Genomic DNA, 57,671 nt, shown 5'->3' on the forward strand with positions numbered 1-57,671 from the left:
AGAATTAACCGTGCGAGTAAGTGCCCGCACAGTCGGCTGGACACTGCTGATTTTTTCAGGGGTCTGGATTACGATTCTGCTGAATCATGTGTTGGTGCTATTTTTTGTGGCGGTGCTGCTGGCAGTGGCAATTTCAGGGGTGGTGCAACGCTTTGAACAATTGCGCATCGCTCGTCCAGTTACAATTTTGGTGATTTACACGATCATCGTTGCCATGTTTATTAGTTTGGGCTTTGTGCTGGTGCCAATGGTCAATCAACAGGTGCGAATTTTGGCCCAGCAATTCCCTGATTTGGTGCGCCAACCAACCCAACAAGCCAGTGCTTGGCTAGCCCAGCAATTTCCAACCTTGCGTGAAACTTTGCCAACTGGCGATTTGGCTGGTCAAGCGGCGCATTATGCTGGCACGGTGGTTGGCGGGTTTAGCGGTGCAGCCTTCACCTTTGGCCGCACCTTGATGGGCGTGATTATTAATTTTATTGTGGTCTTGGTTTTAGCTTTTTTCCTGGTTAGCCGCGCCAATGTTGCCAGCAATTTTATCAAATTGATGATTCCGAGTCGCTTTCAAGAACGCTTAATCACGGTTACCAATGTGATTGGCCGCCGCCTTGGGCGCTGGGTTTGGGCGCAACTGACGGTCGCCACCTTCTATGCCGTTTGTTTTGGTATGGGCCTGTGGATGTTGGGTGTGCCCTATCCGGTTGCGCTAGGCGTGATCGGCGGCATGCTTGAGTTGATTCCCTATGTTGGCGGTTTTGTGGCCACAATTTTAACCATGTTGGTGGCTTTTACGGTGCAGCCAATGTTGGCAGTTTGGGTACTGGTGTTGCATTTGATCGTCGGTAATATTGAAGTACATGTGATTGCCCCCAAAGTCATGGGCCATGCCGTCGAAACTCATCCAGTGATCACGATTTTGGCCTTGTTTAGTGGCATCGAGCTTTTGGGGATTATCGGTGGGGTGATTGCCATTCCTTTGGCGGTGGTTGGCCAAGCTTTAGTTGAAGAGTTTTGGATCAAACGAATTCGTGAAGCCCAACCTACTGCGGAGCCGCTAGCTGCTCGGTCTGAAGCTTCAATCGTGCGCCGAACCCAATTGCGTCGCCGCCCCGCCTTGCGCAAACGTCAGGGTGTTTAATCATTAATTTTCAAGCGGATGGCTAAATAGCTATTTAGTCGGGAACAAATTGAACATTCGTAACGTTGATGCTATAGAAACGTCGCGACAATCCAACATTTGACCCATTCCGCGAAAGGAAATTGGTATGTTAACCCAAATTCGTTCACGCAAACGTTTATTGGCGATTGGCGCTGCTGTCTTGGTGGTCTTTTTAGTCGCTACAAATTTATTTAATGGTTCGGGTAATTCTGTAGGAAACAGACTTGTAACTGTTGGAAGTGCTTTAGATCAAGCTACAATGGCTACAGCTGCGCCAGCCCCAGAGCTGTATCGACAAACAACTACCGATGGTTTAATGGCTGAATCTGATATTGCTGCGGCTCCGGCACTTGGTGGGGCTGCACCAGCCGATGCAGAAAATTCACAAGAACCGAGTGCCGCTCCCAACCAAGCCACCGAGCGTTTGGTGATTAAAAATGCTGATGTTGAAGCCTTAATCGAGTATAAGCAAATGCGTTTGGCCAGTACCCAAATTGAAAATATGGTGCTACGTTTGGGCGGCTACATTGTCGCGACCGATGATGCCAGCAGCAATGATGAAGATCAAGCCTATATTTCGCTGGCCTTTCGGGTTCCGGCTGCCCAATTTGAAAAAGCCTTGAATGCCTTTGAAGAAAATAAACTTGAAGTTGTGCGCCGCGAAGTATCTGGCCAAGATGTAACCGAAGAATTTGTTGATAATCAATCGCGCTTAGCCAACTTAGAAGCCACCGCTGCCCGCATTCGTGAATTGCTGGCCAAAGCCGAAACGATCGCCGATACGATTCAAATCAACGAAACATTAATGCAATACGAAAGCCAAATCGAAGTGATCAAAGGTCGCCAAAAATATCTGAGCGATAGTGCTTCGATGAGCATGATTACCTTGTTGATTCGGCCAAAAAGCGCTGATTACAGCATGTTTGCGAAGATTGATATTGGCCAAAATATCCGCAATGCTTTGGCTAAAGCCGAACGGCCAGGCTGGACACCGCTCGCCGCCGCAACTGGCGCTTGGGACGATGTATTGGAAATTGGCAAAGATGTTGCTGAAACTTTGGTCGTTTGGGCGGTTTGGATTCCAATTTGGTTGCCGTTGGTCTTGGCCGCATGGTTTGGCTGGCGCAAATGGCGTAAATATAGCCAAAGCCAAAATCCCCCACTCACTAATCAAAATCCCCCAGTTAATCAACCCTAAATTGTGGTACCATTTTGGCAACGCCATCGCAGGGCTAAGAGCTAGTGCTCTTGGCCCTTTGTGTTGGGAGGCTTAAATGTTGCTCGATTTACATTGTCACACAATTGCGACACCGCATCATTCGCATTGGACTCCAAACGGATTAATTGAAGCGGCCCAAGCGGCTGGCATTCAGGTTATTGGCATCGCCGACCACAATACTACCAGCCAAGTGACGGCTTTTGCTGAGGCAGCCCAAGTAGCGGGCTTGGATTTTATCGGCGGAGTTGAATTCGATAGCGCCTTCAACGGCAAGCTTTGGCATACCTTGGTCTATGGTGCAAACCCCAACGATCCTGGGATTTTGGGTTTGTGCGAGGCGGTGGTCAGCCGCAACCATGCTGATGCGCAACGCCTGCTAGAGCAAACGCGTAGTGGAGGCCACGATCTCCCAAGCCTAGCCCAAATTGCCGTCGATCGACCTGCTAATTTGGCCGATGTGGCCCATGCCTTGGTGCGCGATGGTATTTGGCCCAGCCAAACTGGCGTTGATCCTGAATCGGCGGGCATGGCTTATTTACTAACCAACCAGCCTGCGGCCTATAATCCCTTGAGTGTTGCTGAGATTGTGGAAGTCGCCCATGCTGCTGGCGGGGTGGCGATTTTAGCCCATCCTGGGCGTGAAAAAAGTGTTTATGCCATCCCAGCAACTGCCGCCGATTTTGCAGAGTTGGCGGCGATTGGGCTTGATGGCATTGAGGTTTATTATCCAATGCATAGCCCTGAACAAGTGGCATTTTTCGAGCAGCAGGCAGCGCTGCATGGCTTTTTGATTAGCGCTGGCGGCGATTCGCATGGCCCGCGTGATCCTTTCAGCCCGCAGCCAGCCGCACGCTGTCGCGATCTTTTGGCTCGCTTTGGAATTGATGTGCTATGAGCGTGATTGTCTGTTTTATTGATGGCGTTGGCTTGTTGCCGCACGCCGCCGCGCCATGGACGACCGCCCATCTACCAACATTGATAAATTTGCTAGGCCAATTGCCCCATAGCAATTTGCAGATTGATCAGCCCAATCTCTATTTTCGGGCGATTGATGCGACCTTGGGGGTTGAAGGCTTACCGCAAAGTGGCACAGGCCATACTAGTTTGTGGACAGGCGTGAATGCTTCGGCCTTGTTGGGACGGCATTATCCAGCCTATCCTGCACCATCGCAACGCCCGATGATCGCCGAACAAAGTTTGTTTGCCAAAGTTCAGCAACTTGGCTGCACCAGTCTGATCGCCACTGTCCATCGTGATCACTATTGGGATCTCGTGGTCAAACGTGAGCAACGCGCGACTGCCGCTGCCCTCGCCGCTCAAGTGGTCGATTTGGCCTTGCCTGCCACGCCCGAATGGCTAGCTGGTCAAGCGGTGACCTGGGACATTACGGGCTATTATTTGCAACAATGGGGTGCTTTGGCGGGCTTGCCCACGATTACTGCTCACGAAGCAGGCTTGCGGCTTGGGCGAGCATTACGTTTGGCCGATTTGGTGCATTACGAGTGTTATTTGCCCGATTTTGTTGGTCATCGCCGGATTGTCGAAACGCCCGAACATACACTTGAATTGATCGATAGCATGCTTGGAGCGATCATCAGCCAAATGCAACCCAGCGATAGCTTGATTCTGGTCAGCGATCATGGCAACCTTGAGATGATCGACCACACCAGCCACAGCCGCAATCCAGTGCCGTTGTTAGTGATCGGAGCCAAGGCCCAAGCTGCTGCCAAGGTCGAAGATATTAGCCAAATCACGCCCTTGATTCTGGATCTATTAATCTAGCGCTATAATAGCAACATTGCTCAGATCCAGCTTATTTTTCGAAGGAGCAAACCCAATGCAATGGTTAAACGAACCGCAACAATGGTCATTTGGTGATGATATCCTGAGCGTTACGGCTGAAACGAAAAGCGATTTTTGGCGCACAACCCACTATGGTTTTATTTTCGATTCAGGCCATTTTTACTATCAAGTTGCCGAAAACAATTTTAACTGTAGTGTGCGCGTCAAGGCCAACTATCAACATCAATATGATCAAGCTGGGCTGATGGTGCGGCTTGATCAATATAATTGGCTCAAATGCGGCATCGAATACGTCGATGGCGCTTACCATGTGAGCGCCGTATTAACCCTTGAACACTCGGATTGGTCGGTGGTAAAGTTGGCTGAAGCTCCTGAAGAACTTTGGCTAACGGTCACGCGCAACGGCGATACACTCCAAGTGCTGTATGCGACTGAGGCCGAGGCCACCCCAACCATGGTGCGTTTAGGGTACTTTCCGCCGGCTTTGCCGGTGCAAGTTGGTCCGATGGCTGCCGCGCCAATCCAAAGCGGTTTTACTGCCGAATTTCGCGATTTTCGGCTCGAAGCGCTAGCCCAAGAATAGCATGTTTGTGTTATTCTAATCAAATAACGAAAACCCAACCATCATGCTTACAAGGATTCTCCATGACAATAACAAATCTTTTGCCACAAGTGCTACCGCCCTTAAAATGGGCGGGTGGCAAGCGCTGGTTGGTTGCCACCCTATATACTTTATGGCAACCATTTGCAAATCGACAGCTTGTTGAACCCTTTGCAGGTGGTTTAGCTGTATCCCTGGGTTTACAACCAGAATCAGCATTAATTAATGATATAAACCCTCACCTAATAAATTTTTATCAACAAATAAGTAAAGGCCTCATTATTAATATCCGACTTGAGAATTCTGAAGAATTATATTATCAACATCGTGATCGTTTTAATCAATTAATTAAAGAGAATAACTATAAAACCGCAGAGGCTGCATCAATATTCTATTATTTAAATAAAACTGGATATAATGGATTATGTAGATTTAATAAAAAAGGTTTTTATAATGTTCCGTTTGGTAGATATAAAAAGATAAACTATACTAATGATTTTCAAGATTATCAAATAGTTCTAGAAAATTGGATTTTATCTAATAGGCATTTCTCAAATCTTGATGTCGCGGAGAATGCGTTTATTTATGCTGATCCACCATATGATGTTGAATTTACCAATTATAGTAGTGGTGGATTTAATTGGGATGAACAAGAGCACTTGGCTGAATGGTTATCGAAACATCAAGGGCCAGTTATTGCCTCAAATCAAGCAACGGAGCGGATTCAAAAGCTTTATAAGAAACTAGATTTTAAACTAATTCTTGTTGATGCCCCACGTCGGATATCCTGTAATGGCGATCGCTCATCGGCTAAAGAGATATTAGCGCTTAGAGGAATTGAAGCATGAGTCGAAATACTACAAGCGGGCAAATTTTAGAAAGCCTTGTTGAACCTGTCCTTACAAAAAATGGTTATGTTTTCTCTGCCCAACCTATTGTGGGTCAGAGCATTAGTGGTGGTAAACATAAACTGGATGTCCTAATTACATCTATTGCTACTCCAACTATGTTTATTCCCTTGTCACTGAAATGGCAAGAAGTTTCGGGAAGCGCACAGGAAAAAGTACCGTTTGAAGTGATTAAACTTATTCATCTTGTTCGTAATAATCCTCAATTATATCCTTATGCCTTAATTGTATTAGGTGGTGAAGGTTGGAGTTCGATCAAAGAATTTTATCTTAAAAATAGTTTGAGTACCTATATTGTGGATAGCCACCTAGTGAAAATTATTAGTTTAGATGCATTTATTACGTTAGCGAATCGTAAACAAATATAGGAGCTTGAGATGGCTGTCGTGCTCAAACCACCAACTGCTTTACCAGCCACCAAAACCATGCCCACGATTTTTTTGGCTGGCTCGATCGATATGGGCAGTGCGATCGATTGGCAAGCTGAAATCGAACGTCAATTGGTCAACGCCAATTTGTTGCTGCTCAACCCACGCCGCGCCGCTTGGGATAGCTCGTGGGCGCAGACGATCGAGAATCCACTGTTTCGTGGTCAAGTTGAATGGGAGCTTGACGGCCTCGCCTGCGCCGATTTGATTGTGATTTATTTTGCGCCGCAAACCCAAGCCCCAATCAGCCTGCTTGAACTGGGCTTATTCGCGAGTAGCGGAAAAGTGTTGGTTTGTTGCCCCGAAGGCTTTTGGCGCAAAGGCAACGTCGATATTATCTGTGCTCGTTACCAAATTCCCCAAGTTGCTAGCCTCGATGAGCTAATTCAGGCTTGCAAACGCTTGGTAATAACGGAATGACGTTCCCTCACTCCAGCCCCTCGCCTCGCTCGGCGGGAGAGTGGGCTAGGGGGTGAGGTGAGGGAACCCATTACACCTAACGACTGAACCTTCGTTCAGTGCCTACCATAGCCAAACAAACGTAATGATTTTTCGCCTTCGTGAATGATGCCCTCGAATTGCATGCCAATCCGTTCAAGCACTTTAATCGATTGATGGTTTTCAAGATGAGTTGTGGCGATAATCCGTGGCAGTTTGATTGTATTGATTGCATAATTCAGCAAGGCTTGAGCTACTTCGGTGGCATAGCCTTGGCCCCAATGTTCGGGCAAGAAGGCGTAGCCAAGATCAATCTCGGCCTCGGGCGAACGTTTGATCAAGCCTGCCATGCCAATTAATCTGCCAGCTAATTCTACGCCACACAAGCCCACTCCATAGCGCTCGTACATGCTCAGCGGGCCGCTACTGAGGTAGGTTTCGGCATCATTAAGGGTATGCACATTGCGGTTGCCAATCCATTGCAGCCATGAGGGTTGATTGACCAATTGCACAATAAATGCGCCATCAGCCAACCTAAATCGTCGAATGATTAAACGGGTGGTGCGAATTGTTTGCATGGTGCTCTCTCTTTCGTGGTTGGTTAGCGCATCGAGCGATAAACTGCTAAATGCTGCTGAGCAATGCTGGTTTGGGTGTAATGGCGCAAGGCGCGTTGGCGACCAGCTTGGGCAATGGTTTGGCGATAATCTTGATCAAGATAAAGTTTGTGAATTGCCTCGGCTAGGGCTGCAACATCGCCCTCGGGAAACACCAAACCTGCTGTATCAATTACATGGGGAATCTCGCCTGAATTGGAGCCAATCACTGGTACACCGCAGGCCATGGCTTCAATCAAGACCCGCCCAAATTGCTCTTTCCAATTGGGAGTGGTGCGCGAGGGCAGAACATAGGCATGCACACTGCGCATGGCCTCGGGCATGGCGCTGGAGGGAATCAACGGCTCAAGCGTAACCCGCCCAGCCAGCGGCGCTTTGGCGATGCGTTGTTCAACTTCGTTGCTCAAATCACCCTTGCCAATCAAACGGCAATGAATATCGCTGGGCAAACGTTCGAGTGCTGCCAATAAATCCAGCACACCCTTCGAGCGCATCAAGCGCCCAAAAAAGCCCACGACAAACGGTTTTGCGGGTAATGGCTCAGGCGCAGGCGTAAAAATCGCCTCATCAACCCCAAATTGCGGAATGACACTGATTGGGCCTGTGTAGCCGTGATCGCGAATGAGTTGCTTGGCCAAATGATTGCCAGCAATTGCATGGGCGGCATGGCGATAGCTGTAGCGCTCGAAGAAACTGAATGGCGGTGGATAACGCCGCGCTACATCAGCCCAGTTGTAAAAACAAAGTTTGGCTTGGGTTTTACGGGCATGCCAAAACGCCTGAAATGTTGCCAAATTAAAGGCTTCTTCGTCGGCATGCAGAATATCTGGTTGCTCAGCGGCGATTAATTTGCCCAAACCCTGCCACCAAAAGGTATGATGATGGCCATTATGAGCAAGTGGCACAACATGCATGCGATAATTGCGTGGCGTTTGCACTTCCAGCGGATACTCGCCAACGCTAGGTTCAAACCACATCGGTGGCACAATCGCCGTCAATTCAACATCTGGCTCAGTCGCAATCAATTCAAGCTTGCGGTGGTAGGTAGCGGCGGTCAGGGCTTTCGAAATAATCAAAATTTTCATGGCAACCAAGGCTTCAATAATTACGAAGGACGCAAAACACCAGAATTGGCGCTTCGTGTCCTTCGCAAGCTGATTCAGCGAAATTTAATTTAGAGGTGCAGTGTGCCATCAAGCAAGGCATGACCAGCTTCGTGCATGGCTTCGTACAAAGTTGGGTGGGCGTGAATCGTCGCTAACAACGATTCGACTGTGGCTTCGTGGCTCAAAGCCAAGCCGCCTTCGGCAACCAACTCGGTCACGCGAGGCCCAATCATATGAAACCCAAGGATTTCGCCATATTCAGCGTCGGCCACGATTTTGACAAAGCCATCGCGATTGCCAATGGCTGTAGCTTTGCCAACCGCCGCAAATGGGAACTTGCCAACTTTGACATTATAGCCGCGTTCTTTGGCCTGAGCTTCGGTCAAGCCAACGTGCGCCACTTCGGGCGAACAGTAGACACAGCTTGGAATAATGTCGTAGTTGATTGGGTTGGTGTGGTGGCCTGCGATATGTTCAACCGCAATCACGCCTTCGGCTGAGGCAACGTGGGCCAGCCATGGGGTTGGCACAACATCGCCAATTGCATAAATATTGGCAATATTGGTTTGCATGGTGGCATTGACTGGGATATAGCCGCGTTCGTCGATGGTTACGCCAACTTCTTCGAGGCCAATGTTTTTGGTCAAAGGAGCACGCCCCGTGCCAATCAGCACATAATCGGCTTCTAAGGTTTGTTCTTTGCCATCTGGGCCTTCAAAAACTACGCTAGCACCATCGGCGCGTTTGTTGACGGCCTTGGTTTTTGAGCCAGTGTAGAGCTTGATGCCGCGTTTGGTGAAGGCTTTGGCCAATTCAGCCGAAATTTCTTCATCCTCAGTGGCAACAATTCGCGGCAACATTTCGATGATGCTCACTTGCGCGCCAAAGGTGCGGTACATCGAGGCAAATTCGCAGCCGATGATCCCGCCGCCGATCACTACCAAATGTTTGGGCACTTCGGGCAAGCTCAAGGCTCCAGTGCTCGAAACGATCCGTTGCTCGTCGAATGGTGCAAATGGCAAGGCGCGAGGAGTCGAGCCAACCGCCAAAATCACATTCTTGGTTTCGATGACGGTTTCGGTGCCATCGTTGGCTTTGACGGCAACTTTGTTGGTGCCAGCTAAACGGCCAAACCCGCGATAGAGGTCGATTTTCTTCTTTTTGAACAAGCCTTCGAGACCTGTGCGCATGGTTTTGACCACTTTTTCTTTGTGGCCCATCGCGCCCTTGAGATCGAACGAAACTTCGCCCGTGATTACGCCAAACTTCTTGCCTTCTTTGGTTTCTTCCAGCAAGTCGGCGCAGTGCAACAGCGATTTGGTAGGAATACAGCCAATATTTAAACAGACACCGCCGACTTGTTCTTTTTCGACGACAGCGACTTTTAAGCCCAATTGGACAGCTCGCAAGGCAGCAACTTCACCGCCTGGCCCTGAACCAATAATCACAACATCATATTGAGCCATTGAAATATCAATCCTCCGTATGGTAGACGTTTTGTCCATTGTCTATGATAGCACAGGCAGTGGTTTAGGCAGAAATCAAAAGTCAAAAGTCAGCAGGCAAAAGCACAGAGGGATCAGGATTCAGCGATCAGGGACTAGATTTTAACGCAGAGGCGTAGAGAGAAAGAGGGGTCAGGATTCAGGGATCAGGGTCTAGCATTCAGTCACATGGCTCAACAGAATAATCATTCGTGCAATTCGTGGCTCGAGAAACTGCGCGTTCTTCGTAGTTTCAGCCTAACTGATCCCTAGCCCCTGACAACTTACCCCTTGCTCGTTCTGCTAGTGTTTCGTTAATCCTTGCTAAATCGCCCATGGATTGGCTAAGCCTGTGGTGTATAATTTTCGATAGTATTAAGTGTGGTGAGGCAACGATGCCAAAAATTGTGCCTGGGTATCACATTACAACCGCTGCCCAAATTCGGGCAATTGAGCAACGCGCTGTTGACGAAGGGGCGACGTGGCCTGACTTAATGGCCGAGGCTTCACGCGGCATGGCCGATGTTGGATTAACGGTGATTGCCAAGCAACCTAATCCCGCCGTTTTGGTGCTGGTTGGTTCTGGCAATAACGGCGGCGATGCCTTAGTAATCGCACGGCATATCAAAGAGGCGGATTTTCCAGTCAGCTGCTATCTGTATAAACGCAAACCACAAGCTGATGATTGGCCGTTTGCCGCTGCCCAAGCCGAAGCTATTCCGATGAGCTTCGCTGCTGATGACTCGCAAAATCAGCAACTCCAGCAGCTGTTGCAAACCAGCACATTCGTAATCGATGGTTTGTTTGGAATTGGCCTGAGTCGTCCGTTAGCGGCTGATGTGGCTCACATTATTGACTTGGTCAATGCGAGCAAATTGCCAGTCTTGGCAGTCGATGTGCCTTCGGGCCTCGATGCTGATAATGGCAAGATTTGGGGCACAATCATCAATGCAGCCTATACCGTGGCGGCTGGCTTAACCAAACGCGGTCATCATTTGTATCCAGGTGCGGCCTATGTTGGCAAATTGGCAATCGCCCCCTTTACCTTACCAGATTCTATGGAGGAGCCGATGACTACAACTGAACTGAATCTTGCGACAATCCGTTCGCTGGTGCCGGCCCGTCCGGTTGATGGCCATAAAGATACTTTCGGGCGCGTGATGGTTGTGGCTGGCTCGTATCTCTATCCTGGTGCAGCTTGGCTTGCGGCTACAGCGGCGGCTCGTTCGGGCGCTGGGGTGGTAACCTTGGCTTGCCCCCGCTCAATTTATGGCAGCACCGCAGCCCATTTGCATGAAGTAACCTATTTGCCTTTGCCTGAAGTCGAGCCAGGCGAGTTGACCGAAGCCGCTGCTAAATTGGTGCACGAAAAATTAGCTAAATATAAAGCTTTGCTGGTTGGCCCTGGCCTTGGCACCGAAACAGGCACTGGCGATTTTCTGCGGGCACTGATTGGCTTAGCCTCAAGCAAACGTCGCTTGGGCGTAGGTTTTCTTGGCTCAAACGAGCTTGAGTTGCCAACCAAACGCAAAGGCGGGGTTGGCTTCGGCCTAGCTGCACGGCCCAAAGAAGAGGCCAAGGCTGAAGAAGAAGGCCCAGTTGTGCTGCCACCGCTGGTGATCGATGCCGATGGCCTGAATATTTTGGCCACAATTGAACATTGGGAAGAGAAATTACGCGATCAGCCAGTCGTACTCACGCCACATATTGGCGAGATGGCCCGCTTGCTGGGTGAAGAAAAAATCGGCGAAGATCACCCCCAAGTTGCCCTTGAGGCCGCCGCCCGTTGGGGCGTAACCGTAGTGCTGAAATCGGCTCACACAATTATTGCTAGCCCCGATGGCCGCTTGGCGTTGCATGGTTTGGCTAACCCTGCATTGGCAACCGCCGGATCTGGTGATATCCTTGCTGGACTAACTGCTGGCTTGTTGGCACAAGGCTTAGCCCCATTTGAAGCCGCCCAGCTTGCGGTTGGTGTGCATGGCGTTGCAGGCGCTCTGGTTCGTGAAGAACTCGGCGAACGCGGCACCATCGCCAGCGATATTCTTAATCGCCTGCCCTTGGCATGGCGAAAACTTACAGAAGGCGGATTAAAATAATGCGAGCGGTTGATCTGATTATTAAAAAACGCAATGGAGCACAGCTCTCAACCGAAGAAATTCAATGGCTGATTCAGGGCTATACCAACGGCAGTGTGCCCGATTATCAGATGGCGGCATGGGCCATGGCGGTTGTACTCAAAGGCATGGATGATCGCGAAACCACCGATTTGACCCTAGCCATGGCCGCTTCGGGCGATCAGCTCGATTTGCGTGATTTTGCGCCCGATGCCGTTGATAAGCACTCAACTGGCGGAGTTGGCGATAAAACCAGCCTTGTGCTGGGGCCAATGTTGGCAGCAGTTGGCTTACAAGTTGCCAAAATGTCGGGGCGGGGCTTGGGCTTTTCGGGCGGTACGCTCGATAAACTTGAGGCCATCCCCAACATGCGCATCGATCTCAGCGAAGATGAATTTCGTCATGCCATGCGTGACATCGGCATGGTGATTATGGGCCAAACTGCCGATCTTGCACCTGCCGACAAAAAGCTGTATGCACTGCGCGATGTTACTGGCACAGTCGAATGTATTCCGCTGATTGCCGCCAGCATCATGAGCAAAAAACTGGCGGCTGGAGCCAAAAGCATCGTACTCGATGTCAAGGTTGGGGCGGGGGCGTTTATGAAAACCCTCGACCAAGCCCGCGATTTGGCTCGAACGATGGTGCGGATCGGCCAATTGGCTGGACGTAATGTCGCGGCGATTCTTTCATCGATGGAGCAACCGCTGGGCTTGACGATCGGTAACGCGCTGGAAGTGCGCGAAGCGATTGAAACCTTGCAAGGCCGTGGCCCCAGCGATTTGGTTGAGGTATGTTTGACCCTTGGCTCACATCTGTTGGTCTTGGCTGGTAAGGCCCAAAACCTTGACGAAGCTCGCCAACAATTGCAAACAAGCTTGGATAACGGCCAAGCTTGGGCTAAATTCCGTGAGTTTGTTGCCCAGCAAGGTGGTGATCTCACGGTAATTGATCAACCAGAAACCCTGCCTATCGCCCCAATTCAAATCAGTTTGCTGGCCGAGAGTAGTGGCTTTGTCCAACGCATCGATGCCGAAACCTGTGGGATTGTGGCAACCGAGCTTGGGGCTGGCCGCGCCCGCAAAGAAGATGCGATCGATCCAGCGGTAGGTTTGGTGCTTCAGCGTAAAGTTGGCGAGCCAGTTCAAGCGGGCGAGGCCTTGTTGACGGTCCATGCCGCCGATCAGCAACGGGCCGAGGTCGCTTTGGCAGCACTCAAATCGGCCATTACGATCAGTGCTACGCCCGTTGAAGCCTTGCCCTTGGTCTTCGAAAGCGTTGCCTAGCTACGTATTGTGAGCATAGTTGCGTTGGTAGAGTTTGCGCTCTATCAACGCATTTTTTGTGGGTTTCGGCCTGCGGCGTGGTATAATTATTAACGAAAATATGTGCTAGCTGTAATGGTTCATTGGGTTGGCAATGAACTCCATGCCCTCACCCCCTAAACCCCCCTCCCGCCCGCGAGGCGAGGGGGAACCGCGCTCGGAGTGCGCCCCTCGCCCGCCGCAGTGGGAGAGGGGTTGGGGGTGAGGGCACAGGAGAACTGATTGTTAACCCCATAAACCATTACAGCTAGCATATAGAGCTTTAACACTGGCGAAGCGTCATTAACGAACGGGCTATCTAGGAAGGAAATCATGGCAGAAATACTGTATTTAGGGCATGCCAGCGTGCGGATTCGCGGTCGTGAAGGCATTGTAGTGCTTGATCCCTGCGATCAATCGGTGGGCTTTGATATTGGCAAGCCAACTGCCCAAGTTGTTACCATCAGCCATAACAAAGCTGATCACAATAATGTCGAAGTGGTCAAGCCATTGCGCGATACGCTGTTTGTGGCCGATGGGCCAGGCGAATACGAAGTTAGCAATATCTTAATTCGTGGTATTCGTACAGCGCATACCGATGGCGAGGGCAAAAAGCATGGCCATAACACAATTTATGTGATGTATATTGATGATGTAGCTTTTTGCCATTTGGGCGATTTGGGCCATGGCCTAACTGCTAGCCAACTCGATGAAATTGGCTCAGTCGATGTGCTGTTTGTGCCCGTTGGCAATGGCAATCATGTGATCAAGCCCGATGGCATGGTCGAAATTATCAGCGAAATTGCCCCTAAAGTGGTTGTGCCATTGTATAACGACAATCAGCAACAACGACTCGAAGCGCTTGATTTGGAGCCATTGAGCGTGTTTGTGCACCAGATGGGAATCAAGGAATACGAAACCCTTGATAAAGCGGTGTTCACACCCTCGACCCTGCCGCGCGAAGACGAAGAAACTAAGATTGTGATTCTCAACCCAAGCGGAGTTGCGGTATAACGAAGCTTAGCCCAATCGTTGGCCGAAGCGCTGTTTCAAGCACTTGAAGCAGGGTTGCTTGCAAAACACAGGTTCCACCATGGAAGTGCTTACTTTCCATGGTGGAACCTGCGTCTTTATATGGCAAGCTGTAACTTAGAATAGATTTAGGCTGATTGTCCAGTCTTGATGTAATCGACAGTGGCTTGATCGAGCTTGCGCACCACGGCGGCCAGCAAGGTCACCACCTGATCAAAATCGTCGCGATGCAACAACGAAGCATGGGTATGGATGTAGCGGGTTGCCACGCCCAGCGCCAACGATGGCACACCAGCATTATTCAAATGGAAGCGGCCTGCGTCGGTACCACCACCAGGCATCGTATCAAATTGGTAGGGAATTCCCAATTCTTCGGCAGTATCAACCACCAAATCGCGCAGCCGAGGGTTTGGAATAACACTGCTATCCATCAATAACAAGACTGGACCAGCACCCATTTTGGATTGAGCTTCATCTTTACTAATGCCTGGAGTATCGCCAGCAATACACACATCGATTGCAAACGCGATATCAGGTTTGACCACATTGGCAAGGGTTGCCGCGCCGCGTAAACCAACTTCCTCTTGCACGGTTGCACCAGCCACGACCGTGTTGGGCAAGCTTTGATTGGCCAATTCATGTAACACTTCAACCGCTGCCGCACAACCAAAGCGATTATCCCAAGCCTTGGCCATGACGATTTTAGAGTTGTGCAAAGGTGTAAACGGGCACACTGGCAGAATCGAATCGCCTGGGCGCACGCCCCATTCACGGGCCTCAGCGGCTGAGCTCGCCCCAATATCAATAAACATATCTTTCTTTTCGACCAATTTTTTACGTGCTTCAGGCGAGAGCACATGCGGCGGCTTTGAGCCAATTAAGCCAGCAATTGGCCCATTGCGGGTTTCAATTTGCACCCGTTGTGCCAACATCACCAATTCCCACCAGCCACCAAGGGTTTGGAATTTAATAAAACCATCGTCGGTGATGCGGGTTACCATAAAGCCCACTTCATCAAGGTGGCCCGCCAACAGAATTGTTGGGCTACCTTCGGGGCCAGCTTTACGGGCGGCAACGCTGCCAAGCTGATCATTAATCAATTCGCCATAGGGAGCCAAAGCCTCGGCCATAACAGCCCGAACTGGCCCTTCGTTGCCTGGTACGCCCGATGCATCGGTCAAAGCTTTCATGAGTGCTAAACGTTCATCCACAGTGATGCTTCCTTTGCAGTTAAGCGGTTGCTAGCAGCATTCTATGCGAAATTGCGCATAACTACAATTGACAAGTGCCTAAAAGCCGATTATGATCAACGACTGTGCATAATCATAGCAATGTAGCCGTCGCTGGCGCAAGCTAGAGGCAACTTCCCGACCCTTCCGACCACCCACGTGGTGGACAAGTTACCCTGTGAAACCGTAAACAGGGGCGCGAGTTTGGGTAACTGGCTCGTGACGCAAGCCGACAACAGCAAATATTCCCGCCATCGGCCATTTGGCTGGTGGTAAGGGCTGAAACGGTGGTGTAAGAGACCACCAGCATGCCTCAGCAATGAGCGTGGCTAGGTGACTGCGCTGACCCTTGAAGGGCAAGGTGTGTGGGACGGGCTAAACTTGTGAGAGAGGCAACTCGTTTGGATCACGGCGTTCGTTCACATCGCAGCGAAACCGGAACGTTGGGTGACACCCAATCGACTAGGGATCGCCCGCAACTGCGGAGATAGATGGCGGCTAATCCAGAATCGGGGGTATTGCAGCGCTGTGGTTATGCACATCACTTGCTTGCACTAAATACACTACCCGCGTTGCTTGAACTAAATCAGCCTGCTCACCATCACGATTCAAGCGAGCAACCACGCTTAAACCAGCCTCCGCCAATAATTCAACAATCTGCTGATCGCTATAGGCTGCTTGCAAATGGGTTTCACTGCCACGTTGCCAGGCCTCAGCTTGGCGCTGAAACCAGACAATTCTTCCGATGCCAATCTGCGCTTCATCATCAAAATCCAGCACATTGTAGATATATAAATCATCGCGATCAACGATTACGTGGTTGCACTCCGGCCAAGTCGCATACAACAATGGCGTATTCAGATCGAATACCAACCAGCCCTGTGGTTTGAGCGAGCGGGCAATTTGCTGAAACAGAGCGCCTAACTGGGTTGGCTCAAGCACATAATTTAATGTATCAAACAGGCTGATAATTAAATCGTAGCCTGCGCCAGCCTGCCATGTGGTTAAATCAGCCTGTTGCCAATTGACTGTAGCGTGTTGCAACTCGCCATGCAAGCGAGCTTGGGCTAACATCGCTTCTGAGCGATCGATTGCGGTGACCTGATAGCCTTGTAGGGCCAAAGCCACCGCTGCATCGCCTGTGCCACAACCAAGATCGAGCACCGAGCTACCACACCAAGCCTGCTGTTCAAGCCAAGCCAAAAGCCAATTGAGCATGTGTAAGCTGAGCCAACTCTGGCCAGCTTGACGGTAAATTGTTGCATAATCGTTGTACATGGTTGGTATTGTACCCGATACAGAACATCGTTAGGCATCAGGAATTGGCGGTTTAACCCAGTCATGGAATAGCTGAGAGAAGAAGCTCTGTTGGCTATTGGCTATAGATTTTAAGTTTCTAACTATTCCCCGATAGCCGAGAGCCTTCAGCCAATAGCCATCACTCCTCTGCGTTAAATAGCGATCCACGAAGGACACGAAGGTTCACAAAGGGCTGAAACTACGAAGCACCCGACGATCACGAAGTAGGTGAATATCCAGCTTCCCGACCCCCGATGCCCAGCCCCCTAATTGATATGTTCTATTAGCGATACCACAAACCAGCAATATGAATATGCACGGCGTGAACATTCAGCTCGGTATATTGCTGAATGCTTTCGATCACCCGTTTGCGCAACGCATTGACGATTGGAGGCAATGCTTCATTGATAAACGGAATTAATTTGAGATGCAAGACAATGCTCGCTCGCTCATCAAAGCGAGTTTGCGGCTCTTCGCTCGATTTTGGCTCGTTTTCGGCCCGACCTTCAGCCACAAGCTCAGCGCTTTCGAGTTGAGTTTCATAAATGCCTTCAATCGAACCGCTGACCGACTGAACAATTTGACCGATCACACCAATATCGATCGTGGTTGTATGGCGATTACTGCGCACCGAGCGAACAATCGATTGTTGTTGAGGCATAGTTGGCTCCTTAACGAGTTGGGGTGATGGTTGGTTGTGGGCTAGCGGTTGGTAAAGTTGCCCCTAAAGCGATTCGTAGCCGCTCCAAAGTGCTGCCAATACTGGCTAAATCTTGTTCAACGCTATCCAGCCGATTGGTCAAAGCTGCATTGGCAGGGATCGATTCAAGCTCATTCAGTCGCGATTGAATTGCTAATAAGCTATCAAGATTCGAATCGATTTGTTTTTGCAAGCTATCAAGGTCGGTTTCGCGGGTATTAAGCTTGCTCTCAATCGTTTGCACACGCTCGCGCAAGCCATCGACCGAGCCACGTAAATCGGCTAAACCACGCAAGGTTGCCGCTTGATCGGTCTGTTGGATAATTGCGGTTTGTTGGGCTTGTTCAAGCGCAGCAATCCGCCCAGTGCTATCGGGAAAACTAACCCCAAAATTGCGTGGGCCATACCACATCACCAAGAGCGCCAATGCCGCCCCCAGTCCAGCACTCACAATAATCGTCAAAGCCGAACCCACCAGGGTGGCCAAACATCCCCGTTTTTGTTTAATCACAATTGGCTTGGGAGCATCGCTTTGTTCGCTCATCGATTTGGCTCTCCATACCATCAACAGATGGCTGCATTTGGTTTAAATAATACTCGAATCTAGCCAATACTCAATATTGCCCAAAATGTAAAATATAGCTTAAACACGACCATAATCAAGGCTTAACTTTGGGCTGCTAGCATTGGGCAATTTGAGTAATGAGAATGGCTATGCAGTTGCACGCACGCGGTGGGTTGGCGCTCAATCAGCTAATTCGGTTGGTCTATCTGATGGCAATCGCCGTTGGGGTCTTGGGGCTTGGTTTAATTGGCTATGGCCTTTGGCTGGCACGTTTCGATTGGTGGCATTGGTTTTTAATCAGCCTTGGGGCATTATGGCTGCTGTTGCAAATTGGCTTAATCGTCATGCTCCAACGTAAACGCCGCGCAATTCAGCAATTAACTGCCGTCGTCGATGTGCTAGCAACCGCCGATTTAAGTGTGCGAGCACCCAATTTAGGCACTGATGAGTTGGGCGAATTGGCGCAATCGATCAATTTGGCCGCCGAGCATTTTACCAACTTGCTCGATACCCAGCGCCGCGAAACCCAGCGCGAACGGGCAATTTTGGCGGCAATCGACGATGGCGTGATCGTCTGTGATCAGCTTGGTCAAATTATTTTGCTCAATACTGCTGCCTACAACATTATTGCCATGGCCGAAGCTGAACGCCTGCAAACCAACCACGAACAGCCCAACTTGAGTTTGCGCTTTTATGCCGCACTCGAAGCCGTGCAACCAGCCTTGGATCAAGCGCTTGGTCGCCCACATATCAAGCCTGCCGAACGCGTCTGTTTTGCTGGTCGCACCTATCGCCTCAGTGCCAACCCAATCTGGATTGACGATCGACGGATTGGGGCGGTGGCAATTTTGCAAGATATTAGTGCCCGCGTCGAGAGCGAACGCTTGCGCAGCGATTTTATGGCTTTGGCTGCCCATGAATTGCGTTCGCCGTTGACTAGCATTCGTGGCTTTGCCGATATGCTGCTGTGGAGCAACCCCGAGCATTTTAGTGCCGAAGAAATTAGCTATATCGAAGGCATTGGGCGCAACATCCAACGACTGACCGAGTTGATGAACGATGTGGTTGATTTGGCGCGGCTGGAAATCCAACGCAATGAGCATACGCCGCAGCCAGTTGATTTGCGCCAGGTATTGAGCGCAGTGCTTGATGAATTTCGGCCACGCGCTGAGCGTAAAAAATTGCAATTAGATTGTTTATTGCCGAATGAATTACCGCTGTTGAGCCTTGACCCGCTGCATATTCGCCAAATTAGCCACCACCTGATTAGCAATGCGATCAAATATACCCCTGAACATGGCCAGATTCAACTTGAAGTGCAGCAACGGATCGATGATGTGTTAGTGGTGGTACGCGACACCGGAATTGGAATTTCGCTACGCGAGCAGCCGCGCATTTTTGGGCGCTTTTTTCGCAACGATAATCCACTTTCACGCGCCGCAGGTGGCACAGGCTTAGGCTTATCGATCGCCAAAGCCTTGGTTGAAATGAATCATGGCTCAATCTATTTTGAGAGTATAGAGGAAGAAGGCACAACCTTTTATGTGGCGTTTCCGTTGGCCTTGGCTTGCGAACCCTTGCCCCACAACCCAGCCACCTTGGTCGATGCAGCCTAGCGTGGCCCCCAACCTAGCCCAAATTTATTGGCCTCGGAGATTGTAAAGGGCTTGGCTGGCCCGCCCTCGGTCGAGACAACCCACACATTGAAGCGCGGGCGATTATTTTGCAAATCGTCGGGCATGCCCCACTTAGCCAAAAAGACAATCCATTTGCCATCGGGCGACCAACGCGGCTGAGTTACCCCACCAAGCCCCTTGGTCAGCGGGTGCGGATTGGAGCCATCGGCGTTCATCACCCAAATTTGGCGGGTGATTGTGCGCTGACTATCGCCAGCCACATAGGCAATATATTTACCATCAGGCGACCATTCGGCATAATGTTCGTCACGGTCGCGGGTTGGGTTGATAATTTTCAAGTTGCTGCCATCAGGCTGAATAATTGCCAAACCAAGTTGCTCGATATTCTCAACAATATCGCGGCTGGTGAACACAATCCCTTGCTGGCCCCAAGTTGGCATTGTGCCCCACATTTTAGTTAATTGCTGGCCCTCAGGTTGATCAAGCGCTTGGATGTAGATGGTTGAACTATTTTCCTTCAAATCATCAAGCCGCCGATGGGCATAGGCCAACTGTTTGCCATCAGGCGACCAACTTGGGTATTCGCAACGCCCAGGGTCATTGGTCACACGCCGTTGATCGCTACCATCAACCTTCATCACATAGACTTGCTCACGGCCATCGCGCTCGGAGGTAAAGGCGATTTGATGGCCATCGGGCGACACGACTCCTCCATAATTTGAGCCAAGCGTGGTCAATTGCTGGGGTTCGCCGCCCATCGCCGGAATCCGATAAATTTGATAATCGCCATCATCTTCGCGCATGCCCACAAAGAAATAGCCAGTTAATCCAGCAATCAAGGGCTGGATAGTCGAAGTTGGGGCGGGCGTAGCAGTTGGCGCGGGTGTGCTGGTTGGCACTGGGGTTGGCGTGAGCAACGGAGCCGAAGTTGCACTATTATTCAACAAGGCTGGAAAATAGGTTTGCCAATTGGGCGAGGCCTCAGCCGAATTTTGCTGATTGAGCAAGCTCCAAATCGTTGCACTAAAACCACCCAAACTAAGGCTGCCAACCAAACCCAGCCCCAGCCAATGCCGCCAAGTTCGGGTTTGAATCAACGGTTTTGTGCGAATATTGGGCAATTTGGGGCTAGCTGGCTGCACCGAACGCCAAGCAGTCATCAATTCTAAGGCCAACTGACCTGCCGATTGCTGACGATCTGCTGGCTCCAAGGCCAGACCGCGCAACAACGGCTGATCTAAAGCGCTGGGCAAACTGGGGCGCAAGGCCGATGGTGCAGGCAAGCTTTCGCCAATCAAGCGGGCGGGAGCTGCCAGCGGCGCACGCCCAGTCAGTAAGGCGTAAATCGTTGCTGCTAGAGCATAAATATCCGAACGGGCATCAGTTTGGCCACGATATTGCTCTGGCGGCGAGTAACCAGCAGTCACCGCCCGCCGCAAACCCAAGCTCGAAACCTTAAGATCACGCGCAATCCCAAAATCAATCAAGACTAAGCGACCATCGGGCGTGAGCTTGATATTCGATGGCTTGATATCACGGTGTAGCACAGGTTGAGGCAGGGTGTGAATATATTGCACCGCAGTGCACAATTGTTGTGCCCATTCAACCACCCGCTTGGGCGCAATCCCATCGTGCTCGGTTGCCAGCAGCACACTCAGGTCAACGCCCTCGATATAATCCATCACAACACAGGCACGCCCTTCGTGCACAAAGTGATCGCGAATACGCGGCAATGAGGGGTGCGCCAAGCCAGCTAAAATCGTGGCTTCGGCTTCGAGCATCTCAGCAACTTCTGGTTCGGCGGCAATACTTTGCTTAACCGCACATAGCCCGCCGATCTGTTGATCGTAGGCGAGCCAAACGGTAGCAAAACCACCTTTCCCAAGTTGTTCGACAAACCGATAACGTTCGCGCATAGTTTTAAGTAGGGGTCAGGGGTCGGGGATCAGTTTTCCGTGCCAATCCACCGTCTTTGCCAAACCCGTTGATTGTTTCAGTAGACTATACCTGATAAATAGCGCTGCGCCTCTGCGTTAAAACCGTGATCCACGAAGGACACAAAAAGCTCGAAGTACGTACAAGTCTAATTTCTGGCCCCTGCTCCCTGACCTCTGACCCCATTATACCCGCATTACCATGACGGCCAGCGATCGTGGCGCGTGCCATCGGAGAGTGCTTCAACTTTGCCAGTTGCCAAATGTTGCAGATAAATGCCCCAATGATCGTTGCGATAGCTTTCAAAGGCCAAATAACGCCCATCAGGCGACCAACGTGGCCAACGGTTTTTGCCAGTGCCAAGGTTGGTTAGCTCACGTGGTTCGCCGCCGCTGGTTGGTACGGTGTAAATTTTGGTGCGGCTATCGTTATCGCCAGTCATAAAGGCAATCGTCTGACCATCGGGCGACCAATCGGCCCAAAAAGCGCTATCATCGACGCTGGCCAACAAATATTGCTTGTTGGTGGTTAAATCGAGCACCACAATTTCATAGAGGCCGCTGGTTTGGCTATGAAACGCCAGCTTTGTGCCATCGGGCGACCAGGCGGGGCCGCCTTGCCAACCACCTTCCGCCGTCACCCGCTGCACATTCGAGCCATCGGCATCTATAATATAAATATCAAAACTATTGTTATTGCTGCGATCGCGGTCGCTTTCGAAGGCAATTTTGCTACCATCAGGCGACCAACGCGGGGCACGGCTTTCGCCTGGGGCGCTGGTCAATTGCTGCTCATCGCTGCCATTAGCGCTAATCGTAAAAATTTGCTCTAGCCCATCAACCCCATGCGAATAGGCCACACGGCCATCACTCCGTCGCCGCGAGGCAATGGCATTATCATCGTGATGCGGCACAACTGCGCTCACCGAACCTGTCGGAATATCCAAACTGAGCAAATTGTAGGCTCCACTGTTGCCTTCGCGCGAGGATATAATCAAATCGCCCTCAGCACTATCAGGCAAAGCACTAGGCAAGGTTGGCACAATGAGCGGTTGATCTGGCGTGGTTGAGCGATTTAGATACCACCAGCCTGCCCCGCCACCACCAAACAACAGCACAAGCAGCAACAGCCATGGCCAAATTTGAGCTTTGCGTGGGCTAAACTCAGGCTGTGGAGTTGCTTGAATTGGCTGGGGCGTAACGCTAGCCTGCTCATAACTCTGCTGTTGTTGCACCTGTGGATTGACCCGCGTTGGCGCTTCGGCATTGCGGTAGGGTGCAGCTTGCGGCACAATCGCAAATGGATCGGCGATTGGTACAATTGGCGTATCGCGAATCCGCTCCAATTCGGCACGCACAGCGGCAGCCGAAGCAGGTCGTTGATCAATATGCAGCGAAGTCAACTGGGTAATCAAATCATCAAGCCCTGGCGAAACCCACTCAACACTTTGACTAACTGGCGGCAACCGCAAACCACTGGTCACGCGCTCGTTGGTCAACAGCACATACATCGTCGAGCCAAGGCTATATAAATCGGAGCGCGGCTCGGTTTGGCCGCCATATTGCTCAGGTGGCGCATAGCCCGGCGTACCAATTTGAATCGTATCTTGATGCTGGCCCTCTTTGAAGCGCCGCACAATCCCAAAATCGATCAAAATAACTTTGCCTTCGGGAGTGCGCATAATATTGGCAGGCTTGAGATCGCGGAAAATTAGCGGCGGGCGTTGGTTATGCAAATATTCCAACACATGGCACAACTCAATCGCCCAATCGATCACCTGTTGCTCACCGAAGGGGCCGTTGAGCCGTTTTTGCAAGGCCGATAACGACTCGCCCGGCACATAGCCCATCACCAACATCCAACCATCATCAACCGCGAAATAATCGAGCACCGGAGCGAGATTGGGGTGGCTCAAACTAGCCAAGGTATGAGCTTCTTGCTGAAACAAATGCGCCAACGAATCGAGTTCATCGGGGCGCATATGGGCAGTAGCAAAATACTTGATCGCCACATTGCGCTGGCCCAAACGACCATCGGTGGCCAAAAAGACCGCCCCAAAGCCGCCGCTGCCTAAGGGCCGCACAATCGTGTAGCGATCCTGAATAATTGTGCCACTTTTCAACATGCCAATTGCCTCACCACACAGCTACTTAACCATAACATTGCTATTATAGTCGATTCAATCATCAAAATATAGTTTAAATGGTCGGGCTAGCACAAATTTCTGCACATTAATCCATCGTTGTAATTGGCTGAAAAGGAATATTTTACCTATGTGCTGCTGTATCGATCAAAAAAAGCCTCTCACCTTATTCAGGCAAGAGGCTTAACACTTAAACGTGGTTATGGTTCTTCGCGCAGATCAACACTCAGAATATTTAGCACTGTCCACGGCGAGGCAATCGCGGTGCGGCTTGGGTTGCCAAACCAAAGCACCTTGGGTTGTCCGCCAGCTTGTTCAGTGAACAGCACGTTGCCATCGAGAATGAAGGTTTGCTGACCGTTGCGCTGTTGGATGGTTAAGGTATGTTCGGTTGTATCAATTTGGCCGTTGCTGTAGGGCAAACGAATATCTTTTAATTCGTTATCAGCGGTTTGATCGCGATGGAATTCGACGATCAGCCCTTGAGTTTCGTCTTGCCAAATGCCGCCCCAACTTGTACCCGCCCGATCGGTATCGCCACAGGGCGTAGCCATCGCATCAGCCAGCATAAAGCCCGTGCCCAAAGCGGTGACATCGGAGTAGCGGAAAGTCACGCTCAAGCTAAAGTTATTCGCCGGAAATAGCGTATCAGTGATCGTGCGTACCACTGGATAGCAGGTGGCACTAGCCGCCGCCAGTTGCAATTCGCCATTAGTTAATTGAATTGAGCCATCGCGAGTTTCGCCAGCCCACAAACGTGGATCAAGTGTGCTGTCATCGAAGCTATCGCCAACGATTTGGCCAACGGGTGTGGCAGTTGGGGTAGCTGGCAAGGCAGTTGGGCTAGGTTGAGCAACGGCGGTAGCAGTGCCGCCAGCGATCGTGGTTTGTTGCGGGCCAGCGGTTGCCGTCGCATCAAGAAAAATCTTAATCCGGTCGCGCCGCGCCTGAGTATCTTTATATGTTGGATCTTGACGCAAAATTTCGTCATATTCGCTTAACGCCAAGCCATATTGACCAGTTTCTTCGTAGGCTGTCCCACGTTGGTAGCGTGCTTCAAGCGCATCGTCGAAGGCCAATTGGGTTGCGACTGTGAATGTTTGAATCGCATCAGCAGTCGCCCGTGGCACATCGAGGGTTGGAATTTGGGTTGCAGGCGGAATTGCGGCTAAGGCGGTGGCGGTTTTGGCACTATCGCTCAGCAAAATCCCCTCATCACGGGTGACAGTTGGCAACCCGTTGTTGGCAACCTGGGTGGCATTAACAAAAGCATTGCCCTTGGGCTTGAATAACAGCCATGCGCCAGCTAATAAGGCTAAGCCAATAAACACCCCTAGCACAATCAACCCAGCCCGACTATTTTGCTGGGCTGGGCGTTTGGGCAAAATCGAAGGTGCTGGCCCAACGTCACGATCGGGAATCAGCAATTGCTCAAGCATCGCCTGATCGTATTGAGCAGTGGAGCCACGCCCAGGTGGCACAGGAATTGGCGAGCTTTCCGAGGGTACATAGCGTTGAGTTGGGCCATCGGCAGGAGTGCTGGGCAAAATCGAGGGCGTAAAACCGATCACTGGCAAATCGCCCGCCGATTCGTGGGTGCTGCTGGTTTGGCTCAAGGCCACCACAAATTGCTCGATATTGGCAAAGCGTTGTTGTGGTTGTTGGCTCAGGGCTTTGACAATCGCATGCGAAACTGCTGGCGAAAGATCAGGCCGCCGCACATCGGGCGGAGCAAAAGCCATCAAGGGCTGGGTATTGGGGTCAGTGCCAGTAAGCAAGTGGTGCAGCGTCGCGCCCAAAGCATAAATATCTGAAGCTGGCGTAGCCGTCGCGCCGCTCCAAATTTCGGGCGCAGCATAGCGCGAACCAGCATTTTTGGGGCAGCCAGCGGGCAAACCACCAAGCAACTTAATTCGGCGACCATCTTGCAGCACGATATTTTGCGGCTGAATATCGCCATGGACAAAGCCTTGGCTATGCAAATAGCGCAAACCTTCGGCAATTTGCTTGGCCCAAGCTAGCACCACGCCCTCGCGCAAACGCGGCCCAAGCGCCATATCGGCCAAAGTTTGACCGCGCGGATACTCCAACACCAAATAGCGCTGACCATGCTCCTCGAATAAATCATAAACTGAGGGCAAGGCAGCTTGGTTTAATTGCGCCAAACGTTGCAACGAGGTTGGATCTAAAACACCATCATTGAGTTGGCGCAAGCCAACTTCGCGGCCTGCCATCTTGCCATCGACCGCCAAATACATCACGCCGCATTCATCGCGAAAAAGCTCGTTGCGTACTTGGTAGCGTCCTTGTTGAAACGTGGCCTGTCCACTCATAACTTGCTACATCACACTAGCGTTGCCATTGCAACACACATCGTCCAAGGCGAATTTCATCGCCAACATTTAAATTAACTACTTGGCGAGCTTGGAGCCGTTGTTTATTGACGGTCGTTCCGTTGGTGCTATCCAAATCTTCAAGTTGCACCACGCCAGCTCGCACAAAAATTCGGGCATGGCGACGACCAACACCATCGGCCAAGCCATTATGCGGGTTTAAATCAACATCAGGGTAATTATTCGAAACAGCATCTTCACGACCAACCACAATCTCGGCTTTGGCTGGCAGATTGATGCGTGTACCTGCCGCCGTTACCAACACAAACCCAGCCAAGGATTGAATGCCAACCGCAGCTGGAGCAACGGGTACTGCCACTGGTGGCGTTGGCACAACTGGCGCTGGCGGTGTATAAACTGGTGCTGCTGGCACAACCGGAGCAGCTTGGACTGGCGGCGCATAGTTTGGCTGTACAGGCGTGGGCGCAACTGGCCGAGCAGCTGGTACGGCAGCAGGTGCACCTGCCAACAACGAAGCACCACAATTATCGCAAAAGGCTTCGCCAGGAATCACCGCTGCACGACAGCTTGGGCAACTTGGTGCTGGATTGGCAATTGGTTGTGGTGCTGGATAACTAGGCTGCGGCGCGGGCTGAACACTCGGCGCAACGGGTGCAGGTGCAACTGGCACAGCAGCGGGAGCAGCGGCAACCCCAACATTCAACGGCGTACCACATTCATCACAAAAAGCCTCGCCAGGCGTAGCAATATGCTTACAGGTTGGGCATTGAACGCCACCTGCAACCGGACGCGGTGGGGTTACCGCCGCTGCCACGGTTGGCAAACGATGCCCACACATTTCACAAAATAACGCACCTGTTTGGTTGGTCGCATTACAGACAGGACAAGCAATCATACAACGATCACTCCACAATCATGAGACTCTGTGGCAACGATAGCACGCCGCGTTCCTTGATGTCAATGCAATTTAGCGATAACCCAAATCGGCTAACGCTGCAAGCAAGGCATCATGATGTTCTGGTAGGCCAATACTCACCCGAATACAATTGGCAAGCTCTGGGTTGCGATAGTAACGCAGCAAAATTCCCCGTTTGGCAAGGTCGGCTTTGAGTTGGGCGGCATCGCCACGCTCAACCCGACACAGAATAAAATTTGCCTGCGATGGAAATGGCGTAAGGCCGTCGATTGTTTGCAAGGCAGCAAATAGACGTTCTCGCTCAGCAACCATAATCTTGGCGCGGGCGTTAAGTGCCTCGGTTTCGGCCAACGATTGCAACACCGCGACTTCGGCTGCGACATTGGTATTGTAGGGCTGCTTGATTTTCCACAAGTGGGTAATTAACCACTCGGGAATTAGCCCATAGCCCAAGCGCAACCCTGCTAAACCAGCCCATTTGGAAAAGGTGCGTAACACGACCAAATTGGGATGTTGCCCAACCAAATCGGCGACACTCCCCGAACTAAACTCGGCGTAGGCTTCGTCCAACACGAGCATTGTTGGCAATTTCAATAGCCGTAGGACGTGTTCACGGGCTAAAAGGTTGCCAGTTGGATTGTTGGGCGAGGGCAAAAATACCATTTTCGCCTGATGCTCCAGCACCGCATCGGCCAGCGCCTCAATATCAACATCAAAGTTGGTATCACGTGGCACTGCCACAAACCGCCCGCCAACCACGCCAGTATTGAAGCTATACATACCAAAGGTTGGTGGGCAGGCAATCACCACATCGTTGGGCTGCACCAGCACCCGCATCAACAGATCGATAATTTCATCTGAGCCATTGCCACATAAAATCCGTTCAATCGGCTGGCCAATAAATGGGCTAATTGCTCGCCGCAAACGGGTTTGATCAGGGTCGGGATAAATTGCATAAAACGGGCAATTGCGCAGTGCTTCGGTGACGCTGGGCGCTGGCCCGTAAGGATTTTCATTGGCATCAAGTTTAATAATCTGCTCAATCGGAATGCCCAATTGTTCGCTAAGCACATCGAATGGTTGAATTGGGGTATAGGCTTCGAGCGCCGCAATATCAGGCCGCACAAACTGGGTTACATCAGCCATCAGTTGGTTCCTTCGCTGAGGTGGCTTTAATCTGGCCTATGATACCATGGTGCGATCAAATCTGCTGATTAAATTGCGCCTTGAGCTAGGTCGATCATTGCTCGCATACTAGCATAATTGTTGTTGCTGGCAGCGAATAATGGCTCGTTGGCCGATGCGCCTTGGTAGAAACGTTGCCAATCGAATGGCCCGCCCGAAAATGTGGCTAACGTACCACCTGCTCGCTCTAAAATCGGCCATGCTCCAGCAATATCCCACAAACTGGCGTTGCCCAAAATTGCCGCACACGCGCGACTGCTAGCCACATAGCAAACATTGGCGGCGGTGCTGCCAAGCGAGCGGGTTTTGCCTGGATAAGTAATCTTGTAGCGGCGATGGGCATTCGACGGCACGGCCATCCACGATTGGCTATCCAGAAAATCAGGGTTTTCAGCGTTGATCACTTGACCATTGAGGGTTGCATCGCCAGTTAATCCTGCTAAATAACATTCATCAAGCACTGGCAAATACACGCAGCCAGCCGCTGGATAGCCATCGACCAACAAACCAATCGAGACGCACCAAACTGGCAAGCGCTTAACAAACGAACCAGTGCCATCAATTGGGTCGAGTACCCAAATTCGCCCGCTATTGCTGGCTTGGCCGCCACCCTCTTCGCCCATAATCAGATCATCGGGGAAAGCTTGGGCAATTTGTTCGCGTAGCATTTGTTCAATTGTTTCATCAACTTCGGTTACCCACGAATTATCGGCTTTGCGGCGTGGCGCGGCGGCAGCATAATCCTGAAAAATATCAAGGGCATAGGCTCCAGCTTGGCGTGCCCATACTTCCATCAGGTGGGTTTCATTAGATGCTTGCATTGTTGTATCCTTTATTCGCGACCAACAAAGCTACCGCGATCAGCACAATGCTGGTCGCGGTGAGTGGCTTCGTCGTCACAGATTGAATTATTCGTCGTCTTCGGCTTGAATCTCAGGGCGTAGGATGCGGACAGCATTGACTGCTGGATCAACCCGTAGATCACCTAGCTCTGGAAATTGTACCAGCAATAGCTCACGGCCATCGCGGATACGAGTTTTTTGCACCACGCCCTCGCCGTAGGGCACACAATGTACTCGATCGCCTTGCTTGAAGCGCGATTCGGTTGGCTCGGCAGCTTGGTTGGTGCTTGGCCGCGTGATTGGCTGCGCTACCCGCGCTTCAGCTTCGCGTTGTTCCCGTAAACGCCGCGCTTTTTCGAGCATAGCCTGCGGATCAGCAGTGGCTTCCACGGGCTTGGCTGGTTGCTGGTTACGTTGATATGGCCGCACTGGTTCGGCCAAGTTTGGCTGAATTGGCGGTTGCTCACGCTGAACTGGCCGCTGCGGCTGATTTTCGCGTGGCATCGGCTTGGTTGGCTGATCATTGCGCTGATAGGGTCGCGCTGGTTGTTGCTCACGCTGAACTGGCCGCTGCGGCTGATTTTCGCGTGGCATCGGCTTGGTCGGCTGGTCGTTGCGCTGATACGGTCGTGCTGGTTGTTGCTCGCGCTGAACTGGCGGCTGCTGAGACTGACTCTCGCGTTGGGCAGGCCGCGAAATTGGGCGTTGAGCCGCAGGTTTTTCCGGTGGGTTACGTTGCTGAAACGGTGGCCGTTCGTAGGGCGGCGGCTCGTTGGCCACAGGCATCACCACCGAACCACGTTCGGGCGGCAAGGGATTGCTTGGTGCTGGCGTTTTGGGCTGCACCAACGGTTGAGTTGAGCGCTGGGTTTCATTGCGCCCAACATTAGCCTTGCGCCGCGACGGACGGGTTAGGTTGGCCTTGGCTTTTTCAGGGCTAGGCGGCGCTGGCGGGGCTTCGTTGCGCACCGCTGGACGTTGATTGGTAATTGGTTTGTTCGCTGGCGGTTGTTGGGCCGCTAAACGCATGGGCTGAGCAGGCAAGGCTGGTTGGTTTGGCACAGGATTAGTTGGACTACGCTTGATCGCCTCGCCTTGCTTGGGTAGCGAACGGGGCAGTGCAAATACATTGCCACGTCCGCGGCGGCGGGCATTCAAATCGTTCGTGCTAATTACCATGGATTGACGGCTGGCCCGCTCGACCCGTGGCGGTGCAACTTGGGCTGGCTCGGGTGGCATATCAGCGCGTAACGGGGCAGCGAGTGACACCAAAATCTTTTCAAGCCAACGCAATTCGGCCTGTGCATAGCTGGCATACAACGGATCTTTGCTCAGGGTGCGGGCCGCCAAGCCAGCCAAATGCAGCCAAGCCTCAAATTGGCTATACAACTGCTCAACAATCCCGCGCCCGCCTGGTTGGGCTTCGACCAAATACAAATGTTGTTCGCTAAGACAAGCTACCATGGCATCAGGCTGGCAGTGCAGCAATAATGGCAACACGCCCAGCAGGATTTCGCCCAAGCCAGCCCCTGCTTCTGGCGCAGCCAACCAGAGCGCTGGCGCATTCCACTGAAGCTGAATCGGCGGCTCGAACGGCACACGCCGAATGCTGCCATTATCAGCCACACTGCGCCGCGCCACAATTTCCTCGGTTGCCACCACACGGCCAATCGTCAACTCGATTTCGGCGCGTGCGCCATCGAGCGGGCGTTGGCCAAATTGCTCGCGCACCGCCACGCTACAGCGATGTTCAGCCAAGGTTGGCGCAACATCCTGCAAACGCAAACCCAACGAACCATCATCATTCCAGCCAATCACCCGCCCGCCGAGCACACTAGCGCCGCTAAATAACCGTCGCTCAACTGTCACTGAATCAAGTTCGGCCAAGAAGGTGCCTTCGTGATCAACAATCTGCACAGGCACATCGCTAATTGTAGTTGGATGCAGCGTGGCATAAATATCGCTGCGCTGTTGCAAATTGGCGACTGGTTGCCATGTTGGGCTATCGGGAAGTTGGGCTAGCTGATTGCGCTGCGTCAAACGCTCGACCAAATCGCTCACTTCCCAAGCGCTGATTTCGCTTTGTTGTAAGGGCCGTTCTTCGGCGGCGCAGCGCAAATGGCTACTACTGATGTAGTTGTTTTGGGTGGCCACGGGCAAGGCTGGCGGTACAGTTGGGGTGAGCAAGGCTGGTTGGGCCAAGGCGGTTTGCGCGGCAATCGATTGATCAGTCACCAAAACCACGGCGCGATGACCACTAGCCAATAAACTTGGCAGACTAGTCGCATTCACGCCACCCAACATCACTAAAACATGAGCTGGAGCCGCCGCCCGTGGCACCAAACTTAAGCCTTGGGCCGCGCCACGTTGGGCCAACATTGCCCGTTCTAAGCCATCGGGCGCATCAAGCTGCACGCTTAAACCTGCTTGACGCAACGCCAAGGCCAATTTCAAAGCTGCATCAACTGGCTGTGTGCCACCATGCCACAAGGCCCAAGTCAAGGGAATGCGGGCAGTATTGGCATACACCAGCGGCGGCAAGTGGTCGAATACTCGCGCTAGTAATTCATCAATCTCGGCAACTGGCGCTAAACTGGCATAGAGCGTCAATGGTCGGGCACGCGGGCGCAAGCGTTCGATCCGCCGCATCAACCAACGGCAATGGCCAAAGATTGTGCTGCTAGCTTGATCAAAGGCTGGCAACACCACTCCATTGAGGTGTGGCCAAATATTCGACCACCCACGATGGTGCGAACGCAACATCCGTTGATGCAAGGTAGTGGAGGTGGTCAAAATCAAACGCGGTGGGCTATGAGGTGGGCGGGTGCTTTGCTCAACGACTAAATGGGGAAAGCCACCACCGAGCAGGGCATCAATATTATTCGCCGTTTGCGCTAAATCGTGCAAGCTGGCAGCATCGGGAGCCAACAGCAACAAACTGCCTTGATTGGCGCTCACATGCTCGGCAGCCAACAGCAACAAACATGCTGGGCCAAGTGGCGCGGGTGCAACCAAGGCCAATCCCAAACCACGCCGCACGGTCGCCAATGCCTCAGCTTGCCAGGGCCAGCCCGTCTCGCCGAGCAAGGCCCGCCAAGCTACTGCCAACTCCGGAGCCAAAGGCAGCGGTTGGGTGCTAGCATCAGGCAAGGCTAATTCACCACTTCTTAAAAGAGGCGATCGGCTGCTTTGGGCGAAACGTTGGGCAATTTGCTGCAACACGTCGCCAATTGGTGTTGAGGCTGACGATATACTCATAGCACCATTTTAACATGATCCTGAACAATTGAGCGAGGGGTATTTAGGCTGATTTTAGAGGTTATGGTTTCTTGATTAAAAACCTACCCCCGCAGGATGTTGATCGATCCAAATCAACGCTATAAATACAAGGAGTCATGATGAATATTTTTCCAGAATCATGGAATACTATTAGCCGATGGTTGATTATTATTTCAGTAGGAATTATTATCCTGACAATTATTGTAAGTTTTCTAGAAGTGTTTATTCGTCGTAGGCGACTATTACGTTCAGGCATGGTTGATGTTGATCGGATGAGCGGAACTGAATTTGAGCATTTTCTTGGTTTAGTATTTCGCCAATATGGCTACCAAATTGAACATACTGGCAAATCTGGCGATTATGGAGCCGATTTAATCATCAAAAAAGATCAAAGCCGCACCGTCATTCAGGCCAAACGTTATACAAAAAATGTTGGAGTAAAAGCAATTCAAGAGGCTGTCGCTGCCAAAAAAGTCTATAACTGCCAAGGAGCGATTGTTATAACTAATAGCCACTATACAAAACAGGCCCAAGTTTTGGCTAAAGCAAATGACGTTGTGCTATGGGATCGCGAACGGCTGCTCAAAGTCATGCTAATGATCAAGCATCAACCAACAAATCAGTCTTAGAGCCGATAACGATATCGGATAACTAGCGGTATGCTTATTGCTGGAAAACAGATGCTGCCTACTTTGGTGCTGGAGACATGAAGGTAGGTCTGAGTGGTTGCGGAGAGCCGCTCGGGCGGCGGGCTGGGTTGGCCCGCCGAGTTGTTTAACCGATTGGCACGGGTTGTGTTGGTTGTATGTGCAGTATCGCCAACCAACCTTGCGAACGAATTAACGAAACAACGTGTGGTACAATAGCCATGCTGACGTTTGAATGAGCTACCTCGGCCCCTGTGGTCGAGGTTTTTGGTGTGTTATGCAACGAACTGATTTACGCAATATCGCAATTATTGCCCACGTTGACCACGGCAAGACGACCTTGGTTGATGCCATGTTGAAGCAAAGTCGGATTTTCCGTGAGAACCAACAAGTCGCTGAACGGGTGATGGACTCCAACGCCATCGAACGCGAACGTGGGATCACGATTATGGCCAAAAATACCGCTGTTGAATATAACGGCGTGCGGATTAATATTGTCGATACGCCAGGCCACGCCGATTTCGGTGGCGAGGTTGAGCGGGTTTTGAACATGGTCGATGGCGTGTTGCTGTTGGTCGATGCGGTTGAAGGCCCAATGCCCCAAACCAAGTTCGTGCTGCGCAAAGCTCTCGAACAAGGCCACCGCGCGATTGTTGTCGTCAACAAAGTCGATCGTCCTAGCGCTCGCCCTAATTATGTAGTCAACGAAACTTTCGATTTGTTCATCGACTTGGGCGCAAGCGAAGAACAAGCTGAATTTCCAATTGTTTATGCAAGCGGGATTGCCGGCACCGCTGGCCATGACCCCCACGCGATGCAAGATTCGCTGACCCCACTGTTTGAAACGATTTTGCAATATGTGCCCGCCCCCGATGTTGATGCCGATGGCCCGCCCCAATTGCTGGTCACTTCAACCATGTACGACGATTACAAAGGCAAAATCATTATTGGCCGTTTGAATAGCGGAACCATTCGCAAGGGTCAAGCGGTTGCCCACATCGCCTCAGGCAAAGATCCCAAGCCAGCCAAAGTGGTGCAAGTTTTCACCCACTACGGTATGGAACGGGTCGAAGTCGATGAAATCACTGCTGGTGATATCGTCGCCATGACTGGGATCAACGACGCTGGGATTGGCGATACGATTGCCGATAAAGATAACCCAGTTGCCTTGCCACCAATCAAGGTTGAAGAACCAACCGTTCAGATGACCTTTGGCGTGAATACCAGCCCTTTCAGCGGTCGCGAAGGCAAATTGGTAACCTCACGTAAAATTCGCGAACGCTTGTATGGCGAAACTGAGCGCGACGTGGCCTTGAAGGTCGAAGATACCGACAATGCCGATACCTTCCGCGTCAGTGGTCGCGGCGAGTTGCACTTGGCAATTTTGATCGAAAATATGCGGCGCGAAGGCTATGAGTTCCAAGTCTCGAAAGCCGAAGTGATTTATAAAGATGTTGATGGCACGCGCCACGAACCATATGAGTTGGTCGAAATCGAAGTTGATTCCGATTATCAAGGCTCGGTGGTCGAATTGATGGGCTTGCGCCGTGGTACCATGCGCGATATGCGGGTCAGCGATTCGGGCACTGTGCAATTTGTTTACCATGTGCCAACCCGTGGTTTGTTGGGCTTCCGCCAACAATTGCTCACCGCAACCCGTGGCACAGGTATTATGAACAGCTTGTTTGCTGGCTATCAACCCTACGCTGGCGATGTGCAAACCCGCCAATTTGGCTCGTTGGTTGCTTGGGAGCAAGGCGTAACTAGCAGCTATGGCTTATCGAGCGCCCAAGAACGCGGCCAATTGTTTGTTGGCTCAGGGGTTGATGTCTACGAAGGCATGGTCATTGGTCAGCACATTCGCGACGAAGACCTCGAAGTCAATGCCTGCAAGAAAAAGCAACTGACCAATATGCGTTCATCAGGTGCTGATGATGCGTTACGGCTCGATGTGCCGCGCAATATGTCGCTCGACGATTGTATTGAATACCTTGCCGACGATGAATTGTTGGAAGTAACCCCGCTGCATTTGCGGATTCGCAAGCGTTTGCTCAATACCGACGAACGCCGCCGCGACCGCAAATGGGCCAAAAATCGCTAAATTTCATTAGTACTCAACTCCTTTGCTCAGTTCTTTGGGCAAGGGAGTTGTTTTTAATCGGGGATGGGTTGTTGGGGATCGAGGATCAGAATTTAACGCAGAGGTGTGAGGCTATCGCCTGAAGGCTATTGGCTATCGGGGATGGTTTGGAATAATCAAAACCTAATCTGATCCCTAGCCCCTGACCCCTGACCCCCGATCCCTCGTTCTATATTCTTGGTTTATAATAGCGATCTATTGACAATTAACTAGACACAGCCAACTGTGGAGGTTTACCAGGTGCAAACGTATTTGTTTTCGGCAGAAGTTGTTTTGGGAATTGCTTTGATTACGTTGGTGCTTTTGCAAGCCAAAGGCAATAGCGCGAGCGTTTTGGGTGGCCGCAACACCTCAGCCACCTATCGCACCCGCCGCGGCGTTGAAAAGACCCTTTTTAATGTAACGATTGTGATCGCCAGCGTGTTAATTATTTTAGCACTCGTGCATCCCTTCTTATTAACAGTATAAGCGTATGGTTCGACGTATTCGTTGGCAAATTGGAGCCACGTTGGTTTGTGCTAGTCTGGTTTTGTTGTTGTTGGCGCACCTCGCGCTAGCAACAACAGCAGGCGGCGAGGCAGGCGTTGGCGGGGTTTATCGCGAGGCTTTGGTTGGCGAGGTCAACGATCTCAACCCATTGCGTGGTAGTGCCCAAACCCGTGCCGAGGCCGATTTAAGCGCTTTGTTGTTTGAAGGCTTGACCCGCGTTGAGGCAACTGGCGTGGTCGTGCCTGATCTCGCCGAAAATTGGCAGGTCAGCAACAACAATCTGGTTTATACCATGACTTTGCGCACTGATGTGCGCTGGCACGATGCCACACCTTTTTCGGCAAACGATGTGATCTGGACGATCGACTGGATCAAAAGCCCACAATTTAATGGCGATCCCAGCCTCAAGTTGGCTTGGCAAAATATCGCCGTCACGGCGTTGAATCCGCAAACTGTGCGTTTCAATTTGCCAGTTGCGTTTGCGCCCTTCCTCAATCAACTGACTGTGCCAATTCTGCCAGCGCATCTGTTACGCAATGCCACGCCCGACCAATGGCAAGCCTGGAATCAGCAACCAGTTGGTACTGGCAGTTTTCGCTTTGGTCAACGCGATGGCAATTTAATCGAGCTATTGGCTAACACCGATTATCGCCCAAATATTCCCAATAGTCGCCCCAACTTGGAGCGGCTGGAGTTTCGGCTTTATTCAACCATGGAAGCTGCTCACGAAGCGCTGCGCCGTGATTTGGTCGATGCCTTCGCCTACGATGTGACTGAACAAGGCGAATTACCGTTGCCGATTGGCTATCGCCAGGTACGTGCGCCCTTGGCCGATTATGTGGTCTTGACGATTAATTTGCGTCGTCCGCCGCTTGATGATTTACGAGTGCGCCAAGCCATCGATTATGCAGTTGACCCAGCTACGCTGATTACCGAAGTATTGCAAAATCGTGCGTTGCCTTTGAATTCGCCAATTTTGCCTTCGTCGTGGGCGGTTGCTGAAGGCTTGACAGGCTATATTGATGATGCTGAGCAGAGTCGCGCCAATGGTTTGCTTGATCAAGCAGGCTGGCAGCGTGATGAGCAAGGTTGGCGGCGTAAAGCGGGCCAATTGTTGCGCTTCGATTTGGTCAGCGCCAATAGCCCCGAACGTAGCGCCATCGCCGAACGCATTCAAGCCCAATTAGCCACGGTCGGCATTTCAAGCAGCTTGCAATTGGTTCCGAGCAGCAATTTGCAAGATACGCTCAGCCAACATACCTTCGATTTGGCAATTCATGGTTGGTCGAATTTAGGTAGCGACCCTGATGTTTATGAGCTATGGCATTCGTCGCAGGTCAACGCCGCCAACTTTGCTGGCCTCGAAGACCCAGCAATTGATGACTTGTTGGTGCGTGCTCGCCAAACTACCAGCCAAGAAACCCGCCGCGAATTGTATGCTGAGTTTCAGGCCAAATGGCTGGCACTCGCACCCTCGGTGATGCTCTATCAGCCTTTGTTGGAGCAGCAGGTTGGGCCATCAATCGAGGTGCTCGGTCTGGCTCCAATCAACCAACAAGCCGAAGTGCTCTATCGCCATAGCGATCGCTTCCGGCGCATTGCCAATTGGTATCAAGTATCCACCCGTCAAGTCTTGCCCAACTTCCGAAATGAACCACAAAACGAACGCCCACGCTAATTAGCGGGGCGTTGCGGCTTTTTAGGGTTGTTGATGAGAAAGGATCAGCCAAATGACTACCCAAACGCTCCCACACTGGGATCTTTCAGTTGTCTACCCCAGCCTCGACTCGCCTGAATTTGCCGAAGGCTTTCAACGAATCAAGCAACAAGTGAGCGATCTCAAAAGCCTGTTTGATCAAGCTGCTATCCAACGTAGTGAAACCCAAGTGCTTGATTCAGCCACCATCGCGACCTTTGAAACCGTAACCAAGGCCTTCAACCAAACCCAAGATGCGATGATGACCAATTTTAGCTATGTGATGGGCTTTGTCGCCACCGACACCCGTGATACGCTAGCCCAAGCGCGGTTTAGCGAAATGCAACAATTGGGCATGCAACTGCAACAGTTGGGGCTGCGCTGGGTGGCTTGGATTGGTGGCTTGGATATTGAGCAATTGATTGCCCAATCAAGCTTGGCCGCTGAGCATGCCTTTATTTTGCACAAAACCAAGCAAGAGGCTTTGCACTTGATGTCGCCTGCGGAAGAAGTGTTGGCGGTCGAACTCAATTTGAGCGGTGGCAGCGCTTGGAGCAAATTGCACACGGTGGTTAGCTCGCAGCTTAGTGTGCCAGTGACGCTTGATGGCGAAACCAAGCATATGCCGATGAGTATGGTCCGCAACTTGGCGTTTGATCCAAATCGTGAAGTTCGCCGTAGCGCTTATGAGGCTGAATTGGCTGGCTGGAAGACCGTCGAAACGCCCATGGCTGCGGCAATTAACAGCATCAAAGGTCAAGTTAACACCTTGGCAGGCCATCGTGGTTGGGCTACCGCTTTGGATGAGGCACTAGCGGATAACAATATTGATCGCCAAACCCTCGATGCAATGCTAACCGCCGCCCGTGAAACCTTCCCAGATTTTCGGCGCTACTTGCAGGCCAAAGCACGGTTGGTGGGCAGCGAACGTTTGGCATGGTTCGATCTCTTCGCACCAATTGGCAGCGATGTGAGCACCTGGGAATACGCCGAATCAGAAGCTTTTATTTTGGAGCATTTTGGCAGCTATTCGCAACGCTTACGCGATTATGCTGCTCGCGCCTTCGACGAAAACTGGATCGATGCTGAGCCACGGGCTGGCAAACGTGATGGAGCATTCTGTATGCGTTTGGTTGGCGATCAATCACGCATTTTGAGCAACTATAAGCCCTCGTTTGCTGGAATGCGCACCCTTGCACATGAGTTAGGTCACGGCTATCATAACCTTAACTTAGCTGAAACAACGCCGTTGCAGCGCCAAATTCCGATGACCTTGGCGGAAACTGCCAGCATCTTCTGCGAAACGATTGTGCGCAATGCCGCTTTGGCTAAGGCTGATGCTGCTACTCAGTTGGCGATCATCGAATCGTCGTTGCAAAATAGCTGCCAGTTGGTCGTCGATATCAGCAGCCGTTTTATTTTCGAGCAAAGCCTGTTCGAAGCCCGTCAAGCACGCGAGCTAAGCGTGCAGGAAATTAATCAGCTGATGCTCAAAGCTCAAGCTGAAACCTATGGCGATGGCTTGGACGAACAGTACTATCATCCATATATGTGGGCAGTCAAAGGCCATTACTACAGCCCTGAACGCTCATTTTACAATTATCCCTATATGTTTGGCTTGTTGTTTGGCTTGGGCTTGTATGCCCAGTATGTGGCATCACCCGACGAGTTTCGCGCCAAATACGATGATTTATTGGCGGCTTCGGGCAAGCATGACGCAGCAACCTTGGCCGAACGCTTTGGGATTGATATTCGGACCCCCGATTTTTGGCGGGCAAGTTTGGCCATCATCAAGGCCGATATTGACCGTTTCGTTGAGCTAAGCGAGCAGTTGTTGGATACCGCTGCCCACTAAACGAAGCCAGCGTCCGCCAATGCACAAGGAGTTTTAGCTATGCAACGCAGGTTTGTGCTATTGGTACTTTTGCTGGTGCTCGTTGGATGTGGCGGAGCGGAAGCGCCCAAGGCCAAAATTATTGCGCTGTTGTTGCCAGAGCAAACCACCAAACGCTATGAAACAGTGGATCGCCCATGGTTCGAGCGCGAGATGAATTTGCTCTGCAATGATTGTCAGGTGTTGTACTACAACGCCCAAAACAATCCAACCTTGCAACAACAGCAAGCCGAAGAGGCGATCAAGGCTGGCGCACGGGTGTTGGTGCTTGATCCAGTTGATTCGGTCGATGCTCGCACGATTGCTGATCATGCTGCTGAGCAATCGATTCCAGTTGTGGCCTATGATCGGCTGATTCTTAACTCACCTGGAGTTACGGCCTATATCTCGTTTGATAACCAAAAAATCGGCGAATTACAAGCCGAAAGTTTGATTGCAGGCCTTGCAGCGCGTGGCTTGAGTAATCCCAAAATTCTGCTACTTCACGGCTCGTTGAGCGATAACAATGCCAGCGAGTACAAGCGTGGAGCCAAAAAGGTCTTTGATCCATTAGTGACTGCTGGCAAATTGACGATTATTGGCGAGTTTGATACGCCCGATTGGAAGCCCGCCGAGGCGCAGCAATACGTTGAACGTATGCTAGCATCTGGCGATCAGATCGACGGGATTTATGCGGCCAACGATGGTACGGCTGGCGGTGCTCTCGCCGCTGTGCAAGCAGCCAAGCTTGAGCCATTGCCCTTGATTACGGGCCAAGACGCTGAACTCACCGCCGTGCAACGGATCATTACTGGTGAGCAGCATATGACGGTATATAAGGCAATTCGGCCTCAAGCCGAGGCGGCTGCCAAAATCGCTCATGCCTTGATGGTTGGACAGCCCATCCCAACCAACTTGGTCAACAATCGCACGGTTGCCAATGGGATTATGGATGTCCCAGCGATTTTGCTCAATCCAGTTGTGGTCACCAAAGCCACGGTCAAAGATACAATTGTTAGCGACAATTTTTGGTCGCCGCAACAACTTTGTCCGGTCAAATTAGTACCCGCTTGTGAAGCAGTAGGCATCAAGCCCTAAACGACAATCAGCATCATACTACAACACCCGATCTGCCTGTGCGGTCGGGTGTTTTTGCGAGGAAATAGCAATGTCAACCCGTTTACGTCGCGGTTTGGAGTTTGGCCTTGGCCTGATTATCTTAATCGGCTTGATTTGGTTCAACAATCTGCCCAGTACCGATCAATCGCCCAGCCTAACCCCCACTGCAACCATTGAAATCAGTTCGCGGGGCTTGCCATCGAGTACACCGCAGCAAGCCACCAGCCGACCACGCCAAACTGCTGTGGCAACCGCCAAACCAACCAACCGACCCCGTCAGACGGCCATACCAACCGCCAAACCGACCACCCGACCACGGCCAAGCCCGACGATTGCGCCCACCGCCCGAGCTACCCGCACGCCTGAGCGCGATTCAGCTGGATTACGCTATGTGGCGTTTGGCGATTTACCAATTCAAGCCCAAGATACAATTCGCTTGATCGAGCAGGGCGGGCCGTTTCCCTATAGCAAAGATGGAGCAATTTTCAACAATCGTGAGCAAATTTTGCCGAGCAAACCACGTGGCTACTATCGAGAATATACCGTTGAAACGCCTGGCTCAGCCGATCGCGGGGCACGCCGAATTGTGGCTGGCGATAGTGGCGAGTTGTATTACACCGACGATCATTATGCAAGTTTTCGGAGAGTACGCCAATGAAATTGAATAATCTAGCCCGTGATCCCGCTCAATCGGGTTTGTATCGGGTACAAGCCTCGCATATCGCCCGTTTGTTGATGGGCGTACAACACCATCAACTCCACATTATCGAGCTTGATGGCCGTGAAATTAGTAGCAAGGCCGATTTGCTGCATGCCTGTGGTCAGGCGCTCCAATTTCCCAGCTATGTTGGCCATAATTGGGATGCGCTCGAAGAAGCGTTAAATGATTTAAGCTGGTTGGAAACAACAGGTCTGATTATTATTTTCTATGAGGCCAACCAATTGTGCCGCCATGATCACGGCGCTTGGCAAATTTTTTGCGAAATCGCTCAAAGCTGTGTTGAGCAATGGCGCAGTCGAGGTCAGGTGTGGAGCATTTGGTTTAGCGGTATGGAATATAGCCAGCCAGAATTACTCGATTTGGCCGAAGTTTTGGATGAGCCAAATCTCCAAGCCTAGCGCGTTGGATAGTTACCCAACGCGCTCAATATCACCAAACTTATTTGATTACAAAGCTGGTTGTAGCAGTTTGGCCTGTGCTGAAGCTGGCCCGCACATCATTGCGCCGCCCGCTTGATTGGCTGCCAACTTTGAACTGAATCGTGGCAATGCCGCTGCTATCAGTCAAGCCAATTAGCGATTGGGTTCCGCTGGCCAAATCGATTTCGACTGTGGCAGTTGCCCCGCTCTTAGGTTTGGTACTGATCGTCAAGCGCACGCAGACCGTTTGAGTTGCATTGCTAGCGATTTCGGGATAGACCACCCAAGCCTGTGCGCCTTCGGCGACAGTTGGCGCGTTCATGGTGCAGTTGGCGGTAGTTGGTGGTGAAGTGGTTGGCGGGGCAGTTGGTGGGGTTGTTCCGCGCACCTCTTTGCCGAGCAAGCCCAACAATACCTTGAAATTATTGGGATTATTGGGATGCCACTCGAAGCGGGCACGCTCAAACCATTGAGTTTCGACCAAATCGCCGCTGCTGTTACGCTCCATTTTTGGCTCAGTCAAGGGCAAGCCAAACAATTGCAACGAACGGGCATAAGCATCCAAGCCATCAATTTTCAAGCCATTTGCTTGCCAATAGCTTTTGAAACCAATCCCATTGCCTTGATCACAGACATTGTGCCCAGTTTCTTTGAACCACAAACACCCAGCCTTTGGCCCAGATTCTGCTGGATCAGGTTGGCGGCCCAGTTGAGCTAAGCGATCTTTGCCCAATAAGCCCAGCAAAACCTCGTAGGGTGTGCCAGTATTTTCCGGATGCAACTCAAAACGATTGCGCTCCATCCATTGGGTGCGATAGACTTTGCCAGTTTCGCGGTTTTGCTCGCGATTGACCGTGGTGATTGGATAGCCAAAAACGGGCAGACCACCATTGGCTTCCCAATAATCGCTAAATGGGTCGCTCAAACAGTGGGGGCTTTGATCTTCGGGGAAGCAAACTTCATGGGCTGAGGCCGCTTTGGGCCAAAGGGTTAACCCCAGCAATAACCCTAAAATCAGCATGACACGTTTTGACATATCAATCACCTTCCTATCTTACAATTACATGGTAAACATTTGGAAATGATATAGATTAAGCAAGTTTAGCTGGCCACCCTAACAGCAGCCAGCCTCACTGGAAACCAAGCGCATGGCGGATCAAAGAGCGCAGTAGCTCAACGATCGCAGACAACTGTTACAAACTAGAAGACTTGCGTGAATGGTGGGACTTTGAGGGCCATGTCTTTGCCGAGCAACATGCGCACGGCATCGGCACCTGGGTAATCGACTGGGCCGATGAAGCCTGCGCCGCCTTGTAAGAAAGGCCCAAGCGTTGGCACTGCATCGGAAACGTTGTAGTAGATTGGGGCGGGCAAGGTATTTGGATTTGGCAAATAGCCACCAAGCTCGCGGGTGATTGCCAAGTGTTCAGCTTCGGTTGCGGCATGCTGGGCGGTTGTGGCGGCGATGCGTGGTTCGCCAAGCTCAGCAAAACGCCGAGTTGCTGCCAAATATGCGCCAGTAAAGGCCGTTTCAGCTGCCATAAAGGTATTGGTGTTGACCCCAAAATCGCTCAAGAACTTGGCTGGAACATAGAACTTATCGGTCAGCGCCTTACCACCGAAGCCTTCGACAACCTCAAGGTGATGCAATTCTGAGCTAAGCGCATACTTCAAATACAATAATTCTGCTTCGGATAGCCCAAATGGATTGCCCTTGATCGTGTTGTAATACGAGGTGATTGCCAGACGTTCAGCGGTAGCGGCTAACGACACAATCGTCAGTGGCGTATCTTTGGCATCATGGGCTTGAGCGTTGTAATCGGCTGCTGAAACATCATGCAGACCGAACATTGATGCAAAACTTGCGACCGCAATTCCACCACCGACACCTTTCAAGAATCCGCGTCGTGACATGTTCATACGTTGCCCCTCCTAACAAGAAGTATGTTCAAACATCAATAATATGTATGATGTTCTTGTGTAGATATTCGCAACCTATCCCATTATGGATGTATTAATCATCTCACCCTTTGGGGGGATATTTTGCTCTATGCTCAAATCAAGCCCCATGCTATACTGACTGATGGATGATGTTGTCACGGAGATGATCCATGGAACAAGAAGCCAAATACCGCGCAACGCAACCGATTCGCCCCAAACAACTTGAAGCCATCAATATCGCACCGTGTAGCCTTGGCGAGCGGGTAACCGTCGAAATTCGCGATAGCATTTTGGATACCGCCAGCCGCCAACTCGATCAACAGCGCTACACGCTACGCATCCGCCGGATTGACCAACAATTATGGCTAACCTTGAAACTGCCGGGTAAAGTTAAAGGTGCTGTCCATCAACGCCAAGAATTTGAGCATGAAATTACGCCGAATGTGCGCGATCATCCTGAATTGTGGCCCAGCGAGATTCGCGAGCCGCTTCAGGCAGTAATTGGCGACGAGCCATTATCGCCAATGCTGACTGTGCGCAATCGACGACGACTCTGGCGGATCGAGCGCGATGGCCAAGAGATTGCCGAATTGGCGCTTGATCGTGGCTCGTTGGTCAGTGGTGAGCGTTCGTTGCCGTTCCATGAGATCGAAATCGAACTCAAAGGCGTGGGCACTGCTGCCGATTTGGCGGTGTTGGCCTCAATTTACACCACCCAACTGCCGCTAGAGCCAGAAACCCGCTCCAAGAGCCAGCGCGGAATGCTGCTCTTGAACCATGCCGAGCATCTCGACCAACTCAAGAAAGCGGTTGATCGCACCCCAATGGAACCAACCAACAATTTGGCCGAGGCTGGGCGCTCAATTTTGGCCAAACATGTGCTGAAATTACATAAAGCTTGGCCAATCGCGGTAGTTGGCGATGATGCTGAAGGTGTGCATCAGATGCGCGTGGCAACTCGTCGCTTGCGTACAATTTTGGCAATTTTGGGCGAAACCCTCTACGAACCAGAAATTGTTGCCAAATTACGGCGGGGTTTGCGCCAATGGGCCAGTATGTTAGGCGCTGTGCGCGATGCCGATGTCTTTTTGGGTAAGCTCGACGATCATCGCGCCGACTTGCCTGAGGAAGAACAAGCAGGCTATACACCCTTGATCGAGTCGATCAGCCAGCAGCGTGATGCGGCGCGGGTTGAATTATTGAGCTTTTTGGAAAGCCGCAAAGCCAGCAAATTTGCCCAGCGCTTGACCGATTTTGTGCTCACTGCAGGCGTTGGAGTGCGTGAAGCCGATACGAGCGAAGGTCGGGTTGAGCGCAGTTTGGTGCGCCATTGGGTTGGTAGCACGGTTTGGAGCCACTACGAGCGCATTCGTGCCTACGACGTGATCTTAAATGATGCGCCAGTTGAGAGTTTGCACCGCCTGCGAATTGAAATTAAACATCTGCGCTACACCCTTGAGCTATTTAGCGCCGCCTTGGCCGAAGAACATGAATCGCTGCTTGAGCAATTAGTTACCGCCCAAGATTATCTGGGCGATTTGCAGGATGCCGAGGTAGCATTGGCCGTGGTTGAGCAGGCCTTGACCGAAAATTCTGAAAACAGCGCTTTATTGGCCTATCAAGCCTCCAAGCAGCAAGAGCATGATCAGCTTCAGTTGAATGCGCCCAAAGTGCTGCGCCCGTTGTTTGATCTGCCTTTCCGACGGCGTTTGGCCTCGATTCTTTCAAAATTGTAAGTTCAGAGGTCAGGGATCAGTCGTTAGGGGTCAGGCCAAAATCTGCTCCTTAACGACTGATCGTAAATTCTTCTAGCCCAATGCAGCGAGTCAAAAAAATTACTGGCAAACTTCCTAGCCCCTGATCCCTAGTCTCTAGTCCCTTAACTTATGCGCTGATAACCTCGCACATAATCAATTTCGAATTGCTGTGGATAGTGGGCGATGCTTGGTTGACGCTGAGGCAAATCATAGATGCCTAGCATAAATTGCATCGGATAATTGGGCGATTGCTGAATTGTGCGCAATTTACGGTTATCAAGATAAATATCGATTTGGCTAGGTGTCCATTCGGCGGCGTAAATATGATAATCGCTCACATTGATCGCCACTTCATCCTCAAAAAACTCGTCAGTTAGCTGCGAATCGCCCCAAGGATGTACCCCATAACCTAGTTTTAAGCCCTCAGTGCCAATGTTCCAACCTTTGATCTCCATAATTGCCAGCTCGCCGGAATATTCGGGCTGATCTTCGAAGCCGATCATCCACAAGGCCACGACATTATTTGGGCCAATTGTGGCTTTGGCTCGCATTTCAAAATAACCATACTGCGGGGTGTAGGTGCGAATTGAAGCTTGTAACTCTCGCACTACACAAGCTTGATTAAAGCGATGTTGACCATATGGACTGTCCAAGGCTCCGCCAAAAACGCCAGTTTGCAACGACGAGCAGCGGGTTTGGCCATCAAATTCGGGACACCACGCTGCTTGATCAGCCTGAATTTCGAGGATCAGGTGCTGGTTGGCAAGCTGATAACGAGGAGTTGAGCGCTCACGCGAACTCCATTGCGGCAGGTAATATGCCAGCCACTTAGTTTGATCAAGCTGCTCGGTAGCAAATTCATCCTGAAAGTCTAGGCGATAGCCTGGTTTTTCGAGCGGGTTGGCGGGCATTGCAACAGCTAAATCCATGGTCGCGACATCCTTTGCTCACAGCATGTTTGTGCTATTGTAGGCTGCTTTGATCATTTTGTTAAGCTACAAGCGGTGGTTCATGCTATACTCGCGCTGATGGTTCTCAGTGTGAGGAACGCCGATGCATCGTTCATATCATCGTTGGCATAGTTCAGCGCTTGGCCGCGACATGGAGTTGTTGTTGTTTGGCCATCATGGCGCACCTGTCTTGGTTTTCCCCACTTCAATGGGGCGTTTTTTTGAGTTTGAAGATCGGGGCATGACCCGCATTTTGTCCGAGCACCTTGAGCGTGGTTGGCTGCAACTGATTTGTGTTGATAGCGTTGATGCCGAAAGTTGGTATTGTAAATGGGCGCATCCCAGCGGACGAGTTGGCCGCCATCTGCAATATGAGCAGTATTTGATCGGCGAAGTTGTGCCTTGGCTACGTAATTTCAATCAAAATCAATTTTTGATGAGCGTTGGCTGTTCGTTCGGGGCGTTTCATGCGGTGAATATTGCCTTGCGCCACCCCCAGCTGTTTCGGCGCTGTTTAGGCTTGAGTGGTCGCTACAATATGCGCTCATTTATGGATGGCTACAGCGATGAGCAGGTCTATTTCAATACACCCACCGATTACACTGCTAATTTGAATGATGCGGCGCAACTTGCCCATTTGCGCCAACTCGATATTATTTTGGCGATTGGTCGCGACGACCCCAGCTACCAAAGCAACGAAGTGCTCTCCAGCAATTTATGGAATCATGGGGTAGGCAATGCGCTGCGGGTTTGGGATGGCTGGGCTCACGATTGGCCATATTGGGAGCAAATGCTGCCTAAATATATTCAAGGCCACGATTAATGTGAGGCTTGGCTCTGAATTGGCTCAGGCACAGCCAACCCATGGGCTTGCAACTGCTTAGCGTAGGTCAACAGCACTCGATCAAACACCCGTTGCTGATCAAACTCACGCTGCGCCACCCGCCGCGTCAGTCGAGCAAAGGCCTCACGCAGCACTCGATCGTCGATCATGCGGCCAAGGCTATGGGCTAAGGCCGCTGCATCGCGTACTGGCACTAACATGCCGTTGAGGCTATGCACCACGGTTTCGCGACAGCCGCGAATATCGCTAGCAACTACCGGCACACCCATTGCGGTCGCTTCCATCGGCGCACGCGGAAAGCCCTCGCGATATGAAGGATGGGCCAAAACATCCATCAATCGATAGAGCACTGGCATATCACGGCGCATACCTGCAAAGTGGGTGCGTTCAGCAATGCCATATTTAGCAGCGGTGGCAGCGGTCAGGCCATCAGCTTTGTTGGGTTCTTCGGGGCCAACCACCAGCAAATACAAATTGGGGCGGGTTGCCATAAGTTGTTGGCAAGCCTGAAACAATTCGTGATAGCCCTTTTCGGCAACCAAACGCCCAACTGCTCCAATCACTTGGGCATCAGCGGGGATGCCCAAATCTTGGCGGGCGGCTTGAATGTCGGCTTGGCTCACGGCCCGTCGATCAAACATTTGTAAATTGATGCCATTGCCTAAAAAGCTAATTTGCTCTGGCCGCGCAATCTTGAGCGCAAGGGCTGCGTTGAGATCTTCGCGGTTTTGCGAAAGAATCGCATGTGAACAACGAGCAGCGATTTTTTCCATGGCAATGTAGAAGCGCCGCTGATTGACGCTCGAATGTTCATGAAAATAAAACCCATGAATTGTGTTGATAATAATTGGCACGCCAGCAATTCGTGCTGCTAGCTGGCCAAGCAAACCAGGCTTAGGATTATGCGTATGCACAATCGTTGGTTTGAGTTCGCGAAATAAACGCACTAATTGACTTAACGCCAATAAATCGCGGTTTGGGGTAACTGCACGTGGCATCTTGATCACATCGACCGGAATTCCAGCGGCCTCAACCTCGGCGCGATAGGGGCCATCGCTGGCAACTCCACGCACCTGATAGCCTGCATGCTGAATTGCCTGCAACTGTTCGAGCAGTAAAAAGCGCAAGCCCATATCGGCAGTTGCAATATGCAGCACTAAAGGTTGATTCATAGCCGTTCCTCGCGATCAAGATAGATCCGTTGCCAGAGTTCGATGTTCAGTAGTAACCATAATACGGTATCTGCGGTTTCTTTGCCATCGCGGTGAGCTTGATAGATGCGTTGGACTTCGTGCGGATTGAACAAACCACGGATTAGCGTGCGTTGATCAAACAATATTTCGGCTGTCCAGTTGCTTAGTGCTCCACGAAACCACGGGTCGGTTGGCACAGCAAAGCCATGTTTCGGTTTGCGCAAAGTGCGTTGCGGCAGCATTTCGCCAAAGGCTTGGCGGAGCAACCACTTGGTTTTTGTACCACGCAGTTTAAGCGTTGGCGGCAAATTCATCGTCCATTCCACCAAGGTATGATCAAGAAATGGAACACGCGCCTCGAGACTAGCAGCCATCGAAGCCTTATCAACTTTTTCCAAATAGGTATCTGGTAGCCATGTTTGCAAATCCGCCAAGCCCATATTAGTTAATGCGGCACCGCTGCGGGGATACACATGGTCATAGATTTGCTCAGGTGCATAATCCGCCAGCGCAGCACTGATTTGTGGTTGCAACAAACGTTGGCGCTGTTGCAGATCGGCAATCGTGAGCCATGCAGCATAGCGCCGCCCTGGATCACGCTGATCTAAAGTGCGAATTGCCTGTTTCAAGCGGCGATTACGCGGCAATTGGCGAATCAGCGCGGCAATTGCGTTGCGCCCAGGCAAATACTGCGCCATCCGAGCGATCAATTCGGCTTGATAGCGCCGATAACCGGCCCATTGTTCATCACTACCCTCGCCCGTCAGCACCACTTTGACATGTTCGCGAGCAAAACGTGAAACAAGGTATACTGGCAGTCCAGCCGCATCACCAAATGGCTCGTCGTAGTGATAAACCAAGGTTTGCAAGGCTCCAACCAAATCACTAGCATTCAGGCGCAGTTCATGATGCCTAGTGCCAAAATGCTGGGCGACTAAAGCCGCATCGGGCAATTCGTTGAAGCCTGCATGCTCAAAACCCACGCTAAATGTGTTGATTGGGGCTGCTCCCAAGCGCTGCATCAATCCCACGATAATACTTGAATCAAGCCCACCACTAAGAAATGCGCCTAACGGTACATCACTGATTAATTGTAAACGCACTGCTTCGCGCAAACGACTATAGCATTCAGCGGCGGCTTCGGCGGGCGCAAGCGCAATCGGATGCGACTGCAATTGCCAATAGCGGTGGGTTTGCATGGTGCGACTGGCAATATCCCACGTCAATATATGGGCTGGCTCAACTTTATAAATGCCTTGGAGCATGGTTTGGGGTGCGAGGCTATGGCCAAAACTCAGATAATTGGCCAAGCCTTGCAGATTGATTTGGCGCGGCACTGCTGGATGGGCCAAAATCGCTTTGATTTCCGAGCCAAACACCAAACGCTGGGTATCGGCATACCAATAGAGTGGCTTGATCCCCAAACGATCACGCACCAGCGTCAGGCGTTGAGCTTGCTGCTGCCAAATCGCCAAGGCAAACATGCCATTCAAGCGTTGCACACAGCCTGCAATGCCCCATTGCTCAATCCCACGCACAATCACTTCGGTATCGCTGTTGGTATCAAAGTTTTGGCCGAGTTGCTGCAATTGCTGGCGCAAAGCCTGAAAATTATAAATTTCGCCGTTGAACACCAAGGCTAAATCGCCGTCACGACTAAACATCGGCTGATCGCCACTGGTTAGGTCGATAATTGCCAAGCGCCGCATGCCCAGCGCCACCTGATCAACGCAAAAAAAGCCAGCACTATCCGGCCCGCGATGACGAATCGCTTCGGTTTGCTGCTCAAGAATTGGGACTTGCGCCGTGCCATACCATTCGAGATGGCCCGTAATGCCACACATACAACGCTCCAAATGAGAGTAATGGTGATTGAACAATGCTGGAGCAAAAATTAATGAAACCCTTCTCATTAATCAGAGAAGGGTAAAGGTTTTGATAGTCCCCTCACCCCCAGCCCCTCTCCCGCCGCAGTGGGAGAGGGGTTTCCACCCTTCATGCTATGGTGCTTCCCTCGCCTCGCTCGGCGGGAGAGGGGGCTAGGGGGTGAGGGCATGCCAATCGGCTGCGAATTTCACCCAATTATGGTTAAAAACCTACCCTTGAAGGGAGCTAGGGGATGAGAGAATCTGAACCTATCCTTAATAGCGGGCGTAGCGTTCGCGTTCAAGTTTGGCGTTGGTCAAAATGACCCCCACGATGTGAGCATTGACTCGTTGCAACAACGCTACGGCTTCGCGAGCACTGTCGCGGCGGGTTTTGCCAGCCTTAGTCACCAGTACCACCCCATCAACTTTGGTGGCCAACAAGGCTGCATCGCTGGCTGCTAAAACGGGCGGTGCATCGATCAACACAATATCGGCTTGCTGTTTCAGGTCGCGCAACACGCTATCCAAACGTTTGGAGCTAAGCAAATCGGCGGGGCTGGGCGGCGTTTCGCCAGCAGGCAAAATCTGTAGGCCATCGATCTCGGTTTTGAGAATTGGTAAGGCGCTGTTTTGGTTCATGGCTTGGCTCAGGCCACGCTCATTGCTCACCCCAAACAGGCTATGCAAACTTGGGCGGCGCAAATCGCAATCGAGCACAATTACCCGTTGCTCGGCTTGGGCAAAGGTTACGGCCAAATTGGCGAGGGCGCTGCTTTTATCTTCATCGGGCACGCTGCTGGTCACCAAAATCGTGTGCAGCTTACGCTCAATCGACGAAAATTGAATATTGGTGCGCAAAGTGCGGTAGGCTTCGGCGGCGGCGGCCCGTGGATCGCGCAACGTAATTAAATCTAATGCCACAATAACTACCTCTAGCTAGTTGGTTGGTTCAGGCCGACGCTTAGTGTTCAGGAATCGTGCCCAAGGTTGGTAGGCCAGTCCAGCGTTCAATATCGTTGTTGGATTTAATTCGATCGTCGAAATATTCCAAGGCAAATGCCACCAAAATACCGATAATCCCACCCAAAATACCGCCCGCCAGCACGTTGATTTTGGTTTTGGGCGAGGCTAATTCAAGATATTTGGCTGGTTGCTGCACCCGAATATTAATTGCATCGGTGCTCAAACGCAGCGCATTCAAGCCAGCAACTTCACTTTTGAGCGTCTCACCCAAGGCATCGGCCAATTCAACCGCTTTTTTAGCATCGGGATAATCGACGTTGATCGTCAGCAGCAATTGATCGGGCTGCGGCTGAATCGCAATATATTTGCGCAAATAATCAGGCGTGCGATCAAGTTGCAATTGGTTGCTAATTTCTTGCAAACGGGCATCGGTCAATTGGCCAGGCCAGTTGCCCATGACACTCGGCAGTTGCATGGTTAAGCCTTGATCGTAGCGACTGGTGATCACGTTATAGGTGGTTTGGGCGCGATACAAAGGCGTTTGCAATTTGCTAAAGCCATAAGCAGCACCTGCGCTGGCAAAACCAATTAGCACAATCACCCACCAACGCCGTAGCAACATCGCCAGATAATCTTGAGGTCGAAGCATTACGACTCCTTTGGAATAGCTACGAGCACTGGCACATTCAGCTGAGCCAAATCGCTCTGTTCGCGCACGGTGCGATCGAGATAGTGGCGCAAGAAGGCCAAACCAAGCCCCGCCACCAATGCCAACACCAAGCGCAAAGCCAAGCGCGTAATTGGTTGCGGCCAACGACTTAATGCACTAGCAGTGGTTGGCAGTTCGAGCGTTTCGACCGCCAACGTGCCCCATTGAGCGCGATTCCACCATTGCAAGCCTTGCTCATCGAGCACCGCAATGCTGCCGGCTGCAATCGCCGTAGCCTGCTCAGCAGTATCAGCATCGACAATAATTGTTGCGATCCGATGCTCCTGCTCAACTGCGGTGATCATGCCTTTGACTGCACCAGCATCAAGCTGAATATTGCGATTGCTGGCGATCCAGGTGCTGATGGCTTGGGCAAAGGCTTCGGTGCGTACAACACTCGGCAAATCATCAACAATAAATTGGGTGCTTTGCCATGAATTGTAAATATTCATATCGGGCAATACTTCGTTGCCGCCCACTGGAGCGTGGGTGATAGCAAATTTGGCGTTGACCCGATAGCGCTGTGGATCAGGCTGAAAGCTGATCAGCGAAACCAACAGCACGAGCAGCGGCACACCCAGCACCAGCCACCACGAGCGTTGAATAATCGCAACATATCGCCGTAATTCCATATATCTATCCTTTTTGATCCACGAAGGACACGAAGAGCACGAAGAGCTGAAACCACGAAGAACACGAAGATCGCGAAGGCTGTTTTTTGCCACGAATTATCCTTGTGAATCCCCGACCCTCGATCCCCAGACCCTGCCCCCTAATTACTATGTTCTATGTTCTAACTTAGATCTGAACCCTAACCTCTAGCCCCTGACCCCTCGGATAACACCGCTTCGACTTCAGCCCGAATGCGGGACTCGAAGGCGGGGCGGGCAAATTGCTCGGCATGAGCGCGAATCGCCGCAGGCTCGTAGTGATCGTTTTGGCTGGCAAGGATGGCCGCCGCCAAATCTTCGACGGTTTGTTGGCTGAAAAAACGCCCAGTTTGGCCTTCGATCACGCTATCGAGTGCCCCGCCTGCTTTGTAGGCGATCACGGGTCGGCCTGCGCCCATGGCTTCGAGCGGCTGAATGCCAGCATCTTCTTCACCTGGCATGAGGTAGGCACGACAACGAGCATATAAACTGCGCAAGGTCGCGTCATCAACTTTGCCGACGAAGCGCACGCTTGGCCCCGCCACTTTTTCAAGCTCGGCGCGATCACGGCCATCGCCAAAAATCACCAAGGGCAAACCAAGCTTGGTACAAGCTTTGATCGCCAAATCTAGCCGTTTGTAGGGTACAAGTCGTCCGCCTGCCAAATAAAAATCTTCAGCTGGCTGCGGCTCAAATGCTTGCAACTCGACTGGCGGCGTGATAATCGTTGAAGGTCGTTGGTAGAAATGGCCAATTCGATCAGCAACTGTGCGCGAGTTGGCAATAAAGCGATCGACGCGGCTGGACGATTGGACATCCCACATGCGTAGATAGGTCAAAAAGAAGGGCAGAATTGCTCCAAAGATGCCGCTGATTTGCTCACGTTTAACGTAATCGTCGGTGCGCCAAGCAAAGCGCATCGGGGTATGGCAATAGCACAAATGGCGGGCACCAGGCTTGGTAATTACACCCTTGGCATAGGCACTCGACGAGCTAATTACCAAATCGTAGGCGCTCAGGTCGAAATGCTCGAAAGCACTCGGATAGAGCAAAAAATATTTACGAAAATGCTTGCGCCAGCCTGGCAGCTTTTGCATAAACGAGCTGCGAATATCCCAACTGCGATAGTGACTGGGCATGGCCTCGGGATCGTAAATTGATGTATAAATTGGGGCTTGCGGAAACATGGCGTGCAACACTTCGAGCACCCTTTCCGCACCACCATATTGATTCAAATAATCGTGAACTAAAGCTATGTGCATGGAACCTACTCAAACAAAAAGCCCATGGTTGGGCTATCCTGTGGGGTCATTATAGCGCACAACCAGGGCTGCAATGCTGAAAATTAGGTCACAATTATGTAACTATGTTGTTGCAAAAGCTCGTTTCATCAGTCGCCGTGCCCGATGTAGCACGCCTGTCAGAAAGGCTCCACGTTCGCTGCCAAAGCGTTCGGCATATTCGCGGGCGGCCTGCACTGGCTGAATCTCCACGCCCTGACCACGTAGCATATGCAAGTAATCGGTGATCAGCAAATACAAATCGCCGATTGTATGGCGTGGAAACATCTCGCCAATATGTTGTTGAGCAATCGCTTGGGTGACTGGCCGATAGACTGTATCGTACCAACTTTGCACCGCTTCCTCGAAGGTTACCTCGCGATCAAGATCTTTGCCCATAAAATATTGATGATCGATCACATGCAATTTCATGCGGGCATAATCGTTGTCGTTGCTGAGTGGCACGCGCACATCTTGGCGTAGCAGGTTGAGTTTGCTCCAATGAATAAACTCTAATTCAACTTTGCTTGGCGGGTCAGGCAACTTAACCCGATTTTTGCGCTCGCCAAAATGGCGGGTATAGTCGATTGCAGCGGTTTTTGGGCCTGGATCAATCCCCTCAGTTTGGGTCAGATAATGACGATGATCCATAATCCACAGATACAAGTCGGTGGCGGTACGCTCAGGGAAGGCCGCCAAAATGCCAGTATCATAAATTTCGTCGATTAATGGTTTATAAATGTTGTCGTACCAACTTAAAATCGCCTCTTCGCTGGTTGGTTCCTCGCCAAGTTCCAACGATTTGAAATAGCGATGACCGTTGATATGCCGAATCAGATCCAAATAGCCGCCAGGTGTGGTTAGCTCGATAAACTGGGCTTCAGGCCGCAACTGCGCTAAATTCGTCCATTCCAAAAAGTCCGAGCGTTCTTCCAATTGATTCAATTCATCTTGGGTCATGGTTGGCTTGATCGGCACATCGCTGAGCAATTCGATCACATGGGCATCGATAAAATCTTGGCCCTGTTGGCGAGCGACCGACACCCGATGATTGCCATCACGCACAAAATAGACTTCGCCAATTTGATACAGCTCAATTGGCGGGAGCATCACATCGTTATAATGCGCCCGATCAACGTTTTTCCAACGGGCTTTGGTTACCTCGTGGCGCGGCAAAAATTGGCGGTCGAAATCGCTATAACGGCCTTCGCTGCCAATAATCGATTGCAACGGCACAATTTGCATACCACGGTCGGTCTGGCTGCGAATATTGAGACGGGCACGAACCTCTTCAAAAGGCAAAAGCGTTTGAGGTTCGTCGCGCAAACGTGCTTTTATTGCATTCAAAAAGGCGCTAAATCGCGCTTTTTGAAAATCACTATCAACTTGCTGATCGATCCATTGATTGTAGCCCATCTTAAGTTCCTCCTTGGTGTCGGCGAGCTTGGCCGAATTGAACACCAATGTGTGTTGGCCTGATTGATTTGTTACTACGATGGAACAATCTGCTGTGGCTGGCCCTCGGTAATCCGCCATTCACGAATCTCGTAAGAATCCAAGCCACGCGCTACTAATGGGTCACCTTCGACAAGATCTCTTGCAGCCGCCAACGAATCGGCCTGCAACAAGACAAAGCCACCCCGACGATCAGTGGCGGGGCCAGAGAGCAACAAGTGGCCAGCGGCTTTAAGCTGGGCCAAGTATGCTAAATGATCAGGCAAATGTGGTTCATAGATTGCCCGATCGACGATAATGGTTAGGGTGACCAAATACGTTAGCATTGCTGACTCCCAAAGCAAAAACGCCCCCCACGGGAGCGTCGCTGCATACTGTTCAACTTTGAGATTATGGTTAACTGGCTTGGGCCTTGCTCAAGGCCGGTATTGGCTCAAGATCGAGCAAGCGATAGCCATGGGTATTTACAATCAGTGTATCACCATATTGCAAAGGCCGCTGGTCGCCATAACCATAATTTAAATGCACATGGCCATGAATGACATAGCGTGGTGCAATCCGATCAATAAAGCGTCGTAGCGCTTGTGGCCCGCGATGTGCGCCAATGCCATCGTGCAAGCCTGCTGGTGGCGTATGGGTAATTAACACATCAAGCCGCTGGCGATGGCGCATTTGGGCAAAAAAGACCCGAGCGCTCAGCATAGTCATACGCCATGCCCATTCAGCTTCGCTATATTGATGTTCACCTGGGCGATAGCGTAACACGCCACCAGCCCCAGCAATTAATAGCCCGCCCACCGCTTCAACTCGCAAATCGAGGTTATCGCAGCCCTGGGGTTTGACTGAAACTCTGCCGTCTTCATGTTGCTCAGGCGCATCATGATTGCCGTTAACGTAAAAGCAAGGCACGTTGAGCATCGAAACCAGATACTCAAGGTAACTCGGTGGTAAATCACCACAGCCGACGATCGCATCGATCGACCCTACACGTTGGCGCAGCGCCGATGTTTGCAACATGCTAACTACTTCGTCACTAACCGACAGGAGCCTCATCGCACCCTCCAGAACATCCACGATTCCACACTCGTTGCAACGTTGCATTTCCAAGCAGTATAGCACAGGTGTTGAGAAGGATGAAGGATGAGGGATGAATATTAGAACATAGAGCATAGAACAGAGAACAGAGGGGTCAGGGGCTGGGGAGCTGGGGTCGGGAAGCATCCTTCGCGCTCTTCGTGTCCTTCGCGTTTTCAGCCCTTCGTGAACCTTAGTGTCCTTCGTGGATCAATCAAACTTAAATCAGCAGCGATAATAACCCTAGCACTCCCGAACCAAGCACAACCGCCGCCGTGACCCACTTGGCTTTCCAGCGATAGAGCACCCACAAGCTAAACGCGGCAATTCCCAAGGCCAGCACTGCCGGAGCCACTTCACGCGGCCAAGCATCGAAAATCAGTTGGCTGGTGGTAACAGTAATTAAGCCAACCACTGCTGCCGTAATTCCATCGAGAAAGGCATGGGTCGCAGCGTTAGCAATAATCCGTTCGAGCCAGTGATGACCAATAATTGTAAATAAAAATGCTGGCAAAAATGTGCCTGCGGTCAAGGCCAATGCTCCAGCAAAGCCGCCACCAAGATACCCCACAAACGTCGAGAAAATAATCAGCGGTGCTGGCAAAATGCCTGATAAGGCCAAACCATCGATAAATTGCTCGTTGGTCATCCAGCCGCCGACGGTTACGGCATCGTGCTGCAAAAAAGGGATGGCCGTGTAAGCTCCACCAAAGGTTAGCAAGCCTGTGCGCAAGCCATAGCCAAATAAATTGAGCACGCTGGGCGCAGCTAATACAGCCAGCACTAACAACGGCAACCATGAGCTATGCAAACTAGTTTGGGTCAATTTAGGCTTTTGTAATAACCAATAAATCACCCCCGATAGTAGCAAAATGGCGATAAAATGCACTCCCAAAAGGGTTGCAAGCCCCGCACCAATTGCAATTGCCCAGAGCCAGCGATTGGTCAAAGCATGTTCGCCAATTCGATGTACTGCCCGAATAATTAAGGCTGCCACAGCTGGCTTGAATCCAAATAATATCGCCCCAATGCCAACGGCAGTGATGCCATAGGTCACATAAGCCCACGAAAGCAACAGCATCAGTACAAAGCCAGGCAACATAAAGCCTAAACCTGCCAACACCGCGCCGATTCGACCACGCGCAACCATGCCAAAATACACGCATAATTCATGGGCTTCGGGGCCAGGCAAGGCTTGGTAAACTGCCAGCACCCGATTGAAGTGTTCACGCTCAATCCAATGTTCTTCCTCAACCAACTCTTGGCGAATCATAGCAATTTGGGCAACAGGCCCGCCCCAAGCCAAAAAACCAAAACGTAAAAAGCGCAGAAACAGTCGTAGATACGATTCATGTGGTGGTCTAACAGATACTGGCGTATCAGCCATATGTTTTATCCTTAGCATCAGTGAATCGCCTGCATTGTATATTAAAGTAGTACCAATGTGATTGAAGCTGCCTTTGGGTCAGATTGAAAGTAGCGGTGGTCTCCATATTCGCTGCTGGTATTCCACTTCGATTCGCCTGAAATGGGCAAGGGGCTTTTTGGTGTATGATGCCGCTGGTTGGTTTGCTGTGAGGTAT

Annotated in this window: 49 protein-coding genes (1 of these 49 only partly in view); 22 read left to right on the forward strand and 27 right to left on the reverse strand. The window is 51.3% G+C overall.

Features of this window, described 5'->3' with window-relative positions:
- From ABEB26_RS14800 to ABEB26_RS14835, 8 genes are all read left to right on the forward strand, one after another.
- Positions 1-1,138 carry the 3' portion of an AI-2E family transporter gene (locus ABEB26_RS14800; RefSeq protein ID WP_345722807.1) on the forward strand. The gene continues 8 nt to the left of window position 1, outside the view, so only the last 1,138 of its 1,146 coding nucleotides appear in the window; its start codon lies off the left edge, out of view; the stop codon is at positions 1,136-1,138.
- 127 nt (positions 1,139-1,265) lie between these two features.
- Positions 1,266-2,357, forward strand: coding sequence for a DUF4349 domain-containing protein (locus tag ABEB26_RS14805; protein WP_345722808.1), 1,092 nt, complete (start codon positions 1,266-1,268; stop codon positions 2,355-2,357).
- Between the two features lie 76 nt (positions 2,358-2,433).
- Positions 2,434-3,273, forward strand: coding sequence for a PHP domain-containing protein (locus tag ABEB26_RS14810; protein ID WP_345722809.1), 840 nt, complete (start codon positions 2,434-2,436; stop codon positions 3,271-3,273).
- Complete coding sequence (locus ABEB26_RS14815) at positions 3,270-4,160, forward strand: hypothetical protein (protein WP_345722811.1); 891 nt, start codon at positions 3,270-3,272, stop codon at positions 4,158-4,160. Before ABEB26_RS14810 ends, ABEB26_RS14815 begins: the two co-directional genes overlap by 4 nt.
- A gap of 55 nt (positions 4,161-4,215) precedes the next feature.
- On the forward strand, positions 4,216-4,764 hold the full coding sequence (locus ABEB26_RS14820; RefSeq protein WP_345722812.1) for a DUF1349 domain-containing protein: 549 nt from the start codon (positions 4,216-4,218) through the stop codon (positions 4,762-4,764).
- Positions 4,765-4,826: 62 nt separating this feature from the next.
- Entirely contained in the window at positions 4,827-5,630 is an 804-nt protein-coding gene (locus tag ABEB26_RS14825; RefSeq protein WP_345722813.1) for a DNA adenine methylase, read from the forward strand.
- A complete protein-coding gene (locus tag ABEB26_RS14830; RefSeq protein WP_345722814.1) occupies positions 5,627-6,058 on the forward strand; it encodes a PD-(D/E)XK nuclease superfamily protein in 432 nt (143 codons plus the stop codon). Before ABEB26_RS14825 ends, ABEB26_RS14830 begins: the two co-directional genes overlap by 4 nt.
- 9 nt (positions 6,059-6,067) lie before the next feature.
- Positions 6,068-6,538, forward strand: coding sequence for a nucleoside 2-deoxyribosyltransferase domain-containing protein (locus tag ABEB26_RS14835; protein WP_345722815.1), 471 nt, complete (start codon positions 6,068-6,070; stop codon positions 6,536-6,538).
- 95 nt (positions 6,539-6,633) lie between these two features.
- Here ABEB26_RS14835 and ABEB26_RS14840 read toward each other — a convergent pair whose 3' ends face one another.
- The 3 genes from ABEB26_RS14840 to lpdA all read right to left on the reverse strand — a co-directional run bounded on the left by ABEB26_RS14840 (position 6,634) and on the right by lpdA (position 9,745).
- On the reverse strand, positions 6,634-7,134 hold the full coding sequence (locus ABEB26_RS14840; RefSeq protein ID WP_345722816.1) for a GNAT family N-acetyltransferase: 501 nt from the start codon (positions 7,132-7,134) through the stop codon (positions 6,634-6,636).
- A 23-nt stretch (positions 7,135-7,157) separates the two neighbouring features.
- A complete protein-coding gene (locus ABEB26_RS14845; protein WP_345722817.1) occupies positions 7,158-8,258 on the reverse strand; it encodes a glycosyltransferase in 1,101 nt (366 codons plus the stop codon).
- A gap of 89 nt (positions 8,259-8,347) precedes the next feature.
- A complete protein-coding gene (lpdA, locus tag ABEB26_RS14850; protein ID WP_345722818.1) occupies positions 8,348-9,745 on the reverse strand; it encodes a dihydrolipoyl dehydrogenase in 1,398 nt (465 codons plus the stop codon).
- A 413-nt stretch (positions 9,746-10,158) separates the two neighbouring features.
- Between lpdA and ABEB26_RS14855 the strand changes: the two genes are divergently transcribed.
- The 3 genes from ABEB26_RS14855 (at position 10,159) to ABEB26_RS14865 (ending at position 14,198) form a co-directional block, all read left to right on the forward strand.
- On the forward strand, positions 10,159-11,862 hold the full coding sequence (locus ABEB26_RS14855; protein ID WP_345722819.1) for an NAD(P)H-hydrate epimerase: 1,704 nt from the start codon (positions 10,159-10,161) through the stop codon (positions 11,860-11,862).
- A complete protein-coding gene (locus tag ABEB26_RS14860) occupies positions 11,862-13,166 on the forward strand; it encodes a pyrimidine-nucleoside phosphorylase (RefSeq protein WP_345722820.1) in 1,305 nt (434 codons plus the stop codon). The genes ABEB26_RS14855 and ABEB26_RS14860 overlap by 1 nt, the downstream gene beginning before the upstream one ends.
- Before the next feature lie 351 nt (positions 13,167-13,517).
- Positions 13,518-14,198 carry an MBL fold metallo-hydrolase gene (locus tag ABEB26_RS14865; protein ID WP_345722821.1) on the forward strand — a complete coding sequence of 227 codons (681 nt, stop codon included), beginning with the start codon at positions 13,518-13,520 and terminating at the stop codon, positions 14,196-14,198.
- 146 nt (positions 14,199-14,344) lie between these two features.
- Here the strand turns inward: ABEB26_RS14865 and ABEB26_RS14870 are convergent, their stop codons facing one another.
- From ABEB26_RS14870 to ABEB26_RS14885, 4 genes are all read right to left on the reverse strand, one after another.
- A complete protein-coding gene (locus tag ABEB26_RS14870; RefSeq protein ID WP_345722935.1) occupies positions 14,345-15,406 on the reverse strand; it encodes a M42 family metallopeptidase in 1,062 nt (353 codons plus the stop codon).
- Between the two features lie 537 nt (positions 15,407-15,943).
- A complete protein-coding gene (locus ABEB26_RS14875; RefSeq protein WP_345722822.1) occupies positions 15,944-16,723 on the reverse strand; it encodes a class I SAM-dependent methyltransferase in 780 nt (259 codons plus the stop codon).
- A gap of 304 nt (positions 16,724-17,027) precedes the next feature.
- Positions 17,028-17,405: an Asp23/Gls24 family envelope stress response protein gene (locus ABEB26_RS14880; RefSeq protein ID WP_345722823.1), complete on the reverse strand. Its 378-nt coding sequence runs from the start codon at positions 17,403-17,405 to the stop codon at positions 17,028-17,030.
- 10 nt (positions 17,406-17,415) lie between these two features.
- Positions 17,416-17,988 carry a hypothetical protein gene (locus tag ABEB26_RS14885; RefSeq protein WP_345722824.1) on the reverse strand — a complete coding sequence of 191 codons (573 nt, stop codon included), beginning with the start codon at positions 17,986-17,988 and terminating at the stop codon, positions 17,416-17,418.
- Between the two features lie 170 nt (positions 17,989-18,158).
- Here ABEB26_RS14885 and ABEB26_RS14890 point away from each other — a divergent pair, with 170 nt between their 5' ends.
- The gene (locus ABEB26_RS14890; protein WP_345722825.1) at positions 18,159-19,625 is read left to right on the forward strand and encodes a HAMP domain-containing sensor histidine kinase; all 1,467 of its coding nucleotides are present in this window, start codon (positions 18,159-18,161) and stop codon (positions 19,623-19,625) included.
- Here the strand turns inward: ABEB26_RS14890 and ABEB26_RS14895 are convergent.
- The 7 genes from ABEB26_RS14895 to ABEB26_RS14925 form a co-directional block, all read right to left on the reverse strand.
- Entirely contained in the window at positions 19,622-21,562 is a 1,941-nt protein-coding gene (locus tag ABEB26_RS14895; protein WP_345722826.1) for a protein kinase domain-containing protein, read from the reverse strand. The genes ABEB26_RS14890 and ABEB26_RS14895 overlap by 4 nt on opposite strands.
- Positions 21,563-21,777: 215 nt before the next feature.
- Positions 21,778-23,706 (reverse strand): protein kinase domain-containing protein, encoded by a 1,929-nt coding sequence (locus ABEB26_RS14900; protein ID WP_345722827.1) that lies wholly within the window; start codon positions 23,704-23,706, stop codon positions 21,778-21,780.
- 218 nt (positions 23,707-23,924) lie between these two features.
- The gene (locus ABEB26_RS14905; RefSeq protein ID WP_345722828.1) at positions 23,925-26,057 is read right to left on the reverse strand and encodes a protein kinase domain-containing protein; all 2,133 of its coding nucleotides are present in this window, start codon (positions 26,055-26,057) and stop codon (positions 23,925-23,927) included.
- A gap of 16 nt (positions 26,058-26,073) precedes the next feature.
- Positions 26,074-26,973, reverse strand: a complete 900-nt coding sequence (locus tag ABEB26_RS14910; protein WP_345722829.1) for a double zinc ribbon and FHA domain-containing protein — start codon at positions 26,971-26,973, stop codon at positions 26,074-26,076.
- Between the two features lie 72 nt (positions 26,974-27,045).
- The gene (gene hisC / locus ABEB26_RS14915) at positions 27,046-28,140 is read right to left on the reverse strand and encodes a histidinol-phosphate transaminase (protein ID WP_345722830.1); all 1,095 of its coding nucleotides are present in this window, start codon (positions 28,138-28,140) and stop codon (positions 27,046-27,048) included.
- Positions 28,141-28,208: 68 nt separating this feature from the next.
- Positions 28,209-29,000: an inositol monophosphatase family protein gene (locus ABEB26_RS14920; RefSeq protein ID WP_345722831.1), complete on the reverse strand. Its 792-nt coding sequence runs from the start codon at positions 28,998-29,000 to the stop codon at positions 28,209-28,211.
- Between the two features lie 87 nt (positions 29,001-29,087).
- Positions 29,088-32,279 (reverse strand): hypothetical protein, encoded by a 3,192-nt coding sequence (locus tag ABEB26_RS14925; protein WP_345722832.1) that lies wholly within the window; start codon positions 32,277-32,279, stop codon positions 29,088-29,090.
- 137 nt (positions 32,280-32,416) lie between these two features.
- Between ABEB26_RS14925 and ABEB26_RS14930 the strand changes: the two genes are divergently transcribed.
- The 8 genes from ABEB26_RS14930 to ABEB26_RS14965 all read left to right on the forward strand — a co-directional run bounded on the left by ABEB26_RS14930 (position 32,417) and on the right by ABEB26_RS14965 (position 41,383).
- On the forward strand, positions 32,417-32,929 hold the full coding sequence (locus tag ABEB26_RS14930; RefSeq protein ID WP_345722833.1) for a restriction endonuclease: 513 nt from the start codon (positions 32,417-32,419) through the stop codon (positions 32,927-32,929).
- Between the two features lie 295 nt (positions 32,930-33,224).
- Positions 33,225-35,048, forward strand: a complete 1,824-nt coding sequence (gene typA / locus ABEB26_RS14935; protein ID WP_345722834.1) for a translational GTPase TypA — start codon at positions 33,225-33,227, stop codon at positions 35,046-35,048.
- Between the two features lie 279 nt (positions 35,049-35,327).
- Complete coding sequence (gene secG / locus ABEB26_RS14940) at positions 35,328-35,555, forward strand: preprotein translocase subunit SecG (protein ID WP_012192206.1); 228 nt, start codon at positions 35,328-35,330, stop codon at positions 35,553-35,555.
- Between the two features lie 4 nt (positions 35,556-35,559).
- Complete coding sequence (locus tag ABEB26_RS14945) at positions 35,560-37,254, forward strand: peptide ABC transporter substrate-binding protein (RefSeq protein ID WP_345722835.1); 1,695 nt, start codon at positions 35,560-35,562, stop codon at positions 37,252-37,254.
- 52 nt (positions 37,255-37,306) lie between these two features.
- The gene (locus ABEB26_RS14950) at positions 37,307-39,127 is read left to right on the forward strand and encodes a M3 family oligoendopeptidase (RefSeq protein ID WP_345722836.1); all 1,821 of its coding nucleotides are present in this window, start codon (positions 37,307-37,309) and stop codon (positions 39,125-39,127) included.
- Positions 39,128-39,166: 39 nt separating this feature from the next.
- On the forward strand, positions 39,167-40,243 hold the full coding sequence (locus tag ABEB26_RS14955) for a sugar ABC transporter substrate-binding protein (RefSeq protein WP_345722837.1): 1,077 nt from the start codon (positions 39,167-39,169) through the stop codon (positions 40,241-40,243).
- A gap of 70 nt (positions 40,244-40,313) precedes the next feature.
- On the forward strand, positions 40,314-40,922 hold the full coding sequence (locus ABEB26_RS14960; protein ID WP_345722838.1) for a ribonuclease domain-containing protein: 609 nt from the start codon (positions 40,314-40,316) through the stop codon (positions 40,920-40,922).
- On the forward strand, positions 40,919-41,383 hold the full coding sequence (locus ABEB26_RS14965) for a barstar family protein (RefSeq protein WP_345722839.1): 465 nt from the start codon (positions 40,919-40,921) through the stop codon (positions 41,381-41,383). The genes ABEB26_RS14960 and ABEB26_RS14965 overlap by 4 nt, the downstream gene beginning before the upstream one ends.
- Before the next feature lie 40 nt (positions 41,384-41,423).
- Here ABEB26_RS14965 and ABEB26_RS14970 read toward each other — a convergent pair whose 3' ends face one another.
- Positions 41,424-42,440 carry a hypothetical protein gene (locus tag ABEB26_RS14970; protein WP_345722840.1) on the reverse strand — a complete coding sequence of 339 codons (1,017 nt, stop codon included), beginning with the start codon at positions 42,438-42,440 and terminating at the stop codon, positions 41,424-41,426.
- 164 nt (positions 42,441-42,604) lie between these two features.
- Positions 42,605-43,324, reverse strand: coding sequence for a twin-arginine translocation signal domain-containing protein (locus ABEB26_RS14975; protein ID WP_345722841.1), 720 nt, complete (start codon positions 43,322-43,324; stop codon positions 42,605-42,607).
- A gap of 191 nt (positions 43,325-43,515) precedes the next feature.
- On the opposite strand from ABEB26_RS14975, the gene ABEB26_RS14980 reads away from it, so the two are divergent.
- Positions 43,516-45,081: a CYTH and CHAD domain-containing protein gene (locus tag ABEB26_RS14980; RefSeq protein WP_345722842.1), complete on the forward strand. Its 1,566-nt coding sequence runs from the start codon at positions 43,516-43,518 to the stop codon at positions 45,079-45,081.
- 143 nt (positions 45,082-45,224) lie between these two features.
- Here ABEB26_RS14980 and ABEB26_RS14985 read toward each other — a convergent pair whose 3' ends face one another.
- Positions 45,225-46,031, reverse strand: a complete 807-nt coding sequence (locus ABEB26_RS14985) for a glycoside hydrolase family 16 protein (protein WP_345722843.1) — start codon at positions 46,029-46,031, stop codon at positions 45,225-45,227.
- 124 nt (positions 46,032-46,155) lie between these two features.
- Here ABEB26_RS14985 and ABEB26_RS14990 point away from each other — a divergent pair, with 124 nt between their 5' ends.
- Positions 46,156-46,875 (forward strand): esterase family protein, encoded by a 720-nt coding sequence (locus ABEB26_RS14990; protein ID WP_345722844.1) that lies wholly within the window; start codon positions 46,156-46,158, stop codon positions 46,873-46,875.
- On the opposite strand, the gene ABEB26_RS14995 is transcribed toward ABEB26_RS14990, so the two are convergent.
- The 10 genes from ABEB26_RS14995 to chrA form a co-directional block, all read right to left on the reverse strand.
- A complete protein-coding gene (locus tag ABEB26_RS14995) occupies positions 46,872-48,068 on the reverse strand; it encodes a glycosyltransferase family 4 protein (RefSeq protein ID WP_345722845.1) in 1,197 nt (398 codons plus the stop codon). The two genes, ABEB26_RS14990 and ABEB26_RS14995, sit on opposite strands and share 4 nt — an antisense overlap.
- Positions 48,065-49,933, reverse strand: coding sequence for an asparagine synthase (glutamine-hydrolyzing) (asnB, locus tag ABEB26_RS15000; RefSeq protein ID WP_345722846.1), 1,869 nt, complete (start codon positions 49,931-49,933; stop codon positions 48,065-48,067). Before asnB ends, ABEB26_RS14995 begins: the two co-directional genes overlap by 4 nt.
- A 297-nt stretch (positions 49,934-50,230) precedes the next feature.
- Positions 50,231-50,878 (reverse strand): CpsD/CapB family tyrosine-protein kinase, encoded by a 648-nt coding sequence (locus ABEB26_RS15005; RefSeq protein ID WP_345722847.1) that lies wholly within the window; start codon positions 50,876-50,878, stop codon positions 50,231-50,233.
- Between the two features lie 40 nt (positions 50,879-50,918).
- On the reverse strand, positions 50,919-51,569 hold the full coding sequence (locus ABEB26_RS15010; RefSeq protein WP_345722848.1) for a YveK family protein: 651 nt from the start codon (positions 51,567-51,569) through the stop codon (positions 50,919-50,921).
- Positions 51,569-52,261, reverse strand: coding sequence for a YveK family protein (locus ABEB26_RS15015; protein WP_345722849.1), 693 nt, complete (start codon positions 52,259-52,261; stop codon positions 51,569-51,571). Before ABEB26_RS15015 ends, ABEB26_RS15010 begins: the two co-directional genes overlap by 1 nt.
- 179 nt (positions 52,262-52,440) lie before the next feature.
- On the reverse strand, positions 52,441-53,541 hold the full coding sequence (locus tag ABEB26_RS15020) for a glycosyltransferase (RefSeq protein WP_345722851.1): 1,101 nt from the start codon (positions 53,539-53,541) through the stop codon (positions 52,441-52,443).
- Positions 53,542-53,643: 102 nt separating this feature from the next.
- Positions 53,644-54,975 carry a hypothetical protein gene (locus tag ABEB26_RS15025; protein WP_345722852.1) on the reverse strand — a complete coding sequence of 444 codons (1,332 nt, stop codon included), beginning with the start codon at positions 54,973-54,975 and terminating at the stop codon, positions 53,644-53,646.
- A gap of 74 nt (positions 54,976-55,049) precedes the next feature.
- Entirely contained in the window at positions 55,050-55,340 is a 291-nt protein-coding gene (locus ABEB26_RS15030; RefSeq protein WP_345722853.1) for a YciI family protein, read from the reverse strand.
- 70 nt (positions 55,341-55,410) lie between these two features.
- On the reverse strand, positions 55,411-56,031 hold the full coding sequence (locus ABEB26_RS15035) for a metallophosphoesterase family protein (protein ID WP_345722854.1): 621 nt from the start codon (positions 56,029-56,031) through the stop codon (positions 55,411-55,413).
- Between the two features lie 277 nt (positions 56,032-56,308).
- The gene (gene chrA, locus ABEB26_RS15040) at positions 56,309-57,475 is read right to left on the reverse strand and encodes a chromate efflux transporter (protein WP_345722855.1); all 1,167 of its coding nucleotides are present in this window, start codon (positions 57,473-57,475) and stop codon (positions 56,309-56,311) included.
- Between the last annotated feature and the right edge of the window lie 196 nt (positions 57,476-57,671).

It is taken from the genome of Herpetosiphon gulosus, from assembly GCF_039545135.1.
Lineage (GTDB): Bacteria > Chloroflexota > Chloroflexia > Chloroflexales > Herpetosiphonaceae > Herpetosiphon > Herpetosiphon gulosus.

What these genes read in the sequence shown, in the direction of transcription:
- ABEB26_RS14860 (WP_345722820.1), top strand. Translation starts at nt 11,862, where the DNA reads ATGCGAGCGGTTGATCTGATTATTAAAAAACGCAATGGAGCACAGCTC.
- ABEB26_RS15025 (WP_345722852.1), bottom strand. Translation starts at nt 54,975, where the DNA reads ATGGGCTACAATCAATGGATCGATCAGCAAGTTGATAGTGATTTTCAA.
- ABEB26_RS14945 (WP_345722835.1), top strand. Translation starts at nt 35,560, where the DNA reads ATGGTTCGACGTATTCGTTGGCAAATTGGAGCCACGTTGGTTTGTGCT.
- ABEB26_RS14930 (WP_345722833.1), top strand. Translation starts at nt 32,417, where the DNA reads ATGATGAATATTTTTCCAGAATCATGGAATACTATTAGCCGATGGTTG.
- lpdA (WP_345722818.1), bottom strand. Translation starts at nt 9,745, where the DNA reads ATGGCTCAATATGATGTTGTGATTATTGGTTCAGGGCCAGGCGGTGAA.
- ABEB26_RS14805 (WP_345722808.1), top strand. Translation starts at nt 1,266, where the DNA reads ATGTTAACCCAAATTCGTTCACGCAAACGTTTATTGGCGATTGGCGCT.
- ABEB26_RS14815 (WP_345722811.1), top strand. Translation starts at nt 3,270, where the DNA reads ATGAGCGTGATTGTCTGTTTTATTGATGGCGTTGGCTTGTTGCCGCAC.
- ABEB26_RS14825 (WP_345722813.1), top strand. Translation starts at nt 4,827, where the DNA reads ATGACAATAACAAATCTTTTGCCACAAGTGCTACCGCCCTTAAAATGG.
- ABEB26_RS14835 (WP_345722815.1), top strand. Translation starts at nt 6,068, where the DNA reads ATGGCTGTCGTGCTCAAACCACCAACTGCTTTACCAGCCACCAAAACC.
- ABEB26_RS14855 (WP_345722819.1), top strand. Translation starts at nt 10,159, where the DNA reads ATGCCAAAAATTGTGCCTGGGTATCACATTACAACCGCTGCCCAAATT.
- ABEB26_RS14960 (WP_345722838.1), top strand. Translation starts at nt 40,314, where the DNA reads ATGTCAACCCGTTTACGTCGCGGTTTGGAGTTTGGCCTTGGCCTGATT.
- chrA (WP_345722855.1), bottom strand. Translation starts at nt 57,475, where the DNA reads ATGGCTGATACGCCAGTATCTGTTAGACCACCACATGAATCGTATCTA.
- ABEB26_RS14950 (WP_345722836.1), top strand. Translation starts at nt 37,307, where the DNA reads ATGACTACCCAAACGCTCCCACACTGGGATCTTTCAGTTGTCTACCCC.
- ABEB26_RS14830 (WP_345722814.1), top strand. Translation starts at nt 5,627, where the DNA reads ATGAGTCGAAATACTACAAGCGGGCAAATTTTAGAAAGCCTTGTTGAA.
- ABEB26_RS14900 (WP_345722827.1), bottom strand. Translation starts at nt 23,706, where the DNA reads ATGTTGAAAAGTGGCACAATTATTCAGGATCGCTACACGATTGTGCGG.
- ABEB26_RS14845 (WP_345722817.1), bottom strand. Translation starts at nt 8,258, where the DNA reads ATGAAAATTTTGATTATTTCGAAAGCCCTGACCGCCGCTACCTACCAC.
- ABEB26_RS14885 (WP_345722824.1), bottom strand. Translation starts at nt 17,988, where the DNA reads ATGAGCGAACAAAGCGATGCTCCCAAGCCAATTGTGATTAAACAAAAA.
- ABEB26_RS15035 (WP_345722854.1), bottom strand. Translation starts at nt 56,031, where the DNA reads ATGTTGCAAACATCGGCGCTGCGCCAACGTGTAGGGTCGATCGATGCG.
- ABEB26_RS14975 (WP_345722841.1), bottom strand. Translation starts at nt 43,324, where the DNA reads ATGAACATGTCACGACGCGGATTCTTGAAAGGTGTCGGTGGTGGAATT.
- typA (WP_345722834.1), top strand. Translation starts at nt 33,225, where the DNA reads ATGCAACGAACTGATTTACGCAATATCGCAATTATTGCCCACGTTGAC.
- ABEB26_RS14970 (WP_345722840.1), bottom strand. Translation starts at nt 42,440, where the DNA reads ATGTCAAAACGTGTCATGCTGATTTTAGGGTTATTGCTGGGGTTAACC.
- ABEB26_RS14910 (WP_345722829.1), bottom strand. Translation starts at nt 26,973, where the DNA reads ATGATTGCTTGTCCTGTCTGTAATGCGACCAACCAAACAGGTGCGTTA.
- ABEB26_RS15030 (WP_345722853.1), bottom strand. Translation starts at nt 55,340, where the DNA reads ATGCTAACGTATTTGGTCACCCTAACCATTATCGTCGATCGGGCAATC.
- ABEB26_RS14820 (WP_345722812.1), top strand. Translation starts at nt 4,216, where the DNA reads ATGCAATGGTTAAACGAACCGCAACAATGGTCATTTGGTGATGATATC.
- ABEB26_RS14955 (WP_345722837.1), top strand. Translation starts at nt 39,167, where the DNA reads ATGCAACGCAGGTTTGTGCTATTGGTACTTTTGCTGGTGCTCGTTGGA.
- ABEB26_RS14995 (WP_345722845.1), bottom strand. Translation starts at nt 48,068, where the DNA reads ATGAATCAACCTTTAGTGCTGCATATTGCAACTGCCGATATGGGCTTG.
- ABEB26_RS14990 (WP_345722844.1), top strand. Translation starts at nt 46,156, where the DNA reads ATGCATCGTTCATATCATCGTTGGCATAGTTCAGCGCTTGGCCGCGAC.
- ABEB26_RS14890 (WP_345722825.1), top strand. Translation starts at nt 18,159, where the DNA reads ATGCAGTTGCACGCACGCGGTGGGTTGGCGCTCAATCAGCTAATTCGG.
- ABEB26_RS14965 (WP_345722839.1), top strand. Translation starts at nt 40,919, where the DNA reads ATGAAATTGAATAATCTAGCCCGTGATCCCGCTCAATCGGGTTTGTAT.
- ABEB26_RS14840 (WP_345722816.1), bottom strand. Translation starts at nt 7,134, where the DNA reads ATGCAAACAATTCGCACCACCCGTTTAATCATTCGACGATTTAGGTTG.
- ABEB26_RS14875 (WP_345722822.1), bottom strand. Translation starts at nt 16,723, where the DNA reads ATGTACAACGATTATGCAACAATTTACCGTCAAGCTGGCCAGAGTTGG.
- ABEB26_RS14985 (WP_345722843.1), bottom strand. Translation starts at nt 46,031, where the DNA reads ATGGATTTAGCTGTTGCAATGCCCGCCAACCCGCTCGAAAAACCAGGC.
- ABEB26_RS14905 (WP_345722828.1), bottom strand. Translation starts at nt 26,057, where the DNA reads ATGAGTGGACAGGCCACGTTTCAACAAGGACGCTACCAAGTACGCAAC.
- ABEB26_RS14880 (WP_345722823.1), bottom strand. Translation starts at nt 17,405, where the DNA reads ATGCCTCAACAACAATCGATTGTTCGCTCGGTGCGCAGTAATCGCCAT.
- ABEB26_RS14810 (WP_345722809.1), top strand. Translation starts at nt 2,434, where the DNA reads ATGTTGCTCGATTTACATTGTCACACAATTGCGACACCGCATCATTCG.
- asnB (WP_345722846.1), bottom strand. Translation starts at nt 49,933, where the DNA reads ATGTGTGGCATTACGGGCCATCTCGAATGGTATGGCACGGCGCAAGTC.
- ABEB26_RS15010 (WP_345722848.1), bottom strand. Translation starts at nt 51,569, where the DNA reads ATGCTTCGACCTCAAGATTATCTGGCGATGTTGCTACGGCGTTGGTGG.
- ABEB26_RS15015 (WP_345722849.1), bottom strand. Translation starts at nt 52,261, where the DNA reads ATGGAATTACGGCGATATGTTGCGATTATTCAACGCTCGTGGTGGCTG.
- ABEB26_RS14870 (WP_345722935.1), bottom strand. Translation starts at nt 15,406, where the DNA reads ATGAAAGCTTTGACCGATGCATCGGGCGTACCAGGCAACGAAGGGCCA.
- ABEB26_RS14925 (WP_345722832.1), bottom strand. Translation starts at nt 32,279, where the DNA reads ATGAGTATATCGTCAGCCTCAACACCAATTGGCGACGTGTTGCAGCAA.
- ABEB26_RS14980 (WP_345722842.1), top strand. Translation starts at nt 43,516, where the DNA reads ATGGAACAAGAAGCCAAATACCGCGCAACGCAACCGATTCGCCCCAAA.
- ABEB26_RS15020 (WP_345722851.1), bottom strand. Translation starts at nt 53,541, where the DNA reads ATGCACATAGCTTTAGTTCACGATTATTTGAATCAATATGGTGGTGCG.
- ABEB26_RS14865 (WP_345722821.1), top strand. Translation starts at nt 13,518, where the DNA reads ATGGCAGAAATACTGTATTTAGGGCATGCCAGCGTGCGGATTCGCGGT.
- ABEB26_RS14895 (WP_345722826.1), bottom strand. Translation starts at nt 21,562, where the DNA reads ATGCGCGAACGTTATCGGTTTGTCGAACAACTTGGGAAAGGTGGTTTT.
- hisC (WP_345722830.1), bottom strand. Translation starts at nt 28,140, where the DNA reads ATGGCTGATGTAACCCAGTTTGTGCGGCCTGATATTGCGGCGCTCGAA.
- ABEB26_RS14920 (WP_345722831.1), bottom strand. Translation starts at nt 29,000, where the DNA reads ATGCAAGCATCTAATGAAACCCACCTGATGGAAGTATGGGCACGCCAA.